A 54,714-nucleotide genomic window follows, 5' to 3' on the forward strand; every position below is an offset into this window, starting at 1 on the left:
GCGCTTTCGACACCAGCTGAAACTGGCCGAATCACCTATGCCGATGTCTTGAGACACCCTATTCCGATGTCTTGAAACACCACACTGTCCCCGCTACTAAGTGGAACGGCCCCCGGAGGACACTCCGGGGGCCGTTTTCATGCTGTTCGCCAGCATGCCGCACGGGATCCGGTGGATCGTTGCATGGCCAGCCTCGCTCGGCACGCTGGTCGGACGGCAGGGGGCGGCGGGCGTCGTAAACTGCGGGCGATGATCGTCTCGAGACGCAGATCGTCGTGCGTTGGTGGACGCCCGCAACCTCACAACCGACTGCACGGCGACGACCGATCGAAGCGCTGATATGACCCTCTCTCCACCACCACGCACCGAGGTCTACCTGGTGCAGAATCGCTTCACCCCGTTCTCGACCCGAGCCGCGCTCGAACTCACCGAGGACAATCTGCGCTGCACACTCAAGGAGTACTCGAAATGGGTCGAGAAGGCCCTGGGGATTTCCGATCTTGAACCTCGACTTCGAGCAGGCGAAGCGGTTGTGGTGTTCGATTTCGGCGTGATCAGCTGAAGATCAAGTGGCTCAAGCGATTTCTGAGGGCGGGGTTCTCCGTCAGTGATGGCAGCTCGAGCCGGTGGCTGGTGTCCCTCGTATATCCGACTGGACTCCTGGCCTTGGTGGAAGTGGTCGATGGCTGGGACGTCCACAACGAATGGCGACGGGCTCTGCTGTCGGCATGACCCGCGGGTCCTTACCCGGAAGCCAAGAGATTCGGCTCTCGCTGAACGCCACGCAGTGCCCCCGACGCGCCTACGCTCAGAGCCATGACCGACCATGACAAAGTTGCGGCACGACGCGAGATCGCCGACGCGCTTCTGACCGCGCTCGACCGCCGTCACGAACTCCTGGACGCCATCGTCGAAGCCGAAGATCGTCCGGCCGCGGTAGCCGCGATATCGCAGCTTCTCGGGGCATCGCAACGCGCGGGCGAAGCGGTCATCGGCATGTCCTTCGAGCAGCTCACTCGAGAATCACGACGCAAGATCAAGGCCGAACTCGACGATCTGAACAGTCAGCTGACGTTCACCCTCAACGAGCGCCCGGCCTCGTCGGGCGACACGCTGCAGTTGAGGCTCTTCTCGTCGCATGTCGACCGCGACATCTTCGCCGCTCGTACCGCAGACGTCGGCGCCGCCGGCGACGGTTCCGGTGCGCCGGCCGGAGACCTCGACAACGAGATCGGCTCGGCACAGGGTCGGGTCAGCGCCGAGGAGGCGGCCTGGTTCGTGGTCCTCGAGGGCGACGACAAGGTCGGAATGATTTTCGGCGAACTGTCCGGCGGCGAAGTCAACGTTCGTGTCTGGATCCATCCGGAGAAACGGGGGCGTGGGTACGGCACCGCGGCGTTGCGTAAGTCACGCTCCGAGATGGCGTCGTACTTCCCCGCCGTGCCGATGGTGGTGCGCGCACCGGGTGCCGGCGCCTGACCGGGGTGTGCGCGCAGTCGTGAATCAGCCGCGCGGGCCCCGTTCTCCGTACTCACGAGCCGGCCGGGACCGCCGGGTGCAGGCGACGTAGGACGGTCGCCAAGCCGACGAGCGATACCGCGTTGGCCGCCACGATCACCGCGATGGCCAGGTGGGGGGAGACGTCGTAGGCGGCGCCGAGAAGCGCGCCCGCGATCAGTAGCGCCAGCCCTCGCAGCAGCGCCAGCCAGCCGAACGCGATCGCCCGGGTGTCGGCCGGGACCAGTTCGGTGACAACGGCTTTCACCGTTGAATCGAGCACCCCGTTGACGATTCCCCAGACTGCGACACCGATCCACACCAGTGCGGGGTTGTCGGTGAAGGCCACCGCGGAGCATGCGGCCGCCACGGGCACCGCCAGCAGGGTGAGGGGTCCGCGCCTATCGTAGATGCGGCCCATCACCAATCCGGCTGCGCCGTCGACCGCCATTGCGACCGCGAACAGGATGGGAACCTGTGCGTCCGTCAGAAGACCGGTGCGTTGGGCGTGATAGGCCAGCAGGGGAAATGCGGCGACGCCACAGGACAGCACGCCGATGGTGATCACGTAGTGCCAGAAGCGCGCGGGGAGACGTCGCGCGATCCCGCCGCGTCGCGCCGTGGCGGCCGCGGCAGGCGGAGACGAAGCCGGGGAATCCGACTCGTAGCTGCGCGGGTCCGGGACGCGGAATCGAAGCCAGGCGAGCAGGATCAGCATCAGCACACCGGGGATGATGAGCACGCCGAACGCGAGCCGGTAGTCGCCGGCGTGCGCGCTGAGAACCGCTGCCAGCAGCAGGGGGCCGGCGATGGCGCCGGTCTGGTCGAGTGCCTGGTGGACGCCGAAAGCGCTGCCGCGCCCGGTGTTCGTGGACGCGTGCGAGAGCAGCGTGTCTTTGGCGGGTGAGCGCACCGCCTTGCCGAGTCGCTCGGTGCCGTAGAGCAGCAGGGCAGGTACCAGGGCGCCGCTGACACCGATCAACGGCACGCTCAGCACGGTCAGGGCGTAACCGGTGATGGTCCACGCCCAGTAGTGCTGGGTGCGGGCAATGGCATAGCCGGAGACGACGCGCAGCGCGTACCCGATGAATTCGCCTGCGCCGGCGACCAATCCGACAAGTGCGGCGGACGCTCCGAGCGTCGCGAGGTAGGGCCCGATGATGCTGCGCGCGCCTTCGTACACCATGTCGGCGAGCAGACTCACCATGCCGAAGAGCAGAACGAAATGCCACGGTGTGAGTCCTCGGGCGGACGTCGGCCCCGCCGCAGCCGCCGCCGGGCCTTCCGGTGCGGAGTTCATCGAGGTTCCTTCACGTCCGAGACTCCCCGACAGTCGACGGTGCGCCCGGCCTGAGGGTAGTGCGCGCCGACGTAGACGCGCGCCGCTGCCATTGCCACTGCGGCGATGGCGCTGAGCACGCCCAACTGCCGGTTGACCAGCCAGAGCCCGGCGGTGATCGCACCCGCCATGACAGCGTGATCGCTGGGGAATCCCGCATCGCTGCTGCAGTGCAGCACCACGATGTCGTTAAGTGCTTGGCACGGTCGTGTTTCGTCGACGGCAGACGCGATGGGCTGGTTGATGGCGAGCGCGCAGAGCATGCCCAGCGGTGCCCAGGCCGCGGCGACCATGCGACCGCGGTCGTCGTCCTGACGCGCTGTCCACCATCCCCACAGCAGGAGACCCGCGAAGAGGACGACGCCGTAGCCGGCAAATCCGGAAACCACGGGATGCAACCACGGTGTGTCCCGTGCGAAGTCGTTGACGGCGTAGAAGATTCGAGTGTCGAAGTTCATTGCACCACTTCACATCTGGTGCAGGGCCGCGAAGACCCGTTCGGTGTAATCTGCGAGGCGATCGGCGCACGCCTTGAGCCGTTGCTCGGCCTCGGCGGAGGACGCGGCGACGAACACGTCGCGAACCATGATGTCGCGGTGCCATCGCCGCAACCGATCCAGGCTCTGCTCTTCTTCCTCGAGTTCGGCGACGGTGAACTTGGCCGAGGCGATCTCCTTGTCGATCTCGGCGTCGAACTTCGCGCAGTCAGCGAGGAACTCCTTCCACTCCTCGCTGCGTTCGGCGGTGAACAGGGCCTCCAGGCGCGCGCCGTCCGACTCGTGACGTCCCGCGGCGTCGAGGACCATCACCTCGCCCTCCCCACGCTCAGCCAACTGGATGACCCGCGCCACCCCGTCGGCGAACACCGGAACATTCGGCACTGTCCACACTCCCTGGCCGACCTGGAGTGCGCCGACCCGGCGCAGTTCCCGCCACACGGCGACCCGGTGCCGAGACGGCTCGGCCGGCACTTTCACGATGAGCACCAACCAGCGCGTCGTCGATTCGTCGGTCGCCATCGCTTGAATGTAACACCGGTTACATACTCATGCGTAGCGAGCGAAAGTCGAAAGGTGCGAAGTCGTGCTTGACCGATACCCCCTGGGGGTATATGGTCAGCTCCGACAAGGAGAGCGCGTCATGACACACCCACACGATCACCAGGGCCCCGCCGTAGCGACACCTCCCGCCGATGAACACGCCGGCCACGACGCACACGCCGGCCACGGCGATCATGTCGCTCAATTCCGAAAACTGTTCTGGATCAACGTGGTCATCGCTATCCCTGTGGTCGCCTTCTCAACCATGTTCGCGATGCTGCTGGGTTATCAGGTCCCCGAATTCCCCGGTGCCCGCTGGGTGGCGCCGCTGTTGGGCACCGTCATGTACGTCGTCGGCGGGCGCCCCTTCCTCACCGGGGCGGTCAGCGAGATACGTTCTCGCAAGCCGGGAATGATGCTCCTGATCGGGCTGGCGATCACCGTCGCGTTCCTCGCGTCCTGGGGTGCCAGCCTCGGGCTGCTCCATCACGAGCTGGAGTTCTGGTGGGAGCTCGCGCTGCTGATCGTCATCATGTTGCTCGGCCACTGGGTCGAGATGCGCTCGCTGGCGCAGACAACCTCTGCGCTGGACTCGCTGGCCGCGCTGCTTCCCGATGAAGCCGAGAAGATCGACGGCGACCACACGGTCACTGTGTCGCCCGCCGACCTGCGCGTCGGCGACGTCGTGATCGTCCGCCCCGGGGGCAGCGTCCCCGCCGACGGCAGGATCGTCGACGGCCGCGCCGCCATGGACGAATCGATGGTGACCGGCGAATCCCGGCCCGTCGCCCGCGCCGTCGGGGACGCCGTCACGGCGGGAACCGTGGCCACCGATTCGGGGTTGCGGGTCGAGGTGACGGCCATCGGTGACGACACCACCCTGGCCGGCATCCAACGCTTGGTCGCCGAAGCGCAGAACTCCTCGTCACGCGCCCAACGCCTCGCGGACCGGGCTGCCGGCTGGCTGTTCTGGTTCGCGCTGATCACCGCGGCCGTCACCGCGGTGGTGTGGACGACGGTCGGGGATCCGGACAACGCCGTCGTGCGCGCGATCACCGTGCTCGTCATCGCCTGCCCCCACGCGCTCGGTCTGGCGATCCCGCTGGTGGTCTCCATCGCCACCGAACGCGCGGCCCGCGGCGGCGTTCTGATCAAAGACCGGCTCGCCCTCGAGAGCATGCGCACCGTGAATGCGGTGCTGTTCGACAAGACCGGCACGCTCACCAAGGGTGAGCCGACCGTCACCGCGATCGACACCGTCGGCGACCTGACCGAGGACGCCGTCCTCGCACTGGCCGCCGCAGCAGAAGCCGACAGCGAGCACCCGCTGGCGCGGGCCATCGTGCACGCCGCACGGGAACGCGGAATCCCCGTGGCGCGCGCGAGCGGGTTCACATCGTCTCCAGCGGTCGGTGTCCGCGCCGTCGTCGACGGCCGTGAGATCCGGGTGGGCGGTCCGCGCCTGCTCGAGGAGGTCGGTGCGCGGGAAGTCGACGCCGCCAGCGGGTGGCGCGACGAGGGCGCGATCATCCTCCACGTCGTCCGCGACGGCGCCGTGGTGGGCGGTCTGCGCCTGGCCGACGAGATCCGCCACGAATCCCGCGAAGCCGTCGATGGCTTGCACGAACTCGGCATCGAGGTGGTCATGATCACCGGTGACGCCGAAGCCGTCGCCGGCGCGGTGGCCCGCGAACTCGGCATCGACCGTGTCTTCGCCGGGGTGCGCCCGGACGACAAGGCGGCGAAAGTGGCTGCGCTTCAACAGGAAGGCAAGAAGGTCGCGATGGTCGGTGACGGCGTCAACGACGCGCCGGCACTGGCTCAGGCTGACGTCGGCATCGCGATCGGCGCCGGAACCGACGTCGCGATCGCCTCGGCCGGAGTCATCCTGGCCAGTTCCGATCCGCGCTCGGTGCTGTCGGTGATCGAACTGTCGCGCGCCACCTATCGCAAGATGAAGCAGAACCTCTGGTGGGGAGCGGGATACAACCTGATCTCGGTGCCGCTGGCCGCCGGTGTGCTGGCCCCGATCGGCTTCGTCCTGCCGATGTCGGTCGGTGCGATTCTGATGTCACTCTCGACGGTGGTCGTCGCGCTCAACGCGCAGCTGCTGCGTCGGCTGGATCTGACTCCGGAGGCCAGCACGCGGGCCATCCTGCGTCGCTGACGTCAGCCGTGGTCGTGATCATCGTGGCCGTCGTGCGACGGCTGCGGCGGAGCGGCGGGGACAGCGACAGGTTCGGGTGAATCAACGACGCCCGCGGATTCCGCACTCGGCGGCTCGGGAGGGTGAGCGTGGTGCGCGTCTGCGTGCCCGCCACTCGGCCCGTGATGACCCGGCTCTGCCATCGAGGGCGCATGGTGGCCGTGCCGCAACCCCGAAACGACGCCGACCGTGGAAGCAAGCGTGACGACCGCGAAAGCGCCGAGAAGGATCAGCGCGTTCGCGTACCCGGGGATCAGATCTCCTCGGCGACGGCGATACCAGGCCCAGCCGGCGCCCATCACGACGTAGATCTCCAACACCACCGCGCACAGGTCCGCAGCCTGGACCGCTTCGGCCGTTCCGGCATGCGGACCGAACGGCATACCCGCTGTCCTGGTCAGCGCCCACAGCGCGACCGCTCCGATGTTCAGCACGGTCCCGGCGACCAGAACCGTTGTCGTCGCGCGGGTGGTCACCGCGTGTGCCCAGAACAGTTGGAAGAGTGCGACCGTGACGAAGAACAACCCAGCCGGAATCCATTCCTGCCAGTGAGTCGGGACGACGGCACAGTGAATGACCGCTGCACCCAGTGAAGCAAGCGCGGCGAGCCGGACGGCGAGCCCGCTGTCGGTCTTCGTCGCTGCCGTGGTTCTCACGGGTCCGATGGTGTCAGTTGTCTCCCGAACAACGGACTGTCCGACACCAGATCTCGTCCTGACCGAGATCGCTTCGTCATGCGCCGGCGCGAGCTGTTGAAGGGACCATCGCCTCTACCCGGGTGTGTCCGTCGGGCGCACGCTGGCAGACAGGCCAGGACGTTGCCGGACTCAGCGCCCGGAAAGGACCATCGCGATGATGTACGGAGACGGATGGATGTGGGGAAACAGCATGGGTTGGGGCGGCTGGGTCCTGATGTCGATCATGATGGCGCTTGTTTGGGCGCTGGTGATTGCCGGCACCGTGCTCGCGATCCGATTCCTCACCGGGCCTCGCCAGAGCGCCGGACATTCCCACGGCACCCGTGAGGGGTCCGCCGAGGATGTCCTCGCAGAGCGGTTCGCCCGGGGCGAGATCGATGAGGACGAGTACCGTCGCCGCGCGACATTGCTGCGCGAGCGGCGATGAGTGCATCACCCGGCCGGCGCCTCTGGCCCGTGCTGGCGGTCGCTGCGGCATCACTCGTGCTCGGAGTCGCGACGACGGCGGGCTTGTATGCCGCGCAGACATCGTCGGGGCCCGTGGCGGGCCACTACCCGGCGACCGTGACATCGTGTGACGCGCCATCCCTACCCGGCGCCGTCGTGGACGTCACCCTGACCGACATGGGCCCCATGATGGGCCCGGGAATGATGCACCCTGACGCCACCGATCAATCTCGTTGGCCGCGCAGGGGAATGATGGGCATGATGCGCGTTCTGGTCGCGCAGAGAAGCGTGCCCGCCGGTGAGGTGTCGTTCCGGGTACTCAATGCCGGGTGGATGCCCCACGAGTTGGTGGTGCTGCCACTGCCGCAGGGCCAGGGTCCCGGACACCGGACCATCGGGAGCGACGGCACAGTCGACGAGGCGGGGAACGTCGGTGAAGCGTCTCGGACGTGCGGGGCCGGCGCCGGGGATGAGGCGTCCACCGAGGCCGGCATCGCGCCGGGTGAAAGCGGATGGACCGCGATCACCCTGCCGCCAGGCCGCTACGAACTGCTCTGCAATTTCGCCGGCCACTACGGAGCCGGCATGTTCAGCATGCTCGACGTCACCCGCCGGTAGCCGGATCCGATCCGGCTCGCTCGCGTCACCTAGTGCATCGAGATCGTCGCGGCCAGCACGCCGGCGAAGCCGAGGTCGGTGGCGAACTGCTGATGCTCGATGAACTCGTCGGGGTGCGCGGTGACGCCGCCCCGCCGGCGGTCGTCGCGGCCGTCGCTCANACCGCGCTCATCGCGATCGGGGCTGCGCTCGGTTCGAACCTGCTCGTCAAGGCGATCCCGGCGATGAACCGAAGTCCGAAAGTGCGCCCGCCGGCCACGAACGCCAGGATCGCCTTGACGAGCAGGTTCGAACCGAGCGCAGCCCCGATCGCGATGAGCGCGGTGTCGGCGGTGACGTCGCCGCGGGCGGCGAGGCTCGCCGCGGCGACCGCTCCGGCGTGGGCATCGGCGAGGCCCGCGGCGAACGCGGCGAGGATCGTGCCCTGGGGCCCGAGAACATCACCTCCCCAACGGCCCAGTAGCAGTGCGAACGTCAGCACCGCGGCCAGGATGAGAGCAGGCCGCAGAGCGAACGGGCGGCCGGCGGGCACGCTGATCTCACCACCGCCGTCCGCGGTCCCGTCCTCCTGAGCACGACCGGCCCCCCAGTAGAAGAACGCGGCGACACCGATCAGCACTACCGCTGCGGCCACCACTGGCAGCCACAGTCGGCGCAGGACGTCGATGTCGATGAGGCCGATCACGATGATCAGCTGAACGAAAGTGGCCAGGCTGGCCAAGAGCGCACTGGCCAACGGGGCCCGCATGCTGCCGGTGGTCCGGCCGAGCCGGCCCATCGACGCGGTGGTCGCGGTGGCTGAGATGAACCCGCCGGCGAGGCCGGTGATCAGCAGGCCGCGCTCGGGACCGAGCGCGCGGACACCGATGTAGCCGAGCCAGCCGATACCAGTGAGCAGGACGACGAGAAGCCATAGCTTCGCCGGGTTCAGCACACCGTAGGGTCCGAGTGCCCGATCCGGAAGCAACGGCAGGATCACGAATGCCACCGCCAGGAACTTGATCGCGTCCTCTAATTCGACCTCACTGACGATGTCACGTGCGAACCGATGTATTCGCGTCTTCGACACGAGCAGACCCGCCACGATCACCGCGAGCGCCACAGACAGAGCGGGGCGGCTGTAGGCGAGTGCGCCGAGCACGTAGGCCGTCAGGGCCGCGAGCGCCGTGGTCGTTCCCGGGTCGTCGCCGCTGGCGCGGAGATATGCGACGGTCATCAACGCGCTGACGCCGGCCAGCCCGAACGTCACGGCCCAGGGATCGATGCCGGCCGCCACCGCACCGACCAACGCGAGCAGGGCGAACGAACGCGACCCGGCGGGAAGCTTGCGACTGTGGCTGCGTTCGCGTTCCAGGCCGAGGAGCAACCCGACAGCCAGCGCCACCAGGAACGGCTGAATCTCCTGCCAGGCCATCAACGCTCCCTGTCAACGAAGGGCACGTGCGATCCGACCGGTGGCCCAGAGCGCGTACAGGGCCGCGCGCGGGGAGACGAGCCCCGAGACCGGCGCGAGGACCACATGGCGGAGGCCGGCCTCGCCGAAAGCTCGGAGTCTGGCGACGATCTGTTCCCGGCTGCCCCACAGCAGGGGGCCCTCGGTGACCACCGCCGCAGGCACAGCGGCGATGGCCTCGTCCATGGTCGCGCGGTCGTAGTCACCCGGGATGAAATCGACCAGGGGATTGAAGTCGGCGCCGAACGGATGCACAGCGCCGGCGTGCTCCCACACCGCAGCCGGCGCCATGAGTGCCAGCGCCCGAACGGCTTTCGTCTCGAGCATGGCCCGCGCTTCGCGCTCGGTGGCGGCGACCACCATGAACCGGTGCAGCGCCGGGGTGATCGAAGCCGGGTCGCGCCCGGCATCGACGGCAGCAGCCCACACCGCCGCCAGCTTGTCGGCGTACTCCGTCGGCGACACCACTGTGGTCGGATACCATCCGTCTCCGTAGCGTCCGGTCAACGTGAGCATCCGGGGTCCGTGGCCGGCGACCCATATCTCGGGGGTTCGGCCGGGCGCGGCTGCGAGATCCATCGGAGCGTTGGCGAGTCGAAAATGGTGACCATTGAACGTGATCGGTCCCCGGGTCGACAGGCACAGCCGGATGATCTGAAGCGCCTCATCCAGTCGGGCGACCGGCTGGGCGGGGTCGAGTCCGTAGGGGTCGAGGTTCATTCGTTCGCCCGCGCCGATCCCGAGTATCGGTGCCCGCCTCGTCAGATGCGACAGGGTCATCATGGCTTGGGCGATCAGAACGGGGTGGCGCCTGATCGCCTCGGTCACTCCTACCCCGAGACGCAGGTGTCCGACCCGGGAGGCGAGGTAGCCGGACAGCACCTGAAAGTCGAAGAACTCGTGCGGAGTGGGCCGTCGCGCCGCCAACCAGGTCAACTCGGGGGTCCACACGCTGCTGGGAAAGACGTTCTGGAAGTGATCGATGACCATCACCGAATCCAGATTCATCGCCCGCGCCGCGCCGAGGAAGGCCCGCAGTGCACTCAGCGGAGGTTGCGTCCCGATCTGGAGCCCCACCGCCATTCCGGAGCTTGACCTCATCCGCGTCACCGGGTTCCCTCCGCGGCGACGGACGGCGCGGAGTGTGGGGCCGCCATGATCTTGTAGATCTCGAACCAGGCGACCCCGACGCTGCCGGCACCGACCGCGATGCACCATTCGCTCGCCGTGAGCGCGCCGAAGTTGAACAGGGACCGCAGCGCCGGGATCGTCAGCGTCGCCACCAGCAGCAGCGTGGCTCCGCCGAGGATCCACTTCAGCGTCGGGTTGCGGCGTTGGCGAAGCGTCTGCCACACCGGCAACCGCCATGATCGATTCACCAGGATCAGTGCAAGATTTCCCACGACGAGCGTGGCGAAGGTCGCCGAGCGCGTCACGGAGTCGGGTCTGTCGGTGAGCACGGCCCACACGTACACGGCCGCGGTGCTGAGAAGTAGGGAAAGTCCCTGCAGCGCAGCAATTCCCAGAACTCTGACACCGAACATCGGGACCCTCGGGTCACGGGGCGGCTCGTCCATGATCTTCGGATCGATCTGTTCGGCCTCGAAGACCACCGAACAGGCGGGGTCGATGATCAGTTCGAGAAAGGCGATCTGGACCGGCAGCAGGACCAGCGGCCAATCCGTGACGAACAACGGGATCAGCGACATACCGACGATGGGAAGGTGCACGGCGATCACGTACGCCATCGCTTTGCGAAGGTTGTCGAAGATCCCGCGCCCTTGGCGCACTCCGCTCACGATCGAGCTGAAGTCGTCATCGGTGATCACCAACGCCGCAGATTCGCGCGCCACATCGGTGCCGTGCGCCCCCATCGCGATGCCGATGTCGGCCGCCCGCAGCGCAGGAGCGTCGTTGACCCCGTCACCGGTCATCCCGACCACCTCGCTGTTGGACTGCAGCGCCCGCACCAGCCGAAGTTTTCTGCTCGGGCACCATCCGCGCGAACACATTGACCGAACGAACGCGCTCGGCCAATTCCTGCTCGGAGAGCTTTTCCAGGTCACGTCCGGTGATACAGCCGGCGGTGTGGTCGAGACCGATGTCGCGCGCGATCGCCAGCGCCGTGCCCGGATAGTCCCCGGTGATCATGATCGTCCGGATCCTCGCCCGACGGCACTGCGCAACGGCGTCGGCGACACCCGGTCTGATCGGGTCCTGCAATCCGACAAGGCCCAGCAGCTCGAAGTCGAAGTCGTGGGGTCCGGCGGGTAGCGTTCTCGCGCTGTCGAACTGCGCGCACGCCACCGCCAGTACCCGGTATCCGTCGGCGGTTGCCGCCTCGACCTGGTCGGTCAACGCGGTGAGCCGTTGAGGATCGAGATGGCACAAGTCTGCGATGGCTTCGGGGGCGCCCTTGGCGGCGATGACGTAGTGGCCGCCGTCGGGGGAGCGCCACACGTGCGACAGGCCAACAACCTGTCCGACAGGGGGTATTCACGGACGAGTTGCCAGTTCTCGTGCAGATGTGATGTGCCCGAGAGATAGGTGTCGCCCAGCGCCCTGAACGCCTTGTCCATCGGGTCGAACGGATCGACCGGTGAAGCGAGCACCGACATTTCCGCAATGGTGTGGAACTTCTCGGGCAACGGTGCCGAGTCACACGTATGGGTCTGACCGTCGACGATCAGGGTGCGTACCGTCATCCTGTTCACGGTCAGCGTTCCGGTCTTGTCCACGCACAGCACCGTGGCTGATCCCAGTGTCTCGATGACCGGAGGGCGTCGGGTGAGCACATTCATCTTCGACATGCGCCAGGCACCGACAGCCATGAAGACCGTCAGCACCACCGGAAACTCTTCGGGCAGCAGTGCCATCGCGGTCGCAATACCGGCGAGCGTCCCGGCGAGCCAATTGCCGCGAGTGAGCCCGTAGATGATGACGACGGCTACCGCCGCGGCGACCCCGAGTGCGGCGAGAATGCCGACCAGCCGGTCGACTTCGCGCTGCAGTGCGGTCCGCTCGGGTTCGATGGTCCTGAGCGCCGCGCCGATCCTTCCCAGTTCGGTGCCGGCACCGGTGCCCTTGGCGACCGCCACGCCGTGTCCCTTGACGACGAGCGTGCCCGAGAACACCCAGGGCGTCGCATCGCCGCCCGGTCGCCCCATCGCCGCACCCCGTTCGGAACGCTCGACCGCGACCTTCCGCACCGGCACGGACTCCCCGGTGAGCGCCGACTCGTCGACGGAGAAGCTCGCGCAGTCCACCAGGACGGCGTCGGCCGGTACCCGGTCGCCTTCGGCCAACATGAGCAGATCGCCACGTACCACGTCCTTGCCGGCGACGCGCTTCTGCATTCCGTCGCGCACGACCAGCGCCCGTGGTGACGACAGATCACGCAGCGCCGCGAGCGCCTTTCCCGTCTTGTGCTCCTGGTAGATCGAGATGGCGACGACCACGACGACGAATGCCATCAACAACGCGCCGTCCAGTGGCTCGGCCAGCAGGAAGTTGACCCCGCCGGCGGCGAGGAGCAGCAACAGCATCGGCTGGCGCACCACATCCCAGGCTTCGCGAAGGAGGTTCCGACGCATCGCGGTCGGCAGCTCATTCGGTCCGTCCACAGCCAGCTGACGAGCTGCCTGCTCCTCTGTCAGCCCGAGATCGGCGACCTCGACCTCTACCGACATCGGAGGTGACCCCGCGAACCGATCGTGATGACCATCGACTACCTCCCCAGTGACCGACCACCCCCAGTCGATCCCGGCACCGCCGACCCAGGTAGAGCCGAAAGTCATGGTCGCAGGGGACCGCCGGACCGGATTACGTCCGCCGAAAGCCAGACGCTCCAACCCGCAGTGCACTATCGGTGCGCTATTCTGCACTGCGTGGACGAGGTGGCGGCGAAACTCGCGACGGCGATCGGGGCGCGGGTCCGGCAGGAGCGGCAGCGGCGCGGGTGGACGCTGGATCAGCTCGCCGTCGCCGCATCGGTGAGCCGGCGCATGGTGGTCAGCGTGGAGCACGGCGCAGTGAATCCCAGTGTGGGAACACTGCTTCGGCTCAGTGACGCACTCGGCGTGGGCCTGCCGGCTCTCGTGGAACCGCCGGAGCCGAAGGCGGTGAAGGTGACCCGCCGCGGCGACGGAGCGGAACTGTGGACCGGAACCCACGGCGGACGCGGCGTGCTCGTCGCCGGAACGTCGCCACCGCACGTGGTTGAGATGTGGGACTGGACGCTCGGACCCGGCGACCGCCACACCAGCGAGGCGCACGTCGCCGGGACCCAGGAACTGCTCACCGTGGTGGACGGACCACTCAGCGTCGAGGTGGAGGGTCAGGCGACGATGCTGGACACCGGCGACGCGATCGCGTTTCCCGGCGATGTCGACCATGGCTACGTCAACACCGGAACGCAGATCGCGAGATTCGTCCTCACCGTCTTCGAACCCGGAGTCGGAAGCGCTGCCGGGGACGCGCATCGTGGCTGAAGATTCGATGCTCAGCGAGGCCGTCGAACTCGCGCACGTCGACGACGCGGTGTTCGATCTACGGCCCGACTACCGGGCGGTGCTGATCGCCGCCGGGGGCGTGGCGCCGGGTCCCAGCGATCCGATCAGCGAGGCGCTCCTCGAAGAGGCGGAACCCGTTGCGCGCGAACGGCTCGGTGACCAACCCGTGGAGGGGATTGCGCACATCGCGGCGTGGCGGGAGGCCTTCCGCGCGTTCGGCGCCAAACCGCAGCGCACACGCACCAGCGTGGAGGCGCTGACCCGACGCGTGGCCACCGGACTTCCCCGGGTGAACCGCCTGACCGACATCTACAACGCCGTGTCGGTCAAGCACCAGCTACCCGTTGGGGGAGAGGACCTTTCGCGGTACGTCGGACCGCCGCGGCTGATCCGGGCCACCGGCGCGGAGCCGTTCGACACCGTCGCCGGCGGCGTCGACGTCGTCGAGCATCCCGATGTCGGTGAGGTGGTGTGGTGCGATGACCGCGGCGTTACGTGTCGGCGCTGGAATTGGCGGCAGGCCCGCCGCACGCAGTTGAGCGAAGACACCACCACCGCGCTGTTCATCTTCGACGCCCTGAACCCGATGACGGACACCGAACTGAAGGCCGCCGTCGACGAACTCGACGAGCACCTGCATCGACTCGGTCCCGCCGTCACCACCGTGCGCCGTCTCCTCTCCCGACCCTCCGACCCGCAGAAAGGCCGACCATGCTGATACACCCATGGGACGCGTCGTTGGACGCCGTCGAATGGCAGGAGTGGCTCGCCACCACGGACGGCTTCGGCGTCCTCGCCGTCAACAACATCGACCCGTCGGAGGCGCCGGTGCTGATCCCGACGCACTTCACCCTCGCCGGTGACGAAGTGCTGGTCCACCTCGCGCGGCCCAACCCGGTGTGGCGGCACCTCGACGCCGCCGCCGAGGTCCGCCTCGCGGTGATCGGTGACTACGCCTACATCCCGACCTACTGGCGGGCCAAGGCGGGCGGCCCCGATGAGGACGGCGTTCCGACGAGCTACTACGCGAGTGTCCAGTTCGTCTGCCGGCCAACGATTGTCGACGACGCCGACGGCAAGGCCGAGATCTTGAACACCCAACTGGCCGACTTCCAGCCCGAGGGGCGACACGCTGAGGTGGCCGTCGATGAACCGCCGTACGGCCGCATGCTGAGCGGGATCCGTGGTGTCCGGCTGGCGATCGTGAGCGTCGACGCGAAGTTCAAGTACGACGACCGCAATCCCGTCGACCATCGCGAACGCGTCAGCGACCAGCTCGAGCGACGGGGCCGCGGGCTCGACGCCGCCGTCGCCGAGCAGCAGCGGCGACGGTTGGCCGCGATCGGTGAATGGGACGACTTCCGCCGGCGTCCGTGACACTCCGAGGGTCAGGCGACGGTGCTCTGCCGGACGACGAGTTCGGGCACGAAGACGGGATGGGCCGGCGCCCGATCCTCGGCGCCCGCCGCGGCCATCAGCAGGTCGACGGCCGTCGCACCGATGAGCGCGGTGGGCTGGTGGATCGAGGACAGCGGCACCACCGCCGACTGGGCGAAGTCGATGTCGTCGTATCCGATGAGGGCGACGTCCTCGGGCACGCGCAACGCCCCGAGCATCGTGAACGCCTGCAGCACGCCGATGGCCACCAGATCATTGGCGCAGAACACCCCGTCGGGGCGGTCGGCGGCGGGGCGCCGACGAAGCTCTTCCCCGACGGTGCGTCCGGCCAGCACGCTCAACGTCGTCGTCTCGATCACCTCGAGGCGTGCGCCGGGTACCTGGTCGACGGCCTGCGCAGCGCCGCGTCGACGATCCCGTACCTGTCGCAACGACGTCGGCCCTCCGACGAACGCGATACGCCGACGCCCGATGTCGAGCAGGTGCGCGGTGGCCAGGCAGCCTCCCGCCACGTCGTCGACGGCGACGGAGTCGAACTGCGTTCCGGTGCCGTCCCGGTCGACGAGGACGACCGGGGTGCCTCGACGGCGCAGCGCTTCGAGGCGGTCGAGATCTTCACCGACCGGGGATACCATCAATCCGAACACCCGCTGCTCGGTGAAGACGTCGATGTAGGCCCGCTCCTTCGTGCCGTCGCCGTCGGACGTGCCCAGCAGCACCGTCAACTGGTGCGCCGCCGCCTGCTGCTCGGCGGCGCGGGCGACGTCGGTGAAGAACGGGTTACCGATGTCGAGGACCACCAGCCCTGCGCACCGTGACCGACCCGCCTTGAGTTGGCGCGCAGCGTCGTTGCGCACGAAGCCGAGCCGGTCGATCGCCTCCTGCACCCGGGCCACCGTGGCGGGTGACACCTTCTCCGGTGCGTTGAGCACGTTGGACACGGTGCCGAGCGATACCGACGCCGCGTTGGCGACATCCCGCATGCTCACGGCCATGGGTACATCACACCAGATCGCCTCTGCCCTCAAGGGCGGGCACGCGGCACCCATCGCTGGAACTGGGTCACATGACCGGGTTCCAGTTCGTCCACGGAGGACACCCCGAGCAGGCGCATGGTGCGGGCGATCTGTTCGGCCAGGATCGCCACGGCCCGGTCGACACCGGCTTCCCCACCGGCCATGAGCCCGTAGAGGTATGCCCGGCCGACAAGGGTGAAGCGCGCCCCGAGTGCCAGGGAGGCGACGATGTCGGCACCGGACATGATGCCCGTGTCGAGGATGATCTCCGTCCGGTCGCCCACCGCCGCAGCCACCGTCGGCAGCAGATGGAAAGGAACCGGGGCCCTGTCCAATTGGCGGCCGCCATGGTTGGACAGCACGATGCCGTCGACACCGAGGTCGGCCACCGCGACGGCGTCGTCGAGAGTCTGGATGCCCTTGACCACCAGCTTTCCCGGCCACTGGGATTTGATCCACGCCAGGTCGTCGAAGGTGACGCTCGGGTCGAACATGGTGTCGAGGAGTTCGGCGACGGTTCCCGACCACCGGTCCAGGGAGGCGAAGGCCAGTGGTTCGGTGGTCAGGAAGTCGAACCACCAGTGGGGGCGGGGAATCGCGTCGAGCACCGTTCTGGCGGTGAGCGCGGGCGGAATCGACATGCCGTTGCGCTTGTCCCGCAGGCGTGCTCCGGCGACCGGCACGTCGACGGTCACTAGCATCGTGTCGAACCCCGCAGCGGCGGCGCGCTCCACGAGGGCCATCGACCTGTCGCGGTCCTTCCACATGTACAGCTGAAACCAGTTGCGGCCGTGCGGGTTCACTGCCTTGACGTCTTCGATGGACGCCGTGCCCATGGTGGACAGCGAGAAGGGGATGCCGGCGCGGGCGGCCGCGCGAGCGCCGGCGTACTCGCCTTCGGTCTGCATCATCCGGGTGAACCCCGTGGGTGCGATGCCGAACGGGAGCTCCGACCGGCCGCCGAGAATGGCGCAACTGGTGTCGACCTTCGACACGTCACGCAGGATCGCCGGGTGGAACTCGATGTCCTGGAACGCCTGTCTCGCGCGCGCGATCGACAGTTCGGCTTCGGCGGACCCGTCGGTGTAGTCGAACGCGGCTCGGGGGGTGCGCCGCTTGGCGATCGCGCGCAGGTCCTCGATGGTCAGGGCTTTGGCGAGCCGCCGTCGGCGTGCGTCGAACTCTGGCTTCTTGAACTGCATCAGCGGAGCGAGGTCCCTGACGCGGGGGACGCGACGTTTCACTGCGGTGCCTTTCCAGCGCCGATGGCCGATCGGGGCTTGTCTCGGGATGCGCGGGGGAGGTAGCGCTGGGCGGGGAAGCTCGCGCCCACGCGGTGCCGCAGGCTCTCCAGGTCTCCGGCGACCAGCCCGTGGGCCCTGGCGGTGATCAGGATGTTGCCCAACGCGGTGGCCTCCACGGGGCCGGCGAGCACCGGCGTGCCCAGCCGGTCGGCGGTGAGCTGGCACAGCACGCGGTTCTGCGAGCCGCCGCCGACGATGTGGGCTGTGCGCACCGGGACACCGGACAGCTCGGACGCGCGGTGCACACCCTCGGCGAACGCCGCGGCCAGGCTCTCGATGATGACCCGCACCAACTCCGGCTTCGTCATCGGGACGACCAGCCCCCGCTCGTCGTACCAGTCACGGATCCGGGCGGGCATGTCGCCGGGCGGCGCGAACCGGGGGTCGGCGGTGTCGAAGACGTCGAACCCACCGGGCACGTCGGCGGCCTGAGCGAGTAGTTCCGACAGGTCGGCGCGGTGGCCGTCGCGCTCGAACTGGCGCAGCGTCTCGCTGAGCAGCCACAGCCCCATGACGTTGTGCAGGTAGCGGATGCGGCCGTCGGCACCCACCTCATTGGTGAAGTTCGCCTGCCGGCTCGCCTCGCTGAGCACCGGGCCCGTCAGCTCGACTCCCACCAGAGCCCATGTCCCGCAGGAGATGTACGCCGCTGACGAAGCGTCCATGGGGATCGCCGCGACCGCCGACGCGGTGTCGTGGGACGCGGTCGTGGTCACCGAGGTCGCCGTGTCCAAACCGTAGGCGTCCGCGATCTCGGTCAGCACCGGGCCCAGCGGCGTGCCCGGATCGACGACGCCGGGAAACAGGTCCGAGGGCAACCCGAGCCGCTCGCACAGCTCGCTGTCCCACCGCCCGTCGGTGTCGAGCAGCCCGGTGGTCGACGCGTTGGTGCGCTCGGTGACCTGACGGCCGGTCAGCCAGTAGCCGATGAGGTCGGGAATGAGCAGCGCACGGTCGGCGAGATCCAGCGCGCCGCTGAGCCGCTCGGCGGCGAGCTGGTAGAGCGTCGTGAACGGTAGGAACTGTATACCGTTGCGCCGGTACAGCTCTGACGGATCGATCTGTGCGTGCACGGCGGTGACGCCATCAGCGCAGCGGTCGTCGCGGTAGTGATGGGGCAGGCCCACCAGCGCACCGTCGCGCAACAGCCCGTAGTCGACAGCCCAGGAGTCCACGGCGACGGCCACCAGGTGGTCCGAGTGCCGGGCGGCCTCGCCGAGACCGGCGCATGCCTGCCCGAACAGTCCGGGAATGTCCCAGTGCATGGCGGTGCGGTGACCGTTCCACAGGTGTACCGGGTCGTTGGGGAAGCGGACCACCTGCTCGAGTTCGATGCGCTGGTCGCCGATGTCGGCCAGCATCACCCGGCCGCTGGTGGCGCCCAGGTCGATCGCGGCGACCTGGCTCATCTGAGGAAAGCCGCGGCGACGCCCGCGTCGACGGGCACGTGCAGACCCGTGGTGTGCGAGAAATCCGAGGTGCACAGGGCGAAGGCGGCGTTGGCGATGTTCTCCGGGAGGACCTCGCGTTTCAACAGAGTCCGCTGCGCGTAGAACTCGCCCAGGTCCTCCTCGGCGACGCCGTAGACCGCGGCGCGCTTGGCGCCCCAGCCGCCGGCGAAGATGCCCGAGCCGCGGACCACACCGTCGGGGTTGATGCCGTTGACCTTGACGCCGTACTCGCCGAGCTCGGCGGCGAGCAACCGGACCTGATGGGCCTGATCGGCTTTCGTCGCGGAATAGGCGATGTTGTTGGGGCCGGCGAACACCGAGTTCTTCGACGAGATGTAGATGATGTCGCCGCCGAGCTTCTGGTCGATCAGCGCGCGGGCCGCGGCTTTGGACACCAGGAACGAGCCGCGCGCCATCACGTTGTGCTGGAGGTCCCAGTCGGCGGCGGTGGTGTCCAACAGCGACTTCGACAGCGACAGACCGGCGTTGTTGACGACGATGTCGACACCGCCGAACGCGAGCACCGTCGCATCGACGGCGGCCTGAACCGCGGCCTCGTCGGTGACATCGGCGGCGATGCCGATCGCGACGTCGCTGCCGCCGATCTCCTGTGCGGCGGCCTGGGCCTTCCCGGCGTCCAGGTCGGCGATCACCACGCAGGCGCCCTCGGCGGCCAGCCGGGTCGCGATCGCCTTCCCGATGCCCGATGCGGCACCGGTGACCAGCGCGATGCGGGTCGCGAGCGGCTTGGGCTTCGGCATCCGCTGCAGCTTGGCTTCCTCGAGCGCCCAGTACTCGATGCGGAACTTCTCGGACTCGTCGATCGGTGCGTAGGTCGACACCGCCTCGGCGCCGCGCATCACGTTGATCGCGTTGAGGTAGAACTCTCCGGCGACCCGCGCGGTCTGCTTGTCCTTGCCGTAACTGAACATGCCGACCCCGGGAATCAGGATGATCGCCGGGTCGGCGCCGCGCATCGCCGGGCTGTCCGCGCTCGCGTAGCGCTCGTAATAGGCCCGGTAGTCCTCCCGGTACGCCTCGTGCAGTTCGGTGAGACGGTCTTTGCACTCCTCGACGGACGTGTCGGCGGGCAGGTCGAGCACGAGCGGTTTGACCTTGGTCCGCAGGAAGTGATCGGGGCAGCTGGTGCCCAGCGCGGCCAGGCGCGGGTGCTCGGCGGCGGCGAGGAACTCCAACACCGCTGGGGTGTCGGTGAAGTGGCCGACCTGAGCCTTGTCCGTCGACGCCAGACCGCGCAGGAACGGTGCCAGCGCCGCGGCCTTCGCCCGGCGATCCGATTCGGGCAGTGCGCGGTAGCCGGGCAGTTCGGCGCCGAAGGGCTGGTCTCTACCGTTGGCGGCGATGAACTCCTCGGCGGTACGGATGATCTGCAGCGAATTCGCCTCGGCCTGTTCTGAGGTGTCGCCCCACGCGGTGATGCCGTGACCCCCGAGGATGCACCCGATGGCCTGCGGATTGCTGCGCTTGATCTCGGCGATGTCCAACCCGAGTTGGAAGCCCGGCCGGCGCCACGGCACCCACACCACGCGGTCACCGAAGATCTTCTGCGTGAGGGATTCTCCGTCGGCGGCGGTCGCGAGCGCGATGCCGGAGTCGGGATGCAGGTGATCGACGTGGGCGGCATCGACCAGGCCGTGCATCGCGGTGTCGATCGACGGAGCCGCCCCGCCCTTGCCGTGCAGGCAGTAGTCGAACGCGGCGACCATCTCGTCCTCGCGCTCCACGCCGGGATACACATCGACCAGCGCGCGCATCCGGTCCAGGCGCAGCACGGCCAGGCCCTGCTCGGTGAGCGTGCCCAAGTCACCGCCCGAACCCTTCACCCAGAGCAGGTCGACGTCCTGACCCGTCACCGGGTCGGTACCGGTGCCCTTGGCAGAGGTGTTGCCGCCGGCGAAGTTGGTGTTCCGCGGATCCGATCCGAGCCGGTTCGACCGCGCGATGAGTTCTGCGACGGTATCGGGTGTCGTCATGGTCATGCTCCCCACGAGGATTGAGTTCCGCCGACACGCTCGGCGGCGATGCGGGCCTGGTAGCCGCTGGCGCGGAACGCGGCCAACGGGTCTTCGGGCAGTCCGCGTTCGGCGCGGCGCCGCGCGAGCGCGGGCCGCACGTCGGTGTAGAACGCGTCCATCAGTATCGCGTTGGCGCCCAACACGTCTCCATCGTCCTGGGCGGCGCGCAGTGCCTCGGTGTCGATGAGCAGAGCCCGCGCCGCCATCTCCTCCACATTCATGACGGAGCGGATCTGGCCGGGGATCTTCTCCTCGACGTTGTGGCACTGGTCGAGCATGAAGGCGACCGGCGAGTCGCTGTCCAGGGCGCCGCCGCGCACGACCTCGAACATGATGCGGAACAGCTGGAACGGGTCGGCCGCACCCACGATCAGGTCGTCGTCCGCGTAGAACCGGGAGTTGAAATCGAACGACCCGAGCTTGGCGAGCCGCAGCAGCTGGGCGACGATGAACTCGATGTTGGTGCCGGGAGCGTGGTGGCCGGTGTCGAGGCACACCATCGCGCGCTCCCCGAGTGCGGACACGTGGGCGTAGGACGTCCCCCAGTCCGGCACATCGGTCATGTACATCGCGGGTTCGAAGAACTTGTACTCCAGCACGAGGCGCTGATCCGGCCCGATGTGCTGGTAGATCGTGGCCAGTGACTCGGCGAGCCGGTCCTGCCGGGCGCGGATGTCGCCCTGGCCGGGGTAGTTGGTGCCGTCGGCGAGCCAGACCTTCAGGTCCCGCGAGCCGGTCTGGTTCATCACCTCGATGCAGTCCAGGTGATGATCGATGGCCTTCTGCCGGATCGTCTTGTCCGAGTGCGTCAGGCTGCCGAACTTGAAGTCGTCGTCCTGGAAGGTGTTCGAGTTGATCGTTCCCAGGCGGACACCGAGATCTTGCGCGTAGTCCGAGAGCGCGGTGTAGTCGTCGACGCGGTCCCACGGGATGTGCAGGGCGACGGTCGGTGCCAGGCCGGTGAGACGGTGCACCTGCGCCGCGTCGGCGATCTTCTCCCGGACATCGCGGGGGGTTCCGGGCGTTCCGAACACCTTGAATCGGGTGCCGGAGTTACCGAACGCCCAGGAGGGAAGTTCGATGTGGAGGTTGTCGAGCAGTGTCATCGTTGTCCTCAGGCGGTCGCGGTGGACGAGGTGGTCGCGGTGGGGCTGATCGGGGAGCCGTAGCGCTCGGTCTCGATCTGCTGCAGCGTCTTGCCCTGTGTCTTCGGTGCCCAGATGGCGCCGATGATCAGTGCGATGGTGAGCAGTCCGACCAGCAGCACACCGACCCAGGTCAGCCCGATCACGGCGAGCATCGTCGGGAAGAAGTAGCTCAGCAGCCCCGTGGCGGTGCGTACGACGAAGAACATGGTGCCCTGGGCACTGGCGCGGTAGGGCGTGGCGAAAAGCTCACTGGCCCAGAGGCTGTAGAACGCCTGCGCGCCGATGCCCGAGGACACGCCCCACAGGACGGCGAAGATGAGCATGGTGGCGATGCCGCTGTCGGTGAAGGCCACCAGCACGATCCAGCCGGCGATGCCGAGTGCGGCGCCGAAGCTGTAGAGCGCCCGCTGGGACACCCGGTCGGCATACCGCATGAAGCCGAAATACGTTGCGGCGACGGTGCACCCCCACACCAGGACCTGCAGGAGGTTCTGCTGCACCGGGCTGTGCAGTCCGGCGGTGTCGTAGACGCGGGGCATGAAGATGCCGGCCTGTCCGGCGACGGTGTTCCAGAAGAGGTAGATGCCGCCGAGGAAGAGCAGGGCGGTGATGTTGACCTTGCGGGAGAACAGTCCTCGCAGTCCGCGGACGCCGACCGACGACGTGAGCTCACGGCTTTCGTTGACGGCCTCATCAGCCCAGATCTGCGACTCCGCCAGCCCCTGCCGGACCCACCAGACGATCGCCGCGACCACGAACAGGTGCAGGAAGATCAACCGCGAACCGAGCAGTTCCAGGGGTGCCAGCGCAGCGGCCAGCGCGAATCCGATGAACGGCCCGACCGACCACGCCAGTTGCGCGGTGCCGACGTGTTTGGCGCGCTCAACCGATGGAGCCTGCTCGGCGATGTAGGTCCACGACGCGGGAACCCCGGCACCGACGGCGATGCCGGTGATCACGAAGGCGGCCAGCAGCATCGTGAAATTGGCGGCGAAGGCCGCCAACAGCACGCCGACCATGTAGACCAGCAGGTCGTAGGTGTAGATCGCCTTGCGGCCGAACCGGTCGCACAGGGGTCCGCCGAGGATCGCGCCGATGGCGGCACCGAAGGCGTTGGCGCTCAACGCCGCCAGTAGGCCGACGGCGAAGTTGCTGATGCCGAAGGCGGCCTGCCAGAAGCCCAGGCTGGTGGCGATCGCGATGATCGAGCCGGCCTCGATGTAGTTCGACATGGCGACGGCGATGGTGGCCCGCCAGCCGGTCGTGGAGTGCGCTCCGATTTTCATGGTGTGTCCTCGGGGTGGTTGATGGGCGGCGGTCAGGCCAGGTGGAAGTACTCGGTCAGGCGGTGACGGATGACGTCGGGATTCGAGTCGCCGTCGTCGGATGCCGACTGGAAGTACTCCGACATCCGGGCCTGCCACCGGTCGTTGACCGCGGTGCTCTCGATCTGCGCGCTGGCGAGCGCGAAGTCCGAGGTCTCGAGGTAGCCCACGACCATGCCGTCGTCCGGGCGCAGAAACAGTGAATAGTTCTGCCACCCGGCGGCGCGGAGCGCATCGAGCATCTCCGGCCACACGACGTCGTGGGCCGCCAGGTAGTCGTCCACCCGCTCCGGCTTGAGGTGCATGACGAAGCACACCCGCTGCACAGAGTCGGTCATGGAGATCCCCTCACGGACGACGTAATGAAACGTTTCAATTTGTGATAGGGGTTACATTACGACGGTCGAGTGGGGGAGTCAACCCCCCGAGGTTCGCGGCTGATGCCGCCGAAATCAGATTGCGGTGCCGGTTCTTTCGGCGTGCGATCTCACTGCCGGCCGTCGGGCTGGTCGTTGTTCTTCTGAGATCCCCAGCCGTGGACGCGGTCGACCGCGATCACGGCGCTGACGCGCGGCCTGTCCCGCTGCGGGTACTCCTGGCCGGTGTAGTGGCGGGACAGCGCGTCGATGTCGGCCAGACCCTCGTCGTCATACATCCGAACCACGTGGCCGATCACCGTGACGTGCGTGTACCAGTCGCCGTCGTCGATGACCGTCAGCGAGACCCGGGGTTCTTTCTGCATGTGCTTGAGGCGCACCCGCGCGCGATCCATGTTGACCAGGATCTGGTCGTCCCGCAGCAGGTACCACGTCGCCGCCGACACCGGTTGGCCGTCGGAGCGCACCGTGGCGATCACCGCGGGGTTGGCCTTGGCGAGCATCTCCTTGGCGGAATCTGACAGCGGCGACATGGCGACGTCCTCTCGATCGATATGGCGATGGCATCGCTATACCCGCAGTGCTCAGCTCAGACACTCCAGCGCGGCCACGGCGCACGCCTCGTCGTCGGCGGCGCTCGCCCCGCTGACCCCGACTCCGCCGACGACGGTTCCCTCGACCGTGACGGGCACACCGCCGCCGAAGATGACGAACCGGCCGCCACCGTTGGCGTGCAGGCCGAAGAGTTCCCCGCCCGGCGCGGCCAGCATGGCCAGTTCGGAGGTGGCGATGCGGTTGGCGACCGCGGTGTACGCCTTGTCCACCGCCAGAACGGGTCCGGCGATCTCCGCGCCGTCCATCCGGCCGAACGCCACCAGGTTGCCGCCGGCGTCCACCACTGCAGCCGAGACCACGATCGATCGGCGTTCGGCTTCGGCGTGCGCGGCGGCGATCATGCGCAGTGCCGCGGCGAGGTCGACGGTCATCGGGACACCATAACGCCGCCGATCACCGGAGGTTCTGGTCGAAGAACCTCGTCAGCGTGTCGAACGGGATCAACTCCGCGCGGTCGTAGAGGTCGACGTGACCGGCGCCGGGCACGATGACGAGTTCCTTGGGCTCCGCAGCCCGGGCGAAGGCGTCTTCGCTGAAATACCGCGAGTGCGCGTTCTCACCGGCGATGAAAAGCAGAGGTCGAGGGGAGATCGCCTCGATCTGCGCGAACGGGTAGTAGCTGTTCATCGCCGCCATGCTGGTGAACGTGAACGCCGTTGTCGAGCGCGGATGTTCGCCTCGTGGAGTGCGGTAGTAGTCGTAGAACTCCCGGTCGATCGCGGAGGACTGGTCGGTGAGTTCGACCGGGGTGCCGGGCACCATCCGCCGCTCCGCACCGTCGAGTTCTGCCCAGCGCTGCTCGGCGGCGGCGGCGAGAGTCTGCCGGCGCTGATCCTCCGGCACGCTGTCGGCAGGACCCTGCCGCATGGCCCGGCCCATGTCATACATGCTGACGGTGGCCAATGCGCGGATACGGGGGTCAACCGCGGCGGCGCTCAGCGCGAAGCTCCCGCTACCGCAGACTCCGATGACGCCGATTCTCGTCCGGTCGACCAACGCGTGCGTTCCGAGGTAGTCGACCGCGGCGCTGAAATCCTCGGTGAACGCTTCGGGGGAGGCGATGTTGCGCGGGGACCCGCCGCTCTCTCCGCCGTAGGACGCGTCGAACGCCAATGTGACGAAGCCGCGTTCGGCCATCTGCTGGGCGTACAGTCCCGACGACTGTTCCTTGACGCCCCCGTAGGGGTGGCCGACGATGATCGCCGGGTGGGTCACCGAGCGGTCGATGCTCTTCGGAACGTACAGGTCGCCGACCAGCGTGATGCCGAGCCGGTTGTCGAACCGCACCTTCTCACTGTCGACCGCGTCACTCTTGGGGAACGTCTTGTCCCACAAATCGACTGCGGCGGAGTCGCTTCGTGGCGCCTCGCCGGCCGACGTGGTGCAACTCGTGAGCGAGCACACGCTCAGCGCCACCGCGGTGGCCCCGATCATGCGACGAAACAGGCTGGTCATTCGGTCCTCCAGGGAAAGTGTTTGTCCACGAACAGAAGTCAACGCGCGGTGTAGCCGCCGTCGACGGGCAGCGCGACCCCGACGACGAAGCTCGCGGCGGGGCTGCACAGCCACAGCACCGCCGCGGCGATCTCCTCGGGTTCACCGAGTCGGTTGATGGGTTGGCCGGCAATCGCCTCGGACAGGTCGAGTTCGCCGTTGTCGATCATGTCGGTGACCATCGGTGTGGCGATGGTGCCTGGGCACACCGCGTTGATCCGGATACCCCGGGGCGCGTACTCGAGGGCGGCGCTGCTGGTCAACCCGAGCACGCCGTGTTTGGACGCGTGATAGGCCGCGCGTCCCGGGATGCCGACCAGTCCGCCGAGCGACGAGCAGTTCACGATCGCTCCGCTGCCCTGGCTGCGCATCTGTGCCAGTTCGTGTTTCATGCTCGCCCAGACCCCGCGCAGATTGATCGCGTTGACCCGATCGAACACGTCGGCAGGTTCGGAGGCCGCGTCGCACGGCGGCACCTGGATGCCGGCATTGTTGAACGCCATGTCCAGCCGCCCATATGTGCCGACGGCGTGGTGCACCGCCGCGGCGACACTGTCCTCGTCGGCCACGTCGCAGCCGAAACCGGCTGCCTGGTGCCCCTCGCCGATCAGCGCGTCGGCGGCTTCCTCGACCGCCGCGCCGTTGATGTCGGCCAGAACCACTGCGGCGCCGGACTGAGCGAACGCGCGCGCGGTCGCCAGGCCCATACCGGACCCGGCGCCGGTGACCAGCGCGACCCGGCCGGTGAAGTCGTAGGTCGGGTTCATGGCCGCAGCAGCACCTTCGTCGCTTCGCGGGTGTCCATGGCTCGGTACCCGGCGGCGGCGTCACCGAGGGGGAGCTCGAGATCGAATACTCTGCCGGGGTTGATCTTCCGTTGCCGGATCCGCTCGATCAGGTCGGGCAGGAAGCGGCGCACCGGCGCCGGTCCGCCGTGCAGGTGGACGTGGGACATGAACAGCTCCTCGCCGGGCAACGTGACATCGTGGCTGACCCCGACGTAGCCGACGTGTCCGCCGGGCCGCGTGGAGCGGATCGCCTGCATCATCGCCTCCTGGGTTCCGACCGCCTCGATGACACTGTGGGCGCCGAGGCCGTGGGTGAGCTCCTTGATCCGTTCGACGCCCGCCTCGCCCCGTTCGGTCACGATGTCGGTGGCGCCGAACTCGAGGGCCAACTGCTGTCGGGAGTCATGGCGGCTCATCGCGATGATGCGTTCGGCGCCGAGTTCTCTGGCGGCCAGCACGGCACACAGCCCGACGGCGCCGTCACCGACCACGGCCACGGTCTTGCCGGGGCCGGCCTCGGCGGCGACCGCGCCGAACCAACCGGTGCCCAGCACATCGGAGGCGGCGAGGAAGTCGGGGACGAGGTCGTCGTCTGGCACGTCGGGTGTGGCCACCAGCGTGCCGTCGGCCCACGGCACGCGCATCCGCTGTGCCTGCGCGCCGCCGCCGGTGCCGAGGATCTCGCGGTTGACACAGGACGTCTGATAGCCGGCCCGGCAGATCTCACAGGTGTTGTCCGATGCGAAGAAGGATCCGACGACGAACTGGCCGGGCGCGATGCTGGTGACGTCGGAGCCCACCTCTTCGACGATGCCGACGTACTCGTGGCCCATCGGGAGCGGCTCGCCGACGGAGTCGGCGCCGCGATACGGCCACAGATCGGACCCGCAGATGCAGGTCGCCGACAGCCGTATCACCGCGTCAGTGGGTTTGTGAATGGTGGGGTCGGGCCGGTCTTCGACCCGCACGTCGCCGGGGGCGTACATGACGGTGGCTAGCATCGGGACTCCTTTCGCTGGTCGACACCAGGTAACGCCCATTCGGTCCGGCGGGGGAGTCACTGTCGAGAGGTGTACTCAGAGGGCATCCCTGGCCCGTCGTTGCCGACGTACCGTCGACGGCATGGACAACCGAGCCGAGGTGCGTGAGTTCCTGACCTCGCGCAGGGCGAAGATCACGCCGCAACAGGCCGGCCTCCCCGTGGTCGGCCAGCGCCGGGTCCCCGGGTTGCGGCGCGGCGAAGTCGCGTCGCTGGCGGGCGTCAGCATCGAGTACTACGCGAAGCTGGAACGCGGCGCGCTGGGCGGAGTCTCGCCGTCGGTGCTGGACGCGCTCGCCCGAGCGCTGCAGCTCGACGACGCCGAACGCGCACACCTGTTTCATCTCGCCCACGCCGCGGATGGCACGAGCGCCGGCATGCGACCGCGGCGCCGGCCTGGGACGCAGTGGACCCCGCGCCCCGCCCTGCAATGGGTGCTCGACGGGATCCGGCCGCCGGCGATCATCCGCAACGGCCGGATGGACCTGCTCGCCACCAATCACCTCGGCCGCGCCATGCACTCGTCGCTGTACGAGCGCGAGCCGGGCAAGGTGCCCAACTTCGCCCGCTACATGTTCTTCGACGACGATGCCCGGCGCTTCTACTCCGATTGGGATACCGCTGCCGACACCTGCGTGGCGATCCTGCGCACCGAGGCGGGACGGGATCCGTACGACAAGGACATGCACGACCTGGTCGGCGAACTATCAACGCGCAGTGCGGACTTCCGCCGACGCTGGAGTTCTCACGACGTCCGCCTACACGGTTCGGGCGTGAAACACTTCCATCACACCGTCGTCGGGAATCTGGAGCTGGCCTACGAGGGGGTCGAGATGGTCGCCGACCCCGGGCTCACCATGACGATCTACACCGCCGAGCCGGCCTCACCGACCGCCCACGCACTGGATCTGTTGGCGTCGTGGGCGAGTACGGCGATCACTCACGAATCGACCATGACCCTATGACCCTTCGAAGTCTGAGTGCCGTGAGCGCCCTCTGCGTCGCGGTCGCCGCCTGCTCGAATCCCGACGCGGGCCCCGCCGCCCCGGTCGTCGACGGGGTGGACGTGGCCTCGCAGTCGGCACCAAATCCACCGGGCATCCAGATGATGGTCGGCGGCAGGCAGATCACCGCAGAGCTCGCCGACAATCCGACCGCCCGCGATCTCGCCACGCAGCTTCCGATCACCCTGGACTTCCACGATCTCAACGGCGTGGAGAAGATCGCTCGACTGCCGCGAGCCCTCACGACGGACGGAGTTCCCGCCGGCGCCGACCCCGAGGTCACCGATATCGGCTACTACGCGCCGTCACAGGACCTCGTTCTGTACTACGGCGACGTCGGCTACTGGAACGGCATCGTGCGCATCGGCCGATTCGACCGCGACGAGTTGCCGTTTGTGCAAAGCCAACCCGACGGATTCACCGTCACCCTCGACAGACAGGACACCCCGTGAAGAAGATGATGTCTCTGGCAGCGGTCGTGGCAGCCGCTGTGCCCCTCGGCCTTTGGAAGGCGAGCCCGTCGAGTGCCGAAGGTGCCGGAGTGGAGGTCTCACGTAGCGACGAACGCTCCGCCGTGCCGGGCCCGGAGACCACGTTCACCGGTGACGTGTCGGTCAAGCCCCTCTTCGAACCGAATGCCAGCCGGAACTTCAGCTCCGCCGAGGTCTCGTTCACCCCGTGCGCACGCACCGCCTGGCACACCCATCCGGCCGGTCAGACTCTGATCGTCACGTCCGGCTCGGGCTGGGTTCAGGAATGGGGTGGGCCGCGCCAGAACATCTCCGCCGGCGACGTCATCTGGACCGACCCCGACGTCAAGCACTGGCACGGCGCCACGGCGGAGACGGCGATGACGCATATCGCGATCCAGGGGTTCGTCGACGGTCGGCCGGTCGACTGGATGGAGCACGTCAGCGACGCGCAGTACCGCCCCGGTCAGTAGTCCCACATCGAGGGGACGCACCGGAAGACGTCGCCGGCCGCAGCCACTCGGCAGATCGACGGGAACGGCAGGTGGGTGGCGATCAACGACTCCCCGGTCGCCGCGAGCTCCCGCAGCAGGCGCACCCGCACCCGCGCCGCCTCGTCCGGATCGTGCTCGAATCCGTTGTGCCACTGCGGGTTGTCGAAGCCCGGGGCGAACACCGCGTCGCCGGCGAATGTCAGCCGCTCCCCACGGGACTCCAGGCGCACGATGCTGTGCCCCGGGGTGTGCCCGCCCGTGCGAGAGATGAGGACACCCGGTGCCACCTCGTACTCGTTCTCGAAAGTGCGTAGCCTGCTCCGATATTCGTCGAGGAACCGCGCGGCCACAGAGCGCAGCACCTCGGGTACCGGCTCCGGCATCACCGTGCGGGTGAAGTCGGGCGCCTCCCAGAACTCGGCTTCGGCCGCCGCCGCATGGATGCGCACGTCAGGCCGCAGGCTGGCCTTGAGTCCGTCGGCGAGCAGACCTCCGACGTGATCCATGTGCATGTGGGTGAGCACGACGTCGGTCACTGCCGACGGATCGATGCCGGCGGCGTGCAGGCGCGTCGCCATCTGGCCGGCCCGCGGGAAACCCGGGAACTCCAGCCCCAATCCGGCGTCGACGAGGATGGTGCGGCCGCCGCTGCGTACCACCACCACGTTGAGGGCCCAGTCGAGCACGTCGGGCGGCAGGAACATGTCGGCCAGCCAACCGGCCAACTCGGTCGGTGGGGCGTTGGTCGCCAGTGTCGACGCGGTGATCGGGAGCACCCCGTCGCTGATGACGAGCACGTCGATGTCACCGACCTGCAGTGCGTAGCGGGACGGTACCAACTCGTCGACTGCCGACTCACCACGGTGAGAGATGTTGTCCACGATCTTCCTTCCAGACGATTGACGGCGCATTCTTTGCGTCCGTGCCCGGAAACGCGAGCAGATGCGCCGAGTCATCCCCGGACGTCGACGCGCACCCCGCACCAGGCATGCACCGGCTATCGCGTCAGGTCCCACTGCCCGAAATCGGCGGCGAGGACATCGTCGGTGTCCACATGGATGTCCCCGATCAGCGGACCCGGCGTCGACGCGGTGTTGACCGCGCTCTGGTAGAGCACCGCCGCGGGTTCGCGGGCCCCCTGCGACCACGCCTTGGTCTGCCATGCCCAGCGGTGACCCGGGCTCGTGGAAGACCCGATCACCCCGTCGCCGATCGCCCATCCGCACGCCAACGCGTGACCGTAGATACCGGTGCGTTCGACACCCAGCACCGAGCCGATACCCCGAAACCACTCCACTGCAACGGTTTTCCAGGTCTGTGAGTCGACGTCCTCGTCGACACTGAAGAAGATCGGCGCCGTGTCGGGTCCGCCCGCGGCGCCGTGCAGACGTAGGGCGGTCTGCGCATCGGCCACTCCGCCCGCGTACCCGCGGGTGAAGTCCGACGGCGTGGGCCACCCGGGCTTGCCGTACTGGTAGCAGCTGACCACCTGCAGGCCGGCCGCGCGCATCGCGTCGGCGTACTCCCGGGTGACCGGTTTGAAGTCGAAGTCGGCACCTGGCCGTACCTCTGAGACGTACACCAGCGCCCCCGCGTAGCCGGCCGCCTTGATCTGCTCCGGCGCGACCAACCGCTCCGTGAAGTCGATCAGCTGGGACGACGCGGCCGATGCGCTCGGGGCGACCGAGAGGGGCACGGTCAACAGCAGAGGGGTCGCCGCAGCGAATCGCAGAGCCTGCCGCCGCGAGATCGTCATCCCGGCGATGGTAGGCGTTGTTGCCCGTTCGCGTCGGCGTTGGCACTCTCGATGAGGTGCCTTCCGGTTCCTCCGCCCTCCGCGCCACCCTCTGGCTGCGGGTGGCGGCCGTGCTGGTGGCCGCGGTGGTGACCCTCGCGGCGCCGTCCCCGCCGGGGGTGGAGGCCCGTGCGGCGGCCATCCGTACCCCGCACACCGCGCCCGCACGCCCGGAACCCGGCAGCCCCACTGCCGACATGCCTGCCGTCTCCGCTCTCGTCGACGGCGCGATCGCCGCACGCCGGCTTCCCGGCGCCGTGGTGCTCGTCGGCCACGACGGCCGGGTGGTGTTCCGGAAGGCGTACGGCGTGCGCACGCTCCCCGGCGAACCGGGGGTTGACGGAAAACCGGCGGCCGCCGATCCGATGACCGAGGACACCGTCTTCGACCTGGCGTCGCTGACGAAGGTCCTCGCGACCGCGACGGCGGTCATGCAGCTCTGCGACCGCGACGCCGTGCGCCTCGACGCCCCGGTCGAGACCTATCTGCCCGCCTTCAACCTCACGCATGATCCGCAACGCGCGCGGGTCACCCTGCGCATGCTTCTCACCCACACCTCGGGTGAACCGGGCGACGTCAACCTCGACGACTCCTGGGGACTGTCGCGGGCAGACAAGGCAGAGGGGATCCGGCGCGCCCTGTCGGCGCCGCTGGAATCGGCTCCCGGCACCGGATTCCGGTACTCCGACATCAACTTCCTCGTGCTCGGCGCGCTGATCGAGACCGTCACCGGCGAGTCGGAGGACGTCTACGTGCAGCGGCATGTGTTCGCGCCGCTGAGCATGACCGACAGCCGCTATCTGCCCACCCAGGGTCCGTCGGCGCGCAACACGAGCCTGCTGGCGCGCATCGCACCCACCCGCCACGACGATGAGAGCGCGCGGGATCCCGCGGCGAACCCGCACTTCGGGCAGCTCTTGCGTGGGGTCGTCGACGACCCCACGGCCCGCCGCATGGGCGGTGTGGCCGGCCACGCGGGCGTGTTCTCCACCGCGCGCGACGTCGGCCTGTTCGCGCAGGCCCTTCTGGACAGGCTCGCCGGCCGGGAGAGCGCCTTCCCGCTCTCGCAGGCGGCACTGCAAGCGATGACGGCGCCCGCGCAGCCCGGCCACTCGCGACAGCAACTCGAGGATGCCACCCGCGCAGATCGCCAAAGACCCTCCGCAGCAACGCCTTCCGTCGATCGATTGCTGGCTCCGCGCTATCCGGCCGTTCGAGGGCAGAACCTGCGCGGCCTCGGCTGGGACATCGACACCGGCTACTCGGTGCCGCGCGGCGCCGTCTTCGGTGTCGGCAGTTTCGGCCACACTGGTTTCACCGGCACGTCGCTGTGGATCGACCCCGCGTCGGACACCTATGTGGTGGTTCTCTCGAATGCGGTCCACGCCCCGGGTAGTCCGCCGATCTCCAGGGCTCGCCGGCCAGATCGCCACGCAGGTGGCTCGGGCGCTGGGCGTCGACGGGGCCGGTCCGCGACGACCGTGAGCTCGCGGCCGGCGCGTCACGTCGAGCCGACAAGCCGGTAGAGCTTCACAGAGACCCGTGCTGCGAGCGTGATCGATCTGCACGGTGGACAGGTCGATGCCGATCACCTCCGCGTCGGGATGGCATGCCCGCAGGCGTGGGTATGCACCGCCGGATGCGATGGTTTAGTTTGCTGGACATACTCCCATCCTTCGGATGCGTCAATTGGGCAAGGGTGTGTGTTCGGTGACGGTCCATGTCACCGTATCGATCAGGACGGACCGCGCCACTTTCAATGATCTTGTGCCACGGGATGAACAAAGCCGTGGGATTATTTAGCCAAAATGGTGATGAAATTGACGTTAGTCACTAATTCTGAGCTCGTATCACCTTATTGGAGTGCTTGATTCCCGGGATGGCCATTGATGTCGCCAGCGCCACTGCGATTGGGTGGATTTGCCGAACAGACAGCAATCTTGAAACAGGCATTTGCTGAGCGGGAACTGAAGCCAGCTTCTATGCTGCTGTTGCCGGATCTTCGGCGAACCCATTCACTGCGTCGGCCGGGAGATTTCATGCGAACGAGAATGCGCAGAGTCGGCGTTGCTTTCGGGGCGTTCCTGGCAACGGTCAGCGTGGCGTTCTCAGTGGCAACCTCCGCGGGAGCGAGCAGCGCAGCGCTGGTGATCGGCGGCATCGCGACGCCCTCGCTCAGCGACATCGTGATGGCGGAACTGCTCGGCGGAACACTCAAGGGTCAGCCTCGGGTGAGCGTGAACTGGCCCGCACAAGCCGCGCCCTACACCGGAAGCAACGACCTCACCCTCGGTGCGTCCATCAACGTCGGCATCACCAACCTCAACGCCCAGATCGACGCGGCGCTGGGCCGGCTCGGCACCGACGCCAACGGCCGACCGATCAACGGGGAGAGGGTCACCGTGGTCGGGTTGTCCGCCGGCTCCCTCGTCGTCAACGAGGTCCTGCGCCAGATGGACGCCGATCCCGACGCGCCCGACAAGAACGAGATCACCTTCATCGTGGTCGCCGACTCCAGCCGGCAATCGCTGATCGACAAGGCCCGATACGATCCGCGCTTCGACTACACCTATCAGCCCGCACCGGAGACCAAGTACGACATCATCGTCGTCACCGGTGAGTACGACGGCATGGCGGACTTCCCCGACCGGTGGTGGAACCTCCTCGCCGTCGCCAACGCCGTGGCAGGCTCGATCTTCGTCCACGTGCCCGTGATGTTCGCCGACCTGTCCAAGGTGCCGGCGGAGAACATCGACGTAGACGTGAACTCCAAGGGCGGCACCACAACTCACTACCTCGTGCCCACCGAGAAACTGCCGCTGGTGCGACTGTTCCCCTCCCTGGCGTCCCGCGAGGCGGAACTCAAAGCCACGATCGACGCCGGATACAGCCGCAACGATCCCGCGCCCGCCGGCAAGCTGAGCTCGCTGGTGGCCGGCTCTCCCGCGGCTGCCGATGAACCGGCAGCGCAGGCCGACGCGCCGACGCCGCCCGGCGAGACGGAGCAGCCGGTCGAGCCGATTGCCGACGAAACCGAGGAGTCTCCCGGGACGGCGGCCGACGAATCCGCGCCCGACGAAGCGACCACATCCGACGAAGCGACCACATCCGACGACGAGACCACCCCCGCCGAAGACACCACGTCCGACGACCAGGCTGCGATCGACACCGACGGTGACTCCGCCGCGGACGGAGCCGACTCCGGCGCCCACGCCGACGAGGANCCCCCGCCGAAGACACCACGTCCGACGACCAGGCTGCGATCGACACCGACGGTGACTCCGCCGCGGACGGAGCCGACTCCGGCGCCCACGCCGACGAGGACCCGGCCGACACCGCGGGCACCCCGCCGGAGACGCCGCGGCAACGGCGCCCACCGATCTGACCGGTTCGGCGACGTCTCACGCCACCGGCTCCGCGAAGGGCACAGACCTTGCCGAGGCGTCCATGACCCCGTCCTGACCGGCGCCGTGCATGGTCTGATTGCCAACGCACGCTGTGACTTTTGGCCCTAACTGCACTGCGCCGGGCGACGTAGCAAGGACGTATGAGCAACGGAGTTCACGTCCCCGAGATCATCGACGTCGATGTCACCACCCGCGGTGATCTGCCCGGCGCGGCCGACTACGCGCGGAAGAAGATCGGGGAGCTGGGGCGGCTCTCGCACCGTCCGGTGCTCTACGCCCGCGTGAAACTGAGCAGGCACCACGATCCCGCGGTCGAGTCGCCGGTTGTCGCGCAGGCCAATCTCGATGTCAACGGCCGGCCGGTCCGCGCGCAAGTGCATGCCGCCACCGCACACGAGGCGATCGATCTGCTCGAGGCGCGCCTGAAGCGCCGGCTCGAACATGTCGCAGAACACTTCGAGGTGCGTCGGGGAGACCGGCTGGACGCCAGGCGGTCCTGGCGGCACGAGTCGCGGCCGGCCCAGCGGCTCAACTACTTTCCGCGTGCCACCGAGCGGCGCGTCATCCGGCGTAAATCGTTCACCATGACGCCCTGCACCATCGACGATGCGATCGCCGAGATGGAGCTGCTGGACTACGACTTCCACCTGTTCACCGAGAAGGGCTCCGGTGTCGTCGGGGTGCTCTACCGCAGCGAACCCACCGGATATCGGCTGGCGCTGGTGGCCCCGTCGGTGGCCGACGAACTCGCCCCGTTCTCCCACGCCGTCACCGTCAGCCCCCACCCGCCGCCGTGCCTTCGCGAGCAGGACGCCCCCGAGCGGCTGCGCCTGCTGGGATTGCCGTTCCTGTTCTTCATCGACGCCGCCGCCGGCCGCGCCGGTGTCCTGTACCACCGATACGACGGTCACTTCGGACTCGTGACCCCGGCGGGATGACCGCACCGAATCGCAGCGGGGGTGAGGGACTTTCGGCCCTCCGCAGGTGACCAACGCCCCGCGAACCCTCCAGCCGGAATCCCTAGCGTGGAGACATCGGGTCCGGATCTCACCGGCGCCGCGGGCAAGGAGGAAGAGATGACATCGACACCGTCGGTTCACCACAGTTCTCAGTCAGGGTCCGGTCACTACGGCATCGTCGTCGCCGTGGATGGGTCACCCGCCTCGCGCGCGGCCGCGGAATGGGCCGCCCGCGACGCGGCGTTGCGCCACCTGCCGCTGGCGATCGTGCACGTTCAGCCGTCGGAGGACATCGGGCCCTGGCTGGACCTGCCGATCACCGACGACTACCTCGCCGATCTGGACCGCCAGGCGGCCAAGGTCGTCGCCGACACCCGCGAGGTCGTCACCGCAGCGCTGGCTGAACACCGGCCGGTCCGCGTGGAGCAGCGGGTGCTGTCCGGGCCGAAGATGCCCGCGCTGATCGACATGAGCAAGGACGCCGAGATGATGGTCGTCGGGTGCCGTGGCCTGGGCGGGCTACAGGGAATGCTGCTCGGTTCGACCAGTTCGGCACTGGTCCACCACGCGCACTGCCCGGTGGCGATCGTGCACGAGGAGGAACCGGTCCTCTACCGCAACGACGCGCCGGTGGCGGTCGGCATCGACGGCTCCCCCGCGAGCGAACTCGCGACCGCGATCGCGTTCGACGAGGCATCGCGGCGCGGTGTGGGCCTGTTGGCCATCCACACCTGGATGAACAGCGGTGACTTCTACGTCGACGTGCCCCGCGAGGATCTGGCTGCGCAGGCCGACGAGGAACTGGCCCAACGTCTCGCCGGCTGGTGCGAGCGCTATCCCGACGTCAAGGTCCGGCGCATCGTCGGTCAGGACAACCCCGCCCACCACCTCGTCGAGGAATCGCGCCACGCCCAACTGCTGATCGTCGGCAGTCACGGCCGGGGCGGCTTCGCCGGCCTGCTCCTCGGCTCGGTCAGCTCGACGGTCGCCCAGGCAGCGCGTATCCCGGTCATCGTGGCCCGACGGTCCTGAGAACGGTTGAGCCCGCAAGTCACCAGCGTTCCGGGTCTTTAGACCCTCTTCACGGCGACGGCGAAACGACATCCTGAAACAGACCGGATCCATGTTCAGCCAGGGGGCTTCGACACCGATGAGCTCGCACTTCCCGGACGCCGAAACGCTGCGGTCAGCCCTGATGCTGGCCGTGCGGGCTCCCTCGGTGCACAACTCCCAGCCCTGGGACTGGCGGGTCGGTGAGCGCAGCCTCCATCTGTACGCCAATCCCGATCTGGCGCTTCCACACACCGACCCCGATGCCCGCGACCTGATGCTCAGTTGCGGTGCGTCCCTGAACCACGCGCAGATCGCGTTGGCCGCGCTGGGCTGGCAGGTCAAGGTGCACCGCTTCCCCAACCCCGCCGAGCCGCACCACCTCGCCATCCTCGAACTGCGCCCTTACCCGCCGGCCGAGATGGACATCGCACTGGCCGCGGCGATTCCGCGGCGGCGCACCGACCGCCGCAACTACAGCTCCTGGCCGGTGCCGAAGGGTGACATCGCGATGATGGGGGCGCGGTCGGCCCGTGCGGGAGTGATGTTGCGCCAGTTCGATGAACTGACCACGCTCAAGCGCCGCGTGATGGATGCCGAGTGGCGACACAACAACGATCCCGGCTATCTCGCCGAACTGGCCACCTGGAGCGGACGGTACGGGTCCACCGCCGGCGTGCCCGCCCGCAGTGCGCCCCGCCCGGATCCGGCTGCGGTGATCCCCGCCCGATCCTTCGCGGGGGCGGCACTGAAGCAGCCCGATGACACCGAACCGGCGCAGGACAACGCGGCGGTCGTCGCACTCGGCACCATTGCCGACGACCGGGTATCGCAGCTGCGTGCAGGCGAGGCAACCAGTCTCGTGCTGCTGACCGCCACCGCGGCGGGTCTGGCCAGCTGCCCGATCACCGGACCGCTGGAGATCCCCGACATCCGTGCGGCGGTGGGGGAGGACGTGTTCGGTTCGGAGGGTCACGCGCAGATGTTGCTGCGGATCGGGTGGGCGCCCGTCAACGCCGATCCGCTACCCAGTACGCCACGCCGCCCGCTGGGTGAGGTGGTCACCCGGCTCGACGGCCACCCTTTGGACTAGCCGGGATCGCGATACGGAGACACCATGCACACCAACACCTTCGGCCTCAGCGTCTGGACGAAAAGGCTGCTGGCCCACCACCCGCTGGTGCGTCTCAGCGACCGCGTCGAGGCGGCGTGCCTCCTGTTCATCGTGGTGATCGCCCTGCTGGCCGTGCCCGTTGCCGGCGCGGCGGGGACCGCCGTGCACGACGACCTCTCCCACACCTTCGCTACGCAGCGTGCCGAGCGGCAGCAGATCGAGGCGATCGTGACCCGTGATAGCAGGGCGACCGCGCAGGCCTACGACAACCCGTACCTGTCGCCCGTCCAGTGGCAGTTCAACGGCGTCACCCGCACCGATGAGATGCGCACCGCCAAGCTGAAATCCGGCGACCACGTGACGATCTGGATCGACAAGGCCGGCAACCGCCGGGCCGCACCCCCCACCGACCGTGATGCCGCCGTCCAAGCCGTGATCGCCGCGGTGTCGGTGTGGTCGCTGGCGGTGGGGCTGGCCGTCGCCGGATGGGCGGTGCTGCGGATGCGGCTCGACCGAAGTCGCTACGCCGACTGGGACACCGAGCTCGGCGGGCTCGCCGACAACGGCGGCCGCACCAACAACAACGCCTGAACCGTGTCCGACTCCCTGCCGTCCAGCGAGGGACTCGCCGTCGTCGTCGGTGTCGACGGCTCGCGCGCAGCGCTGAACGCCGTCCGATGGGCGGCCGCCGAGGCGGTGGACCGCGACCTGCCTCTGCGCATCGTGCATGTGGTGGCCTCGGGCGGCGCGACAGACGACGGTGCCGCCGACGCGGCACTCCTGGCGGCGCAGAACGCTGCCTTGATCAGCACGGAAAGTGTTCGCGCTCAGCGCGTCCAGATCATCGGGCGGCCAGAGGACATCCTGCTCCAGGAGTCTCGGCATGCGGCGATGGTGTGTATCGGCGCGAGGCCGCGCCGGGCCGCAGACGAACCGGTCGTCGGGCGCGTGGCGGCCGCGTTGGCGCGGGCCTCGGCGTGCCCGGTGGCCGTCATCCGCAGCCGGACCGACGGGACCGCGCACACCGACGGGGTGATCTCGGTGGTGCTGTCCGACGACGTCGGTAACGACGACGTCGTTCACCTGGCGATGCACGAGGGCCGGCTCCGGGGGTGCGTGGTACGGCAGATCGACCGGCGCGCCGACAGCTGGGTGCGACGCTATCCCGACGTCCACGTCGAGACGGTCGCGGCCGGTTCAGGTCACCAGTTCGGCTGGGAGACAGATGGTCACGGCGACGTCGGCCTGGCCGTGGTGGGGGCGGCCGACGCGGACGCGCTGCCGACCCTGACGATGCCGAACTGCCACCCGATTCTGGGCTACCCCAACTGCTCGCTGCTGCTGGTGCGGCAGTGAGGTTCGCACAACAGCACATCGAAGCCGAGGTCGCCGGGCATGCCCTGCTGGGGCGGGCCGATCAGCTCGGCGATGGCGTCGGCGCGCTCATGGGGAACCACCACGAGCCGGATCGAGCGGACATGGCGGGCGAGATAGTTGACGAAGCTGCCGGGCGACGCGACGGCCTGGATGTCCAAGTCCGGGAACCGCACGCGCCATGTGGTCAGTCGGCGATCGAGTCGACGTCGCGCGAGCCGGTTCCCGTCGGCGACCGCACCGGCATCGTGGATGTCGGTGTAGCGCGAGGGCCATGTGGTGACCACCCGCAGCGCGCAGCGCCTCAGCAGAGCCTCCTCCACGCCGCGCCGTAGCGCCACGTCCGTGGCCGGGTCTTCGCCGACTTCGACCACCACCCAGCCCGGTTCGCGTCCGGCGGGGTGGATGATCGCCAACGGGCAGTGTGCCGAGGTCGCCAGCGCCGCCGCGGTCGATCCCATCCGGGTCAGACCACCGTGCGTGAGGCCGACCGAGCCGACGCACAGCATCTGCGCCTGCCGGGACGCGTCCTCGAGCGCGCGGACCGCCGGGTCGCGAACGATCTCGGCTTCCAGCTTGACGGGCCGGTCGGTGGCGTCGACGCGTGCGCAGGCCGCCTGTACCGCGTTCTCCGCAGCGGCCAGTTGGTGCGCCGACTCGTTCGGAGACAGGGCGAACACCAGCCGTAACGGGATGTCGCGGCTCACGGCCTCGTCGACCGCCCACACGGCGGCGTCGATGGCCGAGTCCGAGCCGTCGATACCGACGACGACGGCCGCAGATGTCGCCATGCGTCACACCCTGAATTCGAGGACGTCGGCGAGCGGCCGACGCGGCGTCGGCGGCTCGATGTCGTCGGCACCCGGCGCGACCCCCACGCGGACGAGGACTTGCGGATGCCCACGGTGTCCGATCAACTCCGCCAGGATCTCCCGGCTGGCGGGCACCTCGGTGATGTGGGTCAGCGGGCAGGTCGCCAGCCCCGCCATCGTCGCGTCCAGCAGCACCGCGGAGAGCACCTCGCCGCAGCGCAGCACGCTGTGGCGGGTGTCGTCATAGGTGGACAGCAACACGACTTCCGCGCGGTCTTCGGCGATCTCGCCCCGCCGGTCTTCGTGCCGGACGGTGGGGAAGCGCCGCCCGATGTCCACGCGTTCGCTTTCCGCGGCTGTGAGCAACGAGCTGGCCGGAATCCCCTCGGCGACCGCGACATCGGTGGTCCACCCGAGAAGCTCGGCGTGATACGACGAGTCGTAGAGGCGGGCGGACACCGTCATGGCCGAGGCGTCGGCCAGCTGACGGTGGGCCTGGCGTGGGATCGCGTCGATGCGCACGTCGCGGGTCTGGTCCTCGGCGAACCGCTCGACAACGGCATCCCACTGCGGCGGCGCGGCGAACGGCAACCGATCGGCACGCCTGCGCAGGATGGCGTCGGCGCGCTGACGGTGCCCGTCGGTGACGAAGTCCATCGGATCGCATCCGATCGTCGCCACATGATCGAGATTGTTGGGATTGGGAAAGGTCTCGACGTACGTCATCCACCCCGCGACGGCCATGGCGACCCGGAAGTGGTCGAGGACAGCGCCGCAGGCGATCAGCACCTCCCGCCCGCTGGTGTCGGTACGTGCCGGTGCGCGATCGGGCTCGGCGAAGAGCTCGATCCCCGCAGCGTCGACGACCCAGTGCCACGGCTGGCTGTTGTACAACGACGGTGCACGACAGGCCAGCCATATCGCATCGCTGATCACCTCGGGGTCCACGCCGATGTCGCGCATGTCGCGCCCTCCGTTTCGGTTGGCTCAACTCTCGCCCAGCCCCGGCGGGGCGACCAGGGTCAATGGTCCTCAACGGCGGGCCCTCCGGCTCTGCCCGCGCCGGGGCGGCCTCCGGCACAGTGGACGCCATGGCCGACGTCACCGCCGGGCACCGGGTGCCCGAACCCTGGTCCGCTCCAGGCAACCTGTGTGCGGAGGTACACGAGACCCATACCGGGGTCGTGACGCTGCTGGGAGCCAGGGCGTACAAGGCCAAGAAGGCGGTGCGCACCGACTTCTGCGACTTCACCACGGTCGCGAGTCGCGACGCCGTATGCCGCCGCGAGCTCGAGCTCAACCGCAGGCTCGCCCCCGACAGTTACGAGGGCATCGGTTACTTCGAGACCCCGACCGGGATGCGCGAACCCGTCGTGGTGATGCGGCGGTACCCCGACGCGGCGCGGCTGGCCACGCTGGTCCGCAGCGGAGCGCCCGTCGAGGCGGATCTCGCAGGGATCGCGGCCCGGCTGGCGCACTTCCACCGCGGCGCCGCGCGAGGGCCCGCCATCGACGCGCAGGCGAGCCCCGCCGCCACGGCCGCGCGGTGGGAGGAGAACCTGGGCGAGTTGCGCAAGCACGCCGGCTTCGTCGTCGCGTCCGATTTCGTCGACGAGATCGCCACGCGCGCAGCCCGATTCCTCGAGGGACGGACAGCTCTGTTCGCCCAGCGAATCGCACTGCGACGCATCGTCGACGGCCACGGCGATCTGCTGGCCGATGACATCTTCTGTCTGCCCGACGGCCCTGTCCTGCTGGACTGCCTGGAATTCGACGATCGGTTGCGGTACGTCGACGGGGTCGACGACGCTGCGTTCCTGGCGATGGATCTGGAGTTCTGCGGTCGGGCCGACCTGGCCGTATGGTTCCTCGACGCCTATCGCACCGAGGCCGACGACCCGGCTCCGCGCTCGCTGGCCGACTTCTGTGTCGCCTACCGGGCCGTGGTGCGGGCCAAGGTGGATTGCGTGCGGGTCACCCAGGGCCACGCCGACGCGGCGGTGGACGCGCAGCGGCACCTCGGGATCGCCGTGCGCCATCTACGCTCGGGCGCGGTGCGCCTCGTCATGATCGGCGGCGGACCCGGGACCGGGAAGTCGACCGTCGCGCGGGGGCTCGCGAGCCGTACCGGAGCGCGCGTCGTGTCCACCGATGAGGTACGCAGGCACCTGCAGGACGCCGGGCGGCTCAGCGGTGCGACCGGCACGCTGAACGCCGGACTGTACGCCCCCGACCAGGTCGCCGTCGTGTACGACGAGGTGCTGCGCCGCGCCCGCGACCTGCTGGCGCAGGGCTGGCCGGTGATCCTGGACGGCACCTGGCGGGATGCGGCGCACCGGCAGCAAGCGCGCGATGTCGCTCACGAAACCGCCTCGGAGATGGTCGAATTCATCTGTGGCGCCCCGGTCGAGGCGGCGGCGCGCCGGGTCGCCGAGCGGGGGCCGTCGGTGTCGGATGCCACGCCGGAGATCGCGGCTGCCCTCAGCGATGCCCACGGGGACTGGCCGCAGGCCCAACGGCTCGACACCACCTGCCCGCTCGAGGAGTCCATCGCGCAAGCGCAGCAAAGGTACTGCGCGCCGGCGTGAGATCCGCAGGCTCCGTCGGAGCGCGGGGCAGTAGGGCGGTTGGTCCCGGCGGCAAGGGACATCGGCCCCTTCCGCCCCCGCCGACCCCGCCGGACAGTGAGGGGGTGGAGCATCTGACGAACCTGGACGCCGGTTTTCTGGAAGCCGAGGACTCGGACCGCCATGTCAGCCTGGCCGTCGGTGGCCTGTCGATCCTCGAGGGGCCGATGCCCGACATCGACACGCTCGTGGCCGGAGTCGCCGACCGGGTTGTCGACATCCCGCGCTTCCGGCAGGTGCTGCGCACCCATCTGCTCGACCTCGGCCCACCGGAGTGGGAGGACGACCCCGAGTTCGACCTGTCCCACCACGTGCACCGCGCGGCACTGCCCAGTCCGGGCGACGATGCGGCCCTGCACGGCTTCGTGGGCGAGGTGATGGGGCGCCGCCTCGACCGTGACCGCCCGCTGTGGGAATGCTGGGTCATCGAGGGCCTCGACGAGGACCGGTGGGCGGTGCTGATCAAGATCCACCACTGCATCGCCGACGGCATCGCGACGATGCACCTGTTCTCCCGGCTCGGTGACAGCAGCGAGGCGCCGAGTTACGACACGGAGATCCGTGCCGCCCGGCAATCCGCGGACACCGCGTTCTCCGTGCCGGGGTTGGGGCTCAATCCGCTGCGCTGGGCCGGCGGCATGTGGCGGGCGGCGACCGCGGCCACACGCGTGTCGGCGCTCGCGGTCGGCGGGGCCCTGCAGGTCACCAGCGGTATCCTGCGTCCGGCGCAGACGTCGTCGCTCAACGGTCCCGTCTCGGCCATGCGCCGCTTCAGTGCCGCGGTGGTGAAGCTGGAAGACGTTGCCCGGATCTGTGATTCGTTCGACGTGACGATCAACGACGTCGCACTCGCCGCGATCACCAGCAGCTACCGCGCGGCGCTGGAGCGCAGGGGCGAGACACCCAAGCGCACGTCGCTGCGCACCCTGGTCCCGGTGTCGATCCGGTCGAACGACGCGGCGGACCGCACCGACAATCGGGTGTCTCTGATGTTGCCCACTCTGCCCGCCGACAAGGAGGACCCGGTCGAGCAGTTGCAGGCCGTGCATCGCCGGCTGGCCCGGGCCAAGAGCAGCGGGCAGCGCGAGGCGGGCGGCATCTTCGTCGCGATGTCCAATCTGGTGCCGTTCCCGGTGACGGCTTGGGCCGTGCGGGCGCTGACCCGGCTGCCTCAACGCGGCATCGTCACCGTAGCGACGAACGTGCCCGGCCCCCGCGAGAGGATGACCATCATGGGGCGTCGTGTGATCCGTGTACTGCCGGTCCCCCCGATCGCGATGCGGTTGCGCACCGGTGTGGCGATCCTCAGTTACGCCGACGAACTGGTCTTCGGGATCCTCGGGGATTTCGACGCCGCCTCGGACGTCGATCAGCTCGCGCGCGGTATCGAATCAGCGGTGGACGTCCTCGCCGCGGCCGCCGGCTGAGGTCAGCTCGGCACCACAACCGCCGGTGCAGAGGCGGATTCGGCCACCGCGGTGCTCACCGAGCCCAGCAGCATAGCCGGGACGCCACCGCGGCCACGGCTGCCGACGACCACCAGCTGAGCCTTCCGCGACTCGTCGACGAGCCAGCGCGCAGGGCGGTCGCACACGATGCGGCGTTGCACGTGGACGTCGGGATAGCGCTCCTGCCAGCCCGCCAGCCGCTCGCCGAGGATCTCTTGGCCCTCCTGCTCGTATGTGTGCCAGTCCATCCCCAGGATCGGGAACACGCCGACGTCGCTCCAGGCGTGCAGCGCCACCAGGTCGACGCCACGGCGGGAGGCCTCGTCGAACGCGAACGCGGTGGCGGCCTCGGAGGCGGGCGTGCCGTCGACACCCAGCAGGACGGGGGCAGTACGTTCCGGTGACTTCATCGCGTCGGCTTTGGTGACGACCACCGGACACTTCGCGTGATGCAACAGGTTCCGGCTCGCCGAGCCCAGCAGGACCCCGCCGATGGGGCCGAGTCCGCGGCTGCCGACGACCACCAGGGTCGCCCTCGCCGAGGCGGCCGCCAGTTCGGTGACGATGCCGCCACGGCGCAGAACCGCACGCACCGGCGGCGCGGCGGCGTCCCCGACGGAGGCCTGTAACGTCTTCTGCGCCTGTTCGATCTGGTACCGGGCGTTGTCCTCCTGCCACTGCGCATAGCTGAATTCGACGCTCTCGATCGGCCACGTGACCACGATCGGTGCCACCACGTGCAGCAGCGTGACGGACTCGCGGCGCAGCAGGGCTTCGTCGGCGGCCCACCGGACGGCGGCCTGCGACTCGGGAGAGCCATCGATGCCGACGACGATCCCGTACTCGGTGTTGGACTCGGTCATGAGAACTCCTGACTGCTCAGTGCCGCACCACCAGAGCTGACGCGTTCGCGTGCCGGTACATCGGATGTTCGCGGTGGCCGATGATCTCCGCCAGATCACTCGACTCGGTGCTGCCGATCACCGCGAGCTGCACCCGCTCCCGGTGCTTCTTCAAGAAGTGCCGCACGTCGGCGCGTTCGGCGATCGGGTACACGTGCACACCGGGATACCGGCGGCGCAACTCTTTGACGTCGTCGTCGAGACCGTGCGGCGCCGTCGCAGACGCCCGGTCACCCAGCGCCAACACCGGCGCATCCCGCAGCGCCGCTTCGTGCATCGCGCAGTCGACCACCGCGGTGTGGTCGGGATCGTCGTTGACAGCCACCACGATCCAGTTGACGCCGTGGCCCGCCGTGTCGTCCGCGGGGCGGATCACCGCCACCGGGCACGAGGATTTCTCCGCGAGTTCGGACGCGGTCGACCCGAGGATCGATCGGGCGTAACGGCCGATGCCGACGGATCCGACGCACACCATCTCGGCCTGGGCGGACAGCGCGAGCAGGGCTGCGCCCGCCGGGCCGCCGACGATCGACGTGCTGACAGAGAGCTTGGGACTCCGCGACTCGACCGTCACGGCGGCCTGCTGCAGCGCGGTCCGGCCGTGGTGGACGTCCTCGTTGTAATCATCGGTGCTGGTGTGCCGGGCCTTGGTCACGTAGACCAGACGCAGCGGCACGCCCCGGGCGAGTGCTTCGTCAGCGGCCCATTCGGCCGCGTGCAGCGCAGCCGCCGAACCGTCGATGCCGGCGATCACCGGCCGGTCGTCGGGGGGCGTGGTGTCCGACATCGCGTTTTCTCCGATTCCGTGGGGTCTCCGTGTGTCCTGTCGGCCCCGACGCTATGTCCGTGCTGGGCAGCGCAGAAGAGTCCTTGGTCACGTCACTGGTCACCGGTGAGCGTGAAATAGTTCTCCTCCTCCTGCAGGAAATGCAGCTGCAGCAGGGCGTAGAGACCGTACAGGCACGCCAGCAGGTCCTCGGTCTGGTCGGGCGCGACGCCGCCGGAAGCCCGCGCGAGCGCGACGTGGGTGCCGATCCGGTCGGACAACCGCTGGATCTCGGCGTGGGTCCGGCTCATCGTGGCGGTGGCCTCGCCGCCGCCGAGCGGGCGCGCCAGCGCCGGATACAGCTCGGTCTCCTCGGCGACTTCGTGGGGCAGCAGCCGCTCGGTGAGGAACGCATGGGCGCGGGTCAGGGTGGCCAGGGCCGCGGCGTCGCCGCCGACCAGCTGATCGGCTGCCTCGCGCAGCAGCCCCACGGCCTCGCGCAGTTCGTCGTGTTCGGAGGCGAAGCGCCGCAACAGTTCTCCGGTGTCCGGTGGCAGGTCGACGTGCGTGGCGGGATCGGCGCCCAGCGCCCGCAGCGCATTGAGGATCACCGCGACGTCGATGCCCTCCTGCAGCAATGCTCCCCACGCGGGCGGCAGCCAGCCGACGGCAGCCGCGGCCATCGCCAGTCCTGACAACGCCATGCCGACGGTGGCACTCTGCACCGCGATGCGCCGGGACCAGCGGGCGATGTCCATCGCATCGGCCAGTCGGTCCAGCCGGTTGGTGGTCAGCACGATGTCGGCGGCCTCCGACGACGCCGTGGCCCCGCGAGCTCCCATCGCGACGCCGACCGTCGCCGCCGCCAACGCGGGTGCGTCGTTGACCCCGTCGCCGACCATGATCGTGGTGGCGGATTCGCGTTCGGTGCGGACGGCGGAGACCTTGTCGGCCGGGCTCTGCTGGGCGTACACAGCGTCGAGACCCAGCACGGCGCCGACTTCACGGGCGGGGTCGGGGCGGTCGCCGGTGAGCATGACCAGACGGTTCAGTCCCGCCGCGCGCAGCCGTCGGACCGTGCGGGGAGCGTCACGGCGGAGAGGATCGCGCAGCAGCACGGCCCCGACGGGCTCACCGTCGACGCAGACCCAGGCGATCGCCGCGGAGTCCAGCCGGGCACGGTTGGACGCCGACCTGGCCCACGGCGCGGACAGCCCATCGGCGTCCAGCTTTCCCACGTACACGCGGCGGTGGTCGACGGTCGCGGTGGCGCCCCGGCCGGGTTCCTCGGTGACGTTCGTCGGCAGCGCCGGTTCCAGCCCTTGAGCCAATGCCTCGGCCACGATGGCCTCGGCCAGGACGTGGGCCGACATCTGGTCGACCGAAGCGGCGAGTGCCAGCACGTCGGCCGCCCGATGTCCGGGTGCGGTGAGGGTCTCCAGGACCGTCGGGCGGCCCTGAGTGAGCGTGCCGGTCTTGTCGAGTACGAGAGTGGTTGCGTGCCCCAGGCTTTCGAGCGCGCCGCCGCTGCGGATCACCACTCCTCGGCGGGAGGCGCGGGACAGGCCCGAGACGATCGCGACCGGAGCGGCGAGGAGCAGCGGGCAGGGGGTCGCGACCACCAGTACTGAGACAGCCCGTGCCGCCGAACCGCTGAACCACCATGCTGCCCCGGCGGTCAGCAGCGTGACGGGCAGGAACCATGCGGCGATGCTGTCGGCGAGCCGGATGATGGGTGCGCTCTCGGCGCCGGCTTCCCGGGCGAGCCGGACGATGCCGGCGTAAGTGCTGTCCGCGGCGGTAGCCGTCGCGCGCAGGTCGAACGCCCCTCCGGCGTTGACGGCGCCGCTGCGGATCATGTCGCCGGCCGGGTGCTCGACGTGCAGGGGCTCGCCGGTGAGCACCGACTCGTCGAGGACGGCCACCGTGCCGGTGACCCGTCCGTCGACCGGGACGACCTCGCCGGGTCTGACGACCAGCAGGTCGTTGACCGCCACGTCGTCGAGGGAGACCGTGGCCACCGTCTCGCCGGTGCGGCGGCGCGCAGAGCGCGGCGCATGCGCCAACAGCGCCTGCAGATCATGGGAAGCGCGGCGCTGTGCGGCCGCTTCGAGCGCGCGGCCGCCGGCCAGCATCACCGCGATCAGCCCACCGGCCAGGTACTCACCGACCACCAGCGTGCCGACCAGGGACAGCACCGCGATGACGTCGACTCCCGCCCGGCCGTGCCGCAGCGTGGCGATCACCCACCACAGGGCCGGCGCCAGCGCGATCAGGGTGCCGGCGATCCAGCAGCCGTCGGCGAACCGCTGGTGGCCTGCGGCCCAAGCGATTCCGCCCGCGGCGAGAGCGCCCACGGTGATCACTGTCAGGGTCGGCTCGAGGTACCTGCGCCACCGCGCGAGCACGGCGGTCATCGCGATGCCGCCGCCGGTAGCCGGCAGCGTCGCGGTCACCGCGCCGCTTCGAGCAGGACCCGTCGCTCGGCGGCGGCGATCACCCAACGGGCCGACGCGGCGGCGTCGGGATTGACCGACACCGACGTGATGCCCATCCGGACCAGGTGCTCCGCGAACGCCGGATTGGTCGACGGCGCTTGGCCGCACAGCGACGACGTGACACCCATTCTCCTTGCGGTGCCGACGATCTGGCGAATGGCGTCGAGGACGGCCGGATCAGATTCGTCGAACAGCTCGGCGCAGACGTCGGAGTCGCGGTCGACGCCGAGCACCAGCTGGGTCAGATCGTTGCTGCCGATGGACACTCCTTCGATGCCCATTCCGATGTACTCGGGCAGCCAGTGCACCACCGACGGCACCTCGGCCATCACCCACCGGTGCAGCCCCCGCTGCCGCCCCAGGGGGCTGGCATCGACCAGTTCCAGGCAGGCCTCGAGCTCCCATCGGGTGCGCACGAACGGGATCATCAGCGTGACGTTGGGCGACTGCTCCCGCACGCGGGCCAGCGCTTCGAGCTCGAGGGCGAACAGGTCGGGTTCGCAGATGTACCGGTAGCAGCCGCGGTAACCGATCATCGGGTTGTGCTCGACGGGTTCGTAGGCTTCGCCGCCCACCAGTCCGCGGAACTCGTTGCTGCGGAAGTCGGTGGCCCGGTACACCACCGGGCGCGTGCCGAAGGCCGCGGCGATCCGCCCCACCGAGGCCGCCAACTTGTCGACCAGCGTGCGCTGTTCTCCGTGCGCGATCAGGTCGCGCGGATGGCGGCCGCCGAGCGCCTCGGTCAGCATGAACTCCGCACGCAGCAGACCGACCCCGTCGACGGGCTGTGCCGCAACGGATTCGGCGGACTCGGGCATCGCGAGGTTGACGTAGACGCGGGTGCCGGTGACCTCGCTGACCACCTGGGGTCCCGCGCTGCGCTCGGTGACCGTGACCGTCGGCTTCGGCTCGACGCGCCCCGACACCACCTCCCCGCGCGCTCCGTCGACCGTGGCCACGGTCCCGTCGTGCAGATCGCGAGTGGCGGTGCGCGTGCCGACGACGCAGGGCACCCCGAGTTCGCGGGCCACGATCGCGGCGTGGCACGTCATGCCTCCGGTGTCGGTGACCAGCGCGGCGGCACGACGGATCGTCGGCAGCCAGTCGGGGTTGGTCATCTGCGCGACGAGGATCTCGCCCTTCTGAAGCCGTTCGCCCTGATCGGGCGTCTCGAGCACGCGGACCCTGCCCGACGCGATCCCGGGCGCCGCAGCCAGCCCGCGCGCCAGCACCACGTGCTTCTCGGCCGCGGCCGGGGTGGTGTGGCCCAGTGTGGTGATCGGGCGGGCCTGCACCAGATAGGTCTTGCCGCCGGAGATCGCCCACTCCGTGTCCTGGGGGCAGCCGTTGTGCCGCTCGGTGGCGATCGCGAGTCCGGCGATCGTGCGGAGTTCGTCGTCGGAGAGCACCCGCGAATCCGCCTCTGCCTCGCTGAGATCGACCGTGGTGTCGTGGCCGTCGGCGCCGCGGATGATCTTGAACGCCTTGTGGCCGAGCCGGATGTCGAGTGGTGCCAGCGTGTCCTTGGCGACGAGATAGGTGTCGGGCTCGACCTCGCCGGACACCACGACCTCGCCCAGACCGAAGGCGCCCTCGATGACGACCCGGTCCTGGGCGCCGTTGCTGGGGTCGGCAGTGAACGCGACCCCGGCCTTCTCCGAGTCGACCATCAGCTGGACGACGACCGCCATCGCCGGGTCGGCGGTGAAGCCGCGGCTGGCGCGGTAGGTGATGACGCGCGGGCTGAACAGCGACATCCAACACCGCACCACGGCGTCGATCAGCCCGTCCTCGCCGGTGATGTTGGTCAGGGTCGCGTTCATCCCCGCGAACGACGCGTCCGCACCGTCCTCGCCGGTCGCCGAGGACCGCACCGCCACGACCGACGCCGGGCCCAGCGCGGTGTAGGCGTCCAAGATCCGTCGGCGCACCGAGTCGCTGACGCCGGCTTTGTGCACCAGGCCCTGCATCCGCTCACAGCGCTCGGTGAGCGCGACGGTGTCGGAGGCAGCCTGCAGCGCCTCGCGATGCAGCGCGTTGAGCTCCGCGTCGACCCCGCCGGAGCGCATGGATTCGCGGTAGCAGTCGCGCAGCAGCACGAAGCCCGGCGGGACCGGCAGTTCGGCGGCGACCATTTCGCCCATGTTCGCGCCCTTGCCACCCGCTTCTTCGGCGTCGGCGATCGTCAGCGTGGAGATGTCGCGCACGTACGTGTCTTGCCGTGTTGCAGCCATGTGTCCACCCTCTGCGTTCCTGCCCCGCGCGCGTACCGTCCGAGGGCCACAGCGCCGCGCCGAAGGTCCCGAATGCCGAGGGCAGAAGGTCCCCGATCGGACAACGAGTGACTTCCTGCCCTTCCGGGTGCGACCGCCGAGACGATCACATGGGGCTCAGGGCCTTTGGGGTGTGAGGAGGATGCGCATGTCGCTGCCGGTGTTCGTGGACCCGCGTTACCACGACGCAGTGATCGTCGACCTCGACGGCGCGGGAGTGGTCGAGTCGACCGTCGAGTTCGTCCGCAGGCTCGCCGCCGACGACATCAAGGCGGCGGTGTACTCGGACGAGCCGCACAGCGCGGACGTGCTCGACGCCGCAGGGCTGTCGAATGTTCTCGCCGCGAGCGTGGACGACGTCGACCCGGACGACGTGCTACTCGAGGCGGCCCGCCGGCTGGGGGTGCACCCGGGTCGCTGCGTCGTCGTGGACACCACCGAGGCCGGCGTCGCGGCCGGCCGCAACGGCGGCTTCGGACTGGTGATCGGACTCGACCGCACCGGGGACGCGGAGTCGCTGCGCCGCTGCGGAGCCGACGTCGTGATCACCGACCTCGTCGCGGTGTCGGTGCGCGACAGCTTCCGCCGGACCTCGGAGATGGCCGATGCGCTGCAGTCCTACAGCGAATTCGCCGGGCTGCTCGAAACCCGGCAGCCGGTCGTCATGCTGGATTACGACGGGACCCTGTCCGAGATCGTCGGAGAACCCGACGCGGCCACGCTGGTCCCCGGCGCCGACAAGGTGCTCGCCGCACTCGCCGCGCGCTGCCCGGTCGCGATCATCAGCGGCCGCGCCCTGGCCGACATCCGTGACCGTGTCGGGGTGCCCGGCCTGTGGTACGCGGGAAGCCACGGCTTCGAGCTCGCCGCGCCCGACGGTTCGTGCCACGAGAACGAGGCCGGTGTCGCGGCCGTGCGCGTCCTGCAGGAGGCCCGCGATGAGTTGCGCCGGCAGCTCGCGTCGGTCGAAGGACTGCTCATCGAGGACAAGAGATTCTCGGTCGCGGTGCACTACCGGGCGGTGGCCCCCGAACGTGTCGACGAGGTGATGGCGACCGTCCGCATCCTCGGTCAGCGCCACCAGCTCCGGGTGACCGGCGGGCGCAAGGTCATCGAGCTGCGCCCCGACGTCGAGTGGGGCAAGGGCAGAACGATCGACTGGATCCTCGAGCGCATCGACGGCACGGATCTGTTGCTCCCCATCTACATCGGCGACGACCTGACCGACGAAGACGGTTTCGACGCCGTCCGGAACAAAGGCATCGGCATCGCCGTGCGCAGCGTCGAGACGGGCGATCGTCGATCGGCCGCACGGTTCGCACTCCTGGACCCCGAGGCGGTCTGCGAGTTCCTCGAGAAGATCGTCGAGCAGCTCACCGCCGAGCACGACACCCTCAACGATCCGTGGATGATGACCTACGGCGGGTACCGGCCCGAGGACGAGAAGCTGCGGGAAGCGCTGTGCACCATGGGCAACGGATACCTGGCCGTGCGCGGCGCAGCGCCGGAATGCGAGGCGGGGCAGTTCCACTACCCGGGCACCTACGTGGCGGGGATCTACAACCGTCTCACCGACAATGTGGCGGGCGTGACGATCGACAACGAGTCTCTGGTGAACCTGCCGAACTGGTTGCCGGTCACCTTCCGCATCGACGGGGGAGCGTGGTTCGGCATCGACGACGTCGACGTCTCCTCCTACCTGGTCACCCTCGATCTGCGCCGCGCCACGCTGTCACGGGAGTTCCTGTTCGCCGACGCCGACGGCCGCGACGTCCGGGTGCGCCAGAAGCGGTTCGTCTCCATGCATCAACCGCACGTCGCGGCGCTGACGACGACGGTGGAGGCGCTGAACTGGTCGGGCCGAATCGAATTCAGGTCGTCCGTCGACGGCGCGGTGGCCAACCGCGGCGTGGACCGGTACCGCGACCTCGCGTCACGTCACCTCGACGTGGTGGCCATGCACGAACTCGCCGCGGACTCGGTGCTGCTCGCCGCACAGACCGTCGAGTCGGGTATCGACATCGCGATCGCGGTGCGCAACACGCTGCGCGTCGGCGACGTCCACGCTCCCGCCGAGTGCCTGACGCTCACCGAGCACGCCCGCATCGGTCACCGGCTCACCGCGGACCTGCGCACCGGTCAGTCGGCCACACTGGAGAAGGTGGTCTGCGTGTTCACCAGCCGCGACCACGGCATCTCGGGCCCGGTCGTCGCGGCGGAACGGGAACTGCAGCGGGCCGGCGATTTCGCGACGCTGGAGCACGCGCACCGGTTGGCGTGGGCGCACCTGTGGGAACGCTTCAACGTCGAGATGGGCCGCGACGCGGACCTGCTGCGCATCGTGCGGTTGCACCAGCTGCATCTGCTGCAGACGCTGTCGCCGCATACGGCCGACCTCGACGTCGGGGTGCCGGCTCGGGGCCTGCACGGCGAGGCCTACCGCGGCCACGTGTTCTGGGACGAGCTGTTCGTGTTCCCGGTGACGAATCTGAGGCTGCCGAAAGTCACCCGCTCTCTGCTGATGTACCGCTACCGCAGGCTGCCCGAGGCCCGCCGCGCCGCGCTGGCGGCCGGTCACGTCGGCGCGATGTTCCCATGGCAGTCCGGCAGCGACGGACGTGAGGAAAGTCAACGGCTGCACCTGAATCCGAAGTCCGGCCACTGGAACCCCGACGCCAGCGCCCGCGCCCACCACATCGGGCTGGCGATCGCCTACAACGTCTGGCAGCACTACCAGGTCACCGGCGACATCGGTTTCCTGATCGACTACGGGGCCGAGATGCTCGCAGAGATCAGCCGGTTCTGGGTCAGCCTCGCCGAGTTCGACGACGAGCGGCAACGCTATGTGATCCGCGGGGTGATCGGCCCCGACGAATTCCATTCCGGTTATCCCGGAAAGGAATACGACGGGATCGACAACAACGCCTACAGCAATGTGCTGGCGGTCTGGGTCATCGCGCGCACCCTCGAGGCCCTCGAACGCATCCCGATGTACTACCGGCTCGCCCTGATGGAGAGCCTCGGCATCGACGACGACGAACTCGTGCGCTGGGACGACGTCAGCAGGCGGATGTTCGTGCCGTTCCACGACGGGGTGATCAGTCAGTTCGAGGGGTACGAGAAGCTCGCGGAACTGGATTGGGCGGGTTACCGGGCCCGGTACGCGAACATGCAGCGCCTCGACCGCATCCTCGAAGCCGAGAACGACAGCCCCAACAATTACAAGGCCTCCAAGCAGGCCGACGCGCTGATGCTGTTCTACCTGCTCTCCGCCGACGAACTCTACGAACTCTTCGACCGGCTCGGATACCGCTTCACACCCGAGCAGATCCCGGCGACCATCGACTACTACCAGGACCGTACCTCGCACGGGTCGACGCTGAGCGCCGTCGTGCATGCCTGGGTGGTCGCCCGCGGCAACCGCGCGCAAGCCATGGAGTACTTCGCGCAGGCCCTCGCCTCCGACATCGTCGACATTCAGCAGGGCACCACGTCCGAGGGTATCCACCTGGCGGCCATGACCGGCAGCATCGACCTGCTGCAGCGGTGCTTCACCGGCCTGGAGATCCGCCGGGACCGGATCGTGCTGGGCCCGCTGTGGCCGAAAGCCCTGGGCAGACTGGAGTTCACGTTCCGCTACCGCGGCCATCGGCTGCGGCTGAGCGTCAGCGGGCGCAGTGCCACGCTGTCGGCGGAACCCGGCGACGCCTCACCGGTGCTGGTGGAGTGCCGCGGGGTGCAGCAGACGCTGCTGGCCGGCGGCACGGTCGACTTCGACCAGTGACGGTGCGGTGCGGCCGCCGAGTGTGCGGAGTCGTCCGCGACTCGGCGCTTGAGTTCAAGGGGTCGATGCAACAGTTGGCGGTTTTGACAGTAGTTCGTTGAGGGCTTCGGCTGGGGTTTTCCAGTCGAGGGTTTTGC

Annotated in this window: 48 protein-coding genes and 2 pseudogenes; 21 read left to right on the forward strand and 29 right to left on the reverse strand. The window is 68.8% G+C overall.

The window, feature by feature from the left end; translation table 11 throughout:
• Positions 1–283: 283 nt before the first annotated feature.
• Positions 284–562 carry a hypothetical protein gene (locus tag MCHUDSM44219_RS30790; RefSeq protein WP_236695389.1) on the forward strand — a complete coding sequence of 93 codons (279 nt, stop codon included), beginning with the start codon at positions 284–286 and terminating at the stop codon, positions 560–562.
• Positions 563–816: 254 nt separating this feature from the next.
• Positions 817–1,479, forward strand: coding sequence for a GNAT family N-acetyltransferase (locus MCHUDSM44219_RS07425; RefSeq protein ID WP_048417602.1), 663 nt, complete (start codon positions 817–819; stop codon positions 1,477–1,479).
• 52 nt (positions 1,480–1,531) lie between these two features.
• On the opposite strand, the gene MCHUDSM44219_RS07430 is transcribed toward MCHUDSM44219_RS07425, so the two are convergent.
• The 3 genes from MCHUDSM44219_RS07430 to MCHUDSM44219_RS07440 are packed head-to-tail and all read right to left on the reverse strand — an operon-like array spanning position 1,532 to position 3,855.
• Positions 1,532–2,797, reverse strand: a complete 1,266-nt coding sequence (locus MCHUDSM44219_RS07430; RefSeq protein ID WP_048417603.1) for an MFS transporter — start codon at positions 2,795–2,797, stop codon at positions 1,532–1,534.
• Positions 2,794–3,294, reverse strand: a complete 501-nt coding sequence (locus tag MCHUDSM44219_RS07435; protein ID WP_082162093.1) for a phosphatase PAP2 family protein — start codon at positions 3,292–3,294, stop codon at positions 2,794–2,796. Before MCHUDSM44219_RS07435 ends, MCHUDSM44219_RS07430 begins: the two co-directional genes overlap by 4 nt.
• 9 nt (positions 3,295–3,303) lie before the next feature.
• The gene (locus MCHUDSM44219_RS07440; RefSeq protein WP_048417604.1) at positions 3,304–3,855 is read right to left on the reverse strand and encodes a Chromate resistance protein ChrB; all 552 of its coding nucleotides are present in this window, start codon (positions 3,853–3,855) and stop codon (positions 3,304–3,306) included.
• Positions 3,856–3,976: 121 nt separating this feature from the next.
• Here MCHUDSM44219_RS07440 and MCHUDSM44219_RS07445 point away from each other — a divergent pair, with 121 nt between their 5' ends.
• Positions 3,977–6,043 (forward strand): heavy metal translocating P-type ATPase, encoded by a 2,067-nt coding sequence (locus MCHUDSM44219_RS07445; protein WP_048417605.1) that lies wholly within the window; start codon positions 3,977–3,979, stop codon positions 6,041–6,043.
• 2 nt (positions 6,044–6,045) lie between these two features.
• Here MCHUDSM44219_RS07445 and MCHUDSM44219_RS07450 read toward each other — a convergent pair whose 3' ends face one another.
• Entirely contained in the window at positions 6,046–6,738 is a 693-nt protein-coding gene (locus tag MCHUDSM44219_RS07450; RefSeq protein WP_236695390.1) for a hypothetical protein, read from the reverse strand.
• Positions 6,739–6,934: 196 nt separating this feature from the next.
• Between MCHUDSM44219_RS07450 and MCHUDSM44219_RS07455 the strand changes: the two genes are divergently transcribed.
• Positions 6,935–7,207, forward strand: a complete 273-nt coding sequence (locus MCHUDSM44219_RS07455; RefSeq protein ID WP_048417607.1) for an SHOCT domain-containing protein — start codon at positions 6,935–6,937, stop codon at positions 7,205–7,207.
• Positions 7,204–7,845: a cupredoxin domain-containing protein gene (locus tag MCHUDSM44219_RS07460; RefSeq protein ID WP_048417608.1), complete on the forward strand. Its 642-nt coding sequence runs from the start codon at positions 7,204–7,206 to the stop codon at positions 7,843–7,845. Before MCHUDSM44219_RS07455 ends, MCHUDSM44219_RS07460 begins: the two co-directional genes overlap by 4 nt.
• A gap of 161 nt (positions 7,846–8,006) precedes the next feature.
• Here the strand turns inward: MCHUDSM44219_RS07460 and MCHUDSM44219_RS07465 are convergent.
• From MCHUDSM44219_RS07465 to MCHUDSM44219_RS30445, 5 genes and pseudogenes are all read right to left on the reverse strand, one after another.
• Positions 8,007–9,259: pseudogene (locus tag MCHUDSM44219_RS07465) on the reverse strand (MgtC/SapB family protein); the annotation flags it as partial.
• A 12-nt stretch (positions 9,260–9,271) separates the two neighbouring features.
• Entirely contained in the window at positions 9,272–10,381 is a 1,110-nt protein-coding gene (locus MCHUDSM44219_RS07470; protein WP_048417610.1) for an LLM class flavin-dependent oxidoreductase, read from the reverse strand.
• Between the two features lie 23 nt (positions 10,382–10,404).
• A complete protein-coding gene (locus tag MCHUDSM44219_RS30435; RefSeq protein ID WP_201778131.1) occupies positions 10,405–11,268 on the reverse strand; it encodes an HAD-IC family P-type ATPase in 864 nt (287 codons plus the stop codon).
• Positions 11,222–11,656, reverse strand: coding sequence for an HAD family hydrolase (locus tag MCHUDSM44219_RS30440; protein WP_330218606.1), 435 nt, complete (start codon positions 11,654–11,656; stop codon positions 11,222–11,224). The genes MCHUDSM44219_RS30435 and MCHUDSM44219_RS30440 overlap by 47 nt, the downstream gene beginning before the upstream one ends.
• A complete protein-coding gene (locus tag MCHUDSM44219_RS30445) occupies positions 11,653–12,987 on the reverse strand; it encodes an HAD-IC family P-type ATPase (protein ID WP_201778133.1) in 1,335 nt (444 codons plus the stop codon). The genes MCHUDSM44219_RS30440 and MCHUDSM44219_RS30445 overlap by 4 nt, the downstream gene beginning before the upstream one ends.
• A 198-nt stretch (positions 12,988–13,185) precedes the next feature.
• On the opposite strand from MCHUDSM44219_RS30445, the gene MCHUDSM44219_RS07480 reads away from it, so the two are divergent.
• Genes MCHUDSM44219_RS07480 through MCHUDSM44219_RS07490 form a run of 3 tightly spaced genes read left to right on the forward strand, consistent with a single transcriptional unit; the run spans position 13,186 to position 15,186 of the window.
• Entirely contained in the window at positions 13,186–13,788 is a 603-nt protein-coding gene (locus MCHUDSM44219_RS07480; protein ID WP_201778134.1) for a helix-turn-helix domain-containing protein, read from the forward strand.
• A complete protein-coding gene (locus tag MCHUDSM44219_RS07485) occupies positions 13,781–14,527 on the forward strand; it encodes a B3/B4 domain-containing protein (RefSeq protein ID WP_201778135.1) in 747 nt (248 codons plus the stop codon). Before MCHUDSM44219_RS07480 ends, MCHUDSM44219_RS07485 begins: the two co-directional genes overlap by 8 nt.
• A complete protein-coding gene (locus MCHUDSM44219_RS07490; protein ID WP_048417612.1) occupies positions 14,521–15,186 on the forward strand; it encodes an FMN-binding negative transcriptional regulator in 666 nt (221 codons plus the stop codon). Before MCHUDSM44219_RS07485 ends, MCHUDSM44219_RS07490 begins: the two co-directional genes overlap by 7 nt.
• 11 nt (positions 15,187–15,197) lie before the next feature.
• On the opposite strand, the gene MCHUDSM44219_RS07495 is transcribed toward MCHUDSM44219_RS07490, so the two are convergent.
• From MCHUDSM44219_RS07495 to MCHUDSM44219_RS07550, 12 genes are all read right to left on the reverse strand, one after another.
• Positions 15,198–16,202, reverse strand: a complete 1,005-nt coding sequence (locus MCHUDSM44219_RS07495) for a LacI family DNA-binding transcriptional regulator (protein ID WP_048417613.1) — start codon at positions 16,200–16,202, stop codon at positions 15,198–15,200.
• 29 nt (positions 16,203–16,231) lie between these two features.
• On the reverse strand, positions 16,232–17,467 hold the full coding sequence (locus MCHUDSM44219_RS07500) for an alpha-hydroxy acid oxidase (protein ID WP_048417614.1): 1,236 nt from the start codon (positions 17,465–17,467) through the stop codon (positions 16,232–16,234).
• Positions 17,464–18,936: a rhamnulokinase gene (locus MCHUDSM44219_RS07505; protein ID WP_048417615.1), complete on the reverse strand. Its 1,473-nt coding sequence runs from the start codon at positions 18,934–18,936 to the stop codon at positions 17,464–17,466. The genes MCHUDSM44219_RS07500 and MCHUDSM44219_RS07505 overlap by 4 nt, the downstream gene beginning before the upstream one ends.
• A complete protein-coding gene (locus MCHUDSM44219_RS07510; RefSeq protein ID WP_048417616.1) occupies positions 18,933–20,972 on the reverse strand; it encodes a bifunctional rhamnulose-1-phosphate aldolase/short-chain dehydrogenase in 2,040 nt (679 codons plus the stop codon). The genes MCHUDSM44219_RS07505 and MCHUDSM44219_RS07510 overlap by 4 nt, the downstream gene beginning before the upstream one ends.
• 2 nt (positions 20,973–20,974) lie before the next feature.
• Entirely contained in the window at positions 20,975–22,120 is a 1,146-nt protein-coding gene (gene rhaI, locus MCHUDSM44219_RS07515; RefSeq protein ID WP_048417617.1) for an L-rhamnose isomerase, read from the reverse strand.
• Between the two features lie 8 nt (positions 22,121–22,128).
• A complete protein-coding gene (locus tag MCHUDSM44219_RS07520) occupies positions 22,129–23,448 on the reverse strand; it encodes an MFS transporter (protein ID WP_048417618.1) in 1,320 nt (439 codons plus the stop codon).
• 32 nt (positions 23,449–23,480) lie between these two features.
• Complete coding sequence (locus MCHUDSM44219_RS07525; protein WP_048417619.1) at positions 23,481–23,825, reverse strand: L-rhamnose mutarotase; 345 nt, start codon at positions 23,823–23,825, stop codon at positions 23,481–23,483.
• Between the two features lie 149 nt (positions 23,826–23,974).
• On the reverse strand, positions 23,975–24,397 hold the full coding sequence (locus tag MCHUDSM44219_RS07530) for a PPOX class F420-dependent oxidoreductase (protein WP_048417620.1): 423 nt from the start codon (positions 24,395–24,397) through the stop codon (positions 23,975–23,977).
• 51 nt (positions 24,398–24,448) lie between these two features.
• Positions 24,449–24,850 carry a GlcG/HbpS family heme-binding protein gene (locus tag MCHUDSM44219_RS07535; RefSeq protein ID WP_048417621.1) on the reverse strand — a complete coding sequence of 134 codons (402 nt, stop codon included), beginning with the start codon at positions 24,848–24,850 and terminating at the stop codon, positions 24,449–24,451.
• A gap of 22 nt (positions 24,851–24,872) precedes the next feature.
• Positions 24,873–25,934, reverse strand: a complete 1,062-nt coding sequence (locus MCHUDSM44219_RS07540) for an alpha/beta hydrolase (RefSeq protein WP_048417622.1) — start codon at positions 25,932–25,934, stop codon at positions 24,873–24,875.
• Between the two features lie 38 nt (positions 25,935–25,972).
• Positions 25,973–26,740 (reverse strand): SDR family NAD(P)-dependent oxidoreductase, encoded by a 768-nt coding sequence (locus MCHUDSM44219_RS07545; protein WP_048417623.1) that lies wholly within the window; start codon positions 26,738–26,740, stop codon positions 25,973–25,975.
• The gene (locus tag MCHUDSM44219_RS07550; RefSeq protein ID WP_048417624.1) at positions 26,737–27,762 is read right to left on the reverse strand and encodes a zinc-dependent alcohol dehydrogenase family protein; all 1,026 of its coding nucleotides are present in this window, start codon (positions 27,760–27,762) and stop codon (positions 26,737–26,739) included. Before MCHUDSM44219_RS07550 ends, MCHUDSM44219_RS07545 begins: the two co-directional genes overlap by 4 nt.
• Positions 27,763–27,883: 121 nt before the next feature.
• Here MCHUDSM44219_RS07550 and MCHUDSM44219_RS07555 point away from each other — a divergent pair, with 121 nt between their 5' ends.
• The 3 genes from MCHUDSM44219_RS07555 to MCHUDSM44219_RS07565 all read left to right on the forward strand — a co-directional run bounded on the left by MCHUDSM44219_RS07555 (position 27,884) and on the right by MCHUDSM44219_RS07565 (position 29,747).
• The gene (locus MCHUDSM44219_RS07555) at positions 27,884–28,765 is read left to right on the forward strand and encodes a helix-turn-helix transcriptional regulator (protein WP_048417625.1); all 882 of its coding nucleotides are present in this window, start codon (positions 27,884–27,886) and stop codon (positions 28,763–28,765) included.
• A 20-nt stretch (positions 28,766–28,785) separates the two neighbouring features.
• Positions 28,786–29,256 carry a cyclophilin-like fold protein gene (locus MCHUDSM44219_RS07560; RefSeq protein ID WP_053081213.1) on the forward strand — a complete coding sequence of 157 codons (471 nt, stop codon included), beginning with the start codon at positions 28,786–28,788 and terminating at the stop codon, positions 29,254–29,256.
• Between the two features lie 89 nt (positions 29,257–29,345).
• Positions 29,346–29,747, forward strand: coding sequence for a (R)-mandelonitrile lyase (locus MCHUDSM44219_RS07565; protein ID WP_048417626.1), 402 nt, complete (start codon positions 29,346–29,348; stop codon positions 29,745–29,747).
• Here the strand turns inward: MCHUDSM44219_RS07565 and MCHUDSM44219_RS07570 are convergent.
• Both MCHUDSM44219_RS07570 and MCHUDSM44219_RS07575 read right to left on the reverse strand, forming a co-directional pair.
• Positions 29,741–30,679 carry an MBL fold metallo-hydrolase gene (locus MCHUDSM44219_RS07570; protein WP_048417627.1) on the reverse strand — a complete coding sequence of 313 codons (939 nt, stop codon included), beginning with the start codon at positions 30,677–30,679 and terminating at the stop codon, positions 29,741–29,743. The genes MCHUDSM44219_RS07565 and MCHUDSM44219_RS07570 overlap by 7 nt on opposite strands.
• An 86-nt stretch (positions 30,680–30,765) precedes the next feature.
• A complete protein-coding gene (locus MCHUDSM44219_RS07575) occupies positions 30,766–31,524 on the reverse strand; it encodes a DUF1906 domain-containing protein (RefSeq protein ID WP_048417628.1) in 759 nt (252 codons plus the stop codon).
• A 125-nt stretch (positions 31,525–31,649) separates the two neighbouring features.
• Here MCHUDSM44219_RS07575 and MCHUDSM44219_RS07580 point away from each other — a divergent pair.
• The 7 genes and pseudogenes from MCHUDSM44219_RS07580 to MCHUDSM44219_RS07610 all read left to right on the forward strand — a co-directional run bounded on the left by MCHUDSM44219_RS07580 (position 31,650) and on the right by MCHUDSM44219_RS07610 (position 39,449).
• Positions 31,650–33,048, forward strand: a pseudogene (locus MCHUDSM44219_RS07580) (serine hydrolase domain-containing protein).
• Between the two features lie 704 nt (positions 33,049–33,752).
• The coding region (locus MCHUDSM44219_RS07585) for a PE-PPE domain-containing protein (RefSeq protein WP_236695394.1) at positions 33,753–34,786 on the forward strand (1,034 nt) is incomplete at its 3' end.
• A gap of 324 nt (positions 34,787–35,110) precedes the next feature.
• Positions 35,111–35,908 (forward strand): ribosome hibernation promotion factor, encoded by a 798-nt coding sequence (locus MCHUDSM44219_RS07590; protein ID WP_048417629.1) that lies wholly within the window; start codon positions 35,111–35,113, stop codon positions 35,906–35,908.
• A 138-nt stretch (positions 35,909–36,046) separates the two neighbouring features.
• Entirely contained in the window at positions 36,047–36,961 is a 915-nt protein-coding gene (locus tag MCHUDSM44219_RS07595; RefSeq protein WP_048417642.1) for a universal stress protein, read from the forward strand.
• Between the two features lie 118 nt (positions 36,962–37,079).
• Positions 37,080–38,072 carry an Acg family FMN-binding oxidoreductase gene (locus MCHUDSM44219_RS07600; protein WP_048417630.1) on the forward strand — a complete coding sequence of 331 codons (993 nt, stop codon included), beginning with the start codon at positions 37,080–37,082 and terminating at the stop codon, positions 38,070–38,072.
• A gap of 24 nt (positions 38,073–38,096) precedes the next feature.
• Positions 38,097–38,684, forward strand: coding sequence for an Rv1733c family protein (locus tag MCHUDSM44219_RS07605; protein ID WP_048417631.1), 588 nt, complete (start codon positions 38,097–38,099; stop codon positions 38,682–38,684).
• Positions 38,685–38,687: 3 nt separating this feature from the next.
• A complete protein-coding gene (locus tag MCHUDSM44219_RS07610; RefSeq protein ID WP_236695392.1) occupies positions 38,688–39,449 on the forward strand; it encodes a universal stress protein in 762 nt (253 codons plus the stop codon).
• On the opposite strand, the gene MCHUDSM44219_RS07615 is transcribed toward MCHUDSM44219_RS07610, so the two are convergent.
• Positions 39,413–40,258 (reverse strand): universal stress protein, encoded by an 846-nt coding sequence (locus MCHUDSM44219_RS07615; RefSeq protein WP_048417632.1) that lies wholly within the window; start codon positions 40,256–40,258, stop codon positions 39,413–39,415. The two genes, MCHUDSM44219_RS07610 and MCHUDSM44219_RS07615, sit on opposite strands and share 37 nt — an antisense overlap.
• A gap of 3 nt (positions 40,259–40,261) precedes the next feature.
• Complete coding sequence (locus tag MCHUDSM44219_RS07620) at positions 40,262–41,242, reverse strand: Acg family FMN-binding oxidoreductase (RefSeq protein WP_048417633.1); 981 nt, start codon at positions 41,240–41,242, stop codon at positions 40,262–40,264.
• Positions 41,243–41,370: 128 nt separating this feature from the next.
• Between MCHUDSM44219_RS07620 and MCHUDSM44219_RS07625 the strand changes: the two genes are divergently transcribed.
• Positions 41,371–42,867 (forward strand): bifunctional aminoglycoside phosphotransferase/ATP-binding protein, encoded by a 1,497-nt coding sequence (locus tag MCHUDSM44219_RS07625; RefSeq protein WP_048417644.1) that lies wholly within the window; start codon positions 41,371–41,373, stop codon positions 42,865–42,867.
• Between the two features lie 104 nt (positions 42,868–42,971).
• Positions 42,972–44,333 carry a WS/DGAT/MGAT family O-acyltransferase gene (locus MCHUDSM44219_RS07630; RefSeq protein ID WP_048417634.1) on the forward strand — a complete coding sequence of 454 codons (1,362 nt, stop codon included), beginning with the start codon at positions 42,972–42,974 and terminating at the stop codon, positions 44,331–44,333.
• A gap of 2 nt (positions 44,334–44,335) precedes the next feature.
• Here the strand turns inward: MCHUDSM44219_RS07630 and MCHUDSM44219_RS07635 are convergent, their stop codons facing one another.
• The 4 genes from MCHUDSM44219_RS07635 to ppsA all read right to left on the reverse strand — a co-directional run bounded on the left by MCHUDSM44219_RS07635 (position 44,336) and on the right by ppsA (position 50,754).
• Entirely contained in the window at positions 44,336–45,217 is an 882-nt protein-coding gene (locus MCHUDSM44219_RS07635; protein ID WP_048417635.1) for a universal stress protein, read from the reverse strand.
• Between the two features lie 16 nt (positions 45,218–45,233).
• Entirely contained in the window at positions 45,234–46,043 is an 810-nt protein-coding gene (locus MCHUDSM44219_RS07640; RefSeq protein WP_048417636.1) for a universal stress protein, read from the reverse strand.
• Positions 46,044–46,135: 92 nt separating this feature from the next.
• Positions 46,136–48,439 (reverse strand): heavy metal translocating P-type ATPase, encoded by a 2,304-nt coding sequence (locus MCHUDSM44219_RS07645; protein WP_048417645.1) that lies wholly within the window; start codon positions 48,437–48,439, stop codon positions 46,136–46,138.
• 35 nt (positions 48,440–48,474) lie between these two features.
• Positions 48,475–50,754 carry a phosphoenolpyruvate synthase gene (ppsA, locus tag MCHUDSM44219_RS07650; RefSeq protein ID WP_048417637.1) on the reverse strand — a complete coding sequence of 760 codons (2,280 nt, stop codon included), beginning with the start codon at positions 50,752–50,754 and terminating at the stop codon, positions 48,475–48,477.
• Positions 50,755–50,941: 187 nt separating this feature from the next.
• On the opposite strand from ppsA, the gene otsB reads away from it, so the two are divergent.
• Positions 50,942–54,577, forward strand: a complete 3,636-nt coding sequence (gene otsB, locus MCHUDSM44219_RS07655; protein ID WP_048417646.1) for a trehalose-phosphatase — start codon at positions 50,942–50,944, stop codon at positions 54,575–54,577.
• Positions 54,578–54,714 lie beyond the last annotated feature (137 nt).

It is taken from the genome of Mycolicibacterium chubuense, from assembly GCF_001044255.1.
Lineage (GTDB): Bacteria > Actinomycetota > Actinomycetes > Mycobacteriales > Mycobacteriaceae > Mycobacterium > Mycobacterium chubuense.

What these genes read in the sequence shown, in the direction of transcription:
- MCHUDSM44219_RS07605 (WP_048417631.1), top strand. Translation starts at nt 38,097, where the DNA reads ATGCACACCAACACCTTCGGCCTCAGCGTCTGGACGAAAAGGCTGCTG.
- MCHUDSM44219_RS07550 (WP_048417624.1), bottom strand. Translation starts at nt 27,762, where the DNA reads ATGCTAGCCACCGTCATGTACGCCCCCGGCGACGTGCGGGTCGAAGAC.
- rhaI (WP_048417617.1), bottom strand. Translation starts at nt 22,120, where the DNA reads ATGACACTGCTCGACAACCTCCACATCGAACTTCCCTCCTGGGCGTTC.
- otsB (WP_048417646.1), top strand. Translation starts at nt 50,942, where the DNA reads ATGTCGCTGCCGGTGTTCGTGGACCCGCGTTACCACGACGCAGTGATC.
- MCHUDSM44219_RS07525 (WP_048417619.1), bottom strand. Translation starts at nt 23,825, where the DNA reads ATGACCGACTCTGTGCAGCGGGTGTGCTTCGTCATGCACCTCAAGCCG.
- MCHUDSM44219_RS07435 (WP_082162093.1), bottom strand. Translation starts at nt 3,294, where the DNA reads ATGAACTTCGACACTCGAATCTTCTACGCCGTCAACGACTTCGCACGG.
- MCHUDSM44219_RS07510 (WP_048417616.1), bottom strand. Translation starts at nt 20,972, where the DNA reads ATGACGACACCCGATACCGTCGCAGAACTCATCGCGCGGTCGAACCGG.
- MCHUDSM44219_RS07490 (WP_048417612.1), top strand. Translation starts at nt 14,521, where the DNA reads ATGCTGATACACCCATGGGACGCGTCGTTGGACGCCGTCGAATGGCAG.
- MCHUDSM44219_RS07600 (WP_048417630.1), top strand. Translation starts at nt 37,080, where the DNA reads ATGAGCTCGCACTTCCCGGACGCCGAAACGCTGCGGTCAGCCCTGATG.
- MCHUDSM44219_RS07425 (WP_048417602.1), top strand. Translation starts at nt 817, where the DNA reads ATGACCGACCATGACAAAGTTGCGGCACGACGCGAGATCGCCGACGCG.
- MCHUDSM44219_RS07505 (WP_048417615.1), bottom strand. Translation starts at nt 18,936, where the DNA reads ATGAGCCAGGTCGCCGCGATCGACCTGGGCGCCACCAGCGGCCGGGTG.
- MCHUDSM44219_RS07530 (WP_048417620.1), bottom strand. Translation starts at nt 24,397, where the DNA reads ATGTCGCCGCTGTCAGATTCCGCCAAGGAGATGCTCGCCAAGGCCAAC.
- MCHUDSM44219_RS07590 (WP_048417629.1), top strand. Translation starts at nt 35,111, where the DNA reads ATGAGCAACGGAGTTCACGTCCCCGAGATCATCGACGTCGATGTCACC.
- MCHUDSM44219_RS07455 (WP_048417607.1), top strand. Translation starts at nt 6,935, where the DNA reads ATGATGTACGGAGACGGATGGATGTGGGGAAACAGCATGGGTTGGGGC.
- MCHUDSM44219_RS07575 (WP_048417628.1), bottom strand. Translation starts at nt 31,524, where the DNA reads ATGACGATCTCGCGGCGGCAGGCTCTGCGATTCGCTGCGGCGACCCCT.
- MCHUDSM44219_RS07570 (WP_048417627.1), bottom strand. Translation starts at nt 30,679, where the DNA reads ATGCGCCGTCAATCGTCTGGAAGGAAGATCGTGGACAACATCTCTCAC.
- MCHUDSM44219_RS07615 (WP_048417632.1), bottom strand. Translation starts at nt 40,258, where the DNA reads ATGGCGACATCTGCGGCCGTCGTCGTCGGTATCGACGGCTCGGACTCG.
- MCHUDSM44219_RS07620 (WP_048417633.1), bottom strand. Translation starts at nt 41,242, where the DNA reads ATGCGCGACATCGGCGTGGACCCCGAGGTGATCAGCGATGCGATATGG.
- MCHUDSM44219_RS07540 (WP_048417622.1), bottom strand. Translation starts at nt 25,934, where the DNA reads ATGACCAGCCTGTTTCGTCGCATGATCGGGGCCACCGCGGTGGCGCTG.
- MCHUDSM44219_RS07460 (WP_048417608.1), top strand. Translation starts at nt 7,204, where the DNA reads ATGAGTGCATCACCCGGCCGGCGCCTCTGGCCCGTGCTGGCGGTCGCT.
- MCHUDSM44219_RS07640 (WP_048417636.1), bottom strand. Translation starts at nt 46,043, where the DNA reads ATGTCGGACACCACGCCCCCCGACGACCGGCCGGTGATCGCCGGCATC.
- MCHUDSM44219_RS07520 (WP_048417618.1), bottom strand. Translation starts at nt 23,448, where the DNA reads ATGAAAATCGGAGCGCACTCCACGACCGGCTGGCGGGCCACCATCGCC.
- MCHUDSM44219_RS07470 (WP_048417610.1), bottom strand. Translation starts at nt 10,381, where the DNA reads ATGGCGGTGGGGCTCCAGATCGGGACGCAACCTCCGCTGAGTGCACTG.
- MCHUDSM44219_RS07495 (WP_048417613.1), bottom strand. Translation starts at nt 16,202, where the DNA reads ATGGCCGTGAGCATGCGGGATGTCGCCAACGCGGCGTCGGTATCGCTC.
- MCHUDSM44219_RS07430 (WP_048417603.1), bottom strand. Translation starts at nt 2,797, where the DNA reads ATGAACTCCGCACCGGAAGGCCCGGCGGCGGCTGCGGCGGGGCCGACG.
- MCHUDSM44219_RS07445 (WP_048417605.1), top strand. Translation starts at nt 3,977, where the DNA reads ATGACACACCCACACGATCACCAGGGCCCCGCCGTAGCGACACCTCCC.
- MCHUDSM44219_RS07645 (WP_048417645.1), bottom strand. Translation starts at nt 48,439, where the DNA reads ATGACCGCCGTGCTCGCGCGGTGGCGCAGGTACCTCGAGCCGACCCTG.
- ppsA (WP_048417637.1), bottom strand. Translation starts at nt 50,754, where the DNA reads ATGGCTGCAACACGGCAAGACACGTACGTGCGCGACATCTCCACGCTG.
- MCHUDSM44219_RS07440 (WP_048417604.1), bottom strand. Translation starts at nt 3,855, where the DNA reads ATGGCGACCGACGAATCGACGACGCGCTGGTTGGTGCTCATCGTGAAA.
- MCHUDSM44219_RS30445 (WP_201778133.1), bottom strand. Translation starts at nt 12,987, where the DNA reads ATGTCGGTAGAGGTCGAGGTCGCCGATCTCGGGCTGACAGAGGAGCAG.
- MCHUDSM44219_RS07595 (WP_048417642.1), top strand. Translation starts at nt 36,047, where the DNA reads ATGACATCGACACCGTCGGTTCACCACAGTTCTCAGTCAGGGTCCGGT.
- MCHUDSM44219_RS07545 (WP_048417623.1), bottom strand. Translation starts at nt 26,740, where the DNA reads ATGAACCCGACCTACGACTTCACCGGCCGGGTCGCGCTGGTCACCGGC.
- MCHUDSM44219_RS07635 (WP_048417635.1), bottom strand. Translation starts at nt 45,217, where the DNA reads ATGACCGAGTCCAACACCGAGTACGGGATCGTCGTCGGCATCGATGGC.
- MCHUDSM44219_RS07535 (WP_048417621.1), bottom strand. Translation starts at nt 24,850, where the DNA reads ATGACCGTCGACCTCGCCGCGGCACTGCGCATGATCGCCGCCGCGCAC.
- MCHUDSM44219_RS07555 (WP_048417625.1), top strand. Translation starts at nt 27,884, where the DNA reads ATGGACAACCGAGCCGAGGTGCGTGAGTTCCTGACCTCGCGCAGGGCG.
- MCHUDSM44219_RS07625 (WP_048417644.1), top strand. Translation starts at nt 41,371, where the DNA reads ATGGCCGACGTCACCGCCGGGCACCGGGTGCCCGAACCCTGGTCCGCT.